This is a genomic window from Micromonospora lutea (genome assembly GCF_016863535.1).
GTDB classification, from domain to species: domain Bacteria; phylum Actinomycetota; class Actinomycetes; order Mycobacteriales; family Micromonosporaceae; genus Micromonospora; species Micromonospora lutea.
The window spans coordinates 1-56,793 of sequence record NZ_BOPB01000037.1; the positions used below are offsets into that span (position 1 = coordinate 1).

Consider the following 56,793-nt stretch of genomic DNA (forward strand, 5'->3'; position numbering starts at 1 on the left):
GGTCAGCCCGGCTCCGTCCCCGGTCCGGTACGACGGGCCAGCGCGGTTCGCCGAGGCCCGTCGGCCGATCGAGGAGCACTACTGATGGGCGTCCGGCCGGGACCAGCCCGGCCGGGACGCGGCACGTTAGATCCGGGACAGTATCGGCCGAGCAGAGCACTGCGCCGAGCCGATGTTCTTCAACGTCAGCACCAGCTCCCGCTCCGTTGAGCCATTGGAGTTGATGACCTGCCGGTAGTAGTGGCGAGTGACCTGCATCGTGCAGCCAAGCTCCACCGGTTCGACGTTGATGACGTGCGTGGCAGTTGTCGGGTTGGCGTTGTTCCAGACGATGCCGGTCGACGAACCAGCGCCCAGCGTACGCAGGCTGAGTCGGCTTTCGGTCGGCGCGATGCCCTTCACAACGTCGGCTGAGCAGGCGATGCTTCCGATGTTCTGCACCTCGGCGTGCAGGTAGACGGGCTGCGCCACGTCGCCTTGGGGGACCCGCTGGTACCAGGTGCGCAGCACCTTGAATCGGCAGGTGTTGGAGCTTGTGGCTCCGGCGGGAAGCAGGCCGATCAATCCCATGTCAGCAATCTGCCCGTACTGGGTGAGCTGGGTGGAGAAAGCCTTGATCTCGGAAGGTTCCATACCGCCGGTGGAAGCGATGGTGCTCCCATTGAGCGAGGAGAGGATGACGTTGGTGCCGCAGGCGATCGAGCCGACGTTCTTGATCGTGAAATGGAACTTGCGTTCTCCCGTGTTCAGCCGCTCGTACCACTCGTTGGTGACCTCGAACGCACACGCGGCCGAGGTGCTGGCCCCGGTCGGGGACAGACCGACCTTGTAGACGGCGGTGTGCGGGTTGGCGTTGTTCCAGACCCAACTCGCCGAGGCGCCGGCCGATATGGTGCCGCTGAAGAAGTTGGTCTCGGTGGCGGCGTGGGCGGGAGCCGACATGACGATCACGCTCACGGGCACGGCGAGCAGCGTGACCGCGAGCAAGCGCAGCAGCGTCGATGCTCTACGCCGGCTGGAACGTTCTGAGCCGTCAGGCATTCAGAAACCTCCGAACTACTTGATGAAAATGACACAGATCGATCTGTGTTCGGAGGGTATCGGGTGCCCGTCGGACAGCGGCAATCAGTTATCCGACATCCTCTGATGCCGGTAAATGCGCCGGTGGATCTGTCGGGCCCAGTCACGTGAGAACGATCGAATGTCGATGGACCGGTGACGATCGTTGAGCACACGACAAAACGTCAATGGCTATCCAGGTGATCGCGGCACAGTCGGCGAACCGCTGCGGCCAACTCCTGGTTGCCGCGTCCCCAGCCCTGATCCCATTCGTCCACGATGACGTGCAGGTCGGTGAACGGGCTGCGCCAGATTTCATCAAGGTCCAGGTGCCAGGAGACGAAGGCCGAGACGTGCTCGCTGACGGCTCGTTCGTCGACCTCCCCCGCGAGCAGTCGTTGCGTCAGGGTGGCGAGCCAGGCGTCCGCCGCGTCCGCCGGGGAGGGGACAGCTACGCCCACCTCGGTGAGGGCGTCGGGCAGCAGTTCGCCGATCAGTCCGGTGTCGGTGCCGTCGAGTCCGGCGAGTTCACGCAGTGCCGGCCCGTCGTGTCCGTTGGCGAGCCAGTCGGCCGCGTACCAGGGCACTCGCTCGGCGTCGACGCTGCCCAGCGCGTATTCGGCGGCAACCAGGTCCGGTGGCTTACTCATCGGTCGGCTCCTGCTCGCACAGGATCGTGCGGGTTTGCATGAGCGCGAAGCCGAGCAGGTTCAGCCCGCGCCAGCGTGCAGGGTCAGCAGCGTGCGGGTGGTCGGCGGCCAGGCCGATGCCCCAGACCCGGTCGAGCGGGCTGGCCTCCACCAGCACTCGCTCACCGGTGCCGAGCAGGTAGGTGCGCAGCGCGGAAGGCTGGCCGAACTTCGCCACACTGCCGGTCACCACGATGTCGTAGCGGTGACCTTCCCACGTCTGCTGGTCGAAGCCGGTGACCTGCCGGCCCAGCAACTTCGCTGCGTGCGGATGCGCTGCGGTCAGGATCTGGGCGGCCGTGGCGTGGTCGTCGAAGAGGGTGGCCTTACGCCACATCATGTAATGCTCGGCCGTGGCGAAGAGCTGCCCGTCGACGGTGAACGGTGCCGGCCACCACTGGCTCAGGCATCCGGGCCCGATACTGCCGTCACGCTGCGGCTGGTGGCCCCAGAAGAACAGGAACTTCACCCGGTTTCCGGTACGCATCGCGCCAGTCAGGTCGGCGACGCTGTTCACTGACGTGACCATGCGTGTGAGTGTCCGGCAGCAGTGGGTTGCGCCGCATCACCGTTACGGTGCCAATCTCGGTCACGTCAGGCGGCACTGTGGAACCGTACCGCTGGTAGCGCATTCGTACGTGGCTTCCGTGTACCCCAGGTCCAGGCCCTCGCCGGCGGACGGCGCTCGCCGCCCACCGCCGACCGGCAGTGGATCCCGCCCGGCGAGCCTGCGGTTCAGGGTCCGGACCGAGTTCGCGGCGCGGCGCAGCCGCCCGCCTGCGTAGCGGACCCCACCGCATGCGGCCTGACCGACCGCGAGCCAGCCACACACGCCGCGTTCGAGCAACCACAACGGCGCCATCCAGGCCGTGGCCGGGGGGAAGACCCGGGCACCGCCGGCCTGACGGCGACCAATCTCGGCCACCGCCACGATCCCCGCCGCAGCGGCGACCAGCAGTCCGGGCCGGCGGGCGACAAGGGCCACGGCCACCCCGGGCAGTACGTGCAGCGCCGCCAGCAACCGCATCGGCTGCGCCAACTCGTCGTAGGCCTGCCGGACCCGCTGCGAGCGGAAATGCCGGGTGGTCGGCGGCAACCGCCGCACGTACAGCCCTGCCGCTGTGACGATGGTGCCGCCAAAGGCGCGCACGGTCCGGATCAGTTCGAGGTTCTCGAAGAGCACGTCCGGGTCGTAGCCGCCCATTGCGACGAAGACGCTGCGCCGCACCGCCAGGGTTCCCGGGAAGTCCGCGCCGGTCGCCCGGTTGAGCAGGATCCGCCCGGTGTCCCAGTACGCGTGCCAGGGCAGCGGGTCGAAGTAGTTCTGCGGCCGTACCAGGTCCGCCCGACCGAGCAGGCGCTGCACAGCGCGCAGCCCGTGCTCGTCGTAGCGGACGTCGTCGTCGGCGATCACCACGTTCTCGTGCGTGGCTGCCGGCACGCCGGTCAGCACACCCCGCACCTTGCCGTTGCGCCCGCGCAACCTCGGATCCGGTGGCAGGTGCCGGACCAGCGAGCCCCAGAGCCGACGGTGGTCGGCGAAGACCTGTGGCGGCGAGCCGTCCACCACGACGACCTCCACCCGGCTGGCCAGCCACCGCAGGTAGTCGACGAGTTCCCCGGCCGGCGCCGACCGGCGAATCGGCAGCACGTACGTCATCGGCAGCGCCGGCGGCGCGGGTGATCCGGCGGCGGTCATCGCTGTTCCTGCCGGCGGTGAGTGAGAGTCCGCCACCTGGCGTCCGTAGGCGCCTGCGTCGAATGACACGCTGCCTCCTGCACGGGTGTGGGGGCTGCGTCCGTTCCCGTTGTGTCGTACCTCAAACAGGTTTGCGCAGGTCACGACCGGGGAAGGACGTCTGCGGCCCGAAAGGAGACCCGACGTGTCTGACCCCTACGGTCGCGCGGCCCTGCCCGAGCCACGTGGCCCGGTGTCGGCGATGCTCCGGGAGGCTCTCCGGCGGGCTCCGCACGACCTGCCCGCCGGCCCACCGGTGGATTTCACCGGCACCGATCCGCTGACCGACGAGGATCTGCAGCTCACCCTCTTCCTCTGCTACGAGCTGCACTACCGCGGCTGGCAGGGCGTCGAGGACGCCTGGGAATGGCAGCCGTCCCTGCTCGCCGTCCGCGCCATCGCCGAACGCCGTTTCGAGGAGGCGATCCGCCGCCTTGCCGGTTCGCAACCCACCGTTTCGCCCGACGACCTACCGGCGGCGCTGCACCGGCTCACGACGGATGACGAAGGCCCGTCGCTCGGTGAGTTCCTGCGGCGACGCGGCACGTTGCCGCAGTTCCGGGAGTTCCTCGTCCACCGGTCGGTCTACCACCTGCGGGAGGCCGACCCGCACAGCTGGGGCATACCCCGCCTCGGCGGCCCGCCGAAGGCCGCCCTCGTCGAGATCCAGATGGACGAGTACGGCAACGGTCAACCGCACCGCATGCACGCGGAGTTGTTCCGCACCACGATCGACCGGCTCGGGCTGGACAGCCGCTACGGCGCGCACCTGGACGCCGTCCCGGCGATCACCCTGGCGACGAACAACGCGATGTCGCTGTTCGGGCTGCACCGGCGGCTGCGCGGGGCGCTGGTGGGGCACCTCGCCGCCTTCGAGATGACTTCCTCGCTGCCCAACCGGCGCTACGGCGACGCGTTGCGGCGCCTCGGCGGCGACGCGGCGGCGACCCGATTCTTCGACGAACACGTCGAGGCGGATGCCGTCCACGAGCAGATCGCCGTACACGATCTCTGCGCCGGACTCGTCCGCCAGGAACCGGCCCTGACCGCCGACGTGCTGTTCGGCGCGGCGACCGTGCTCGCCCTCGACGACCTGTTCGCCCGTCATCTCCTGGGCGCCTGGGCCGCCGGCCGCAGCTCTTTGCGATCCACGGCCAGCGAATTGGTGCACCTTTCCGCCGTCGTCTCGAGCGTGCCGCGGGCCCCGGTGACCGCCAGGTCATCCTGATCCCGCGCCAGCGTCCGCGTACCGACCCGCATCCGCGTCAGCGAGGAGTCGTCCCATGACCCCATCCGATTGCCCGGAACCCGCAGCGGCGACCATCACCCCGTACCCGGACGGCCCGCTCATCGTGCGGGGTGACTTCGCCGTGATCGCGCCCGACGGCCGGCAGATCGACGCGAAGCGGCGCACCATCGCCCTGTGCCGCTGCGGCAAGTCCGCGCTGATCCCGTTCTGCGACGGCACGCACAAGGCTCTCGGCTTCCGGGTCGACACTCATCCCACGCCGGTCGAGTCCGCCGGCTAGGTTCCCGTGGTTGTCGGCCGACCACGCCGCGTCGGCCGACTTCTGGCCCGCCCTGACCAGGAACGGGCGACGGGTCAGCAGCCCAGGCTGTCCTTGTACGACTTGGGGACATCACCGTCGGCCACCTTGTCGGCGATCTCCCAAACGACCTCGGGATAGTCGCCCTCGTCGTTCATGTCGTGCAGCACTTTCCACTGGTGGCTGCTGCGCAACGCGGCTGCTGCCTGCTTGACCGCCTGTTCGTCGCCGGCGGAGTCGGCCCGGATCCACTCGGCGATCCAGTCGCAGGTGACCCTGCCGGCCACTGTGGCGCCGAACTGGTATGGGTCGTTGGCCCCGGCGTTGTCCAGTGCCGACACGTCGAAGCCCGGCGGGGACGGTATGTCGGCGAGAATCTTGGCGGCTTCCGCACGGACATCGCCCGGCGTGACGATCTCCGGCGGCAGCGCCTTGAGGAATGACTTGGCATCCACCTGAATCACGCGGGTGAGGATTGCGTCGAAGGTGGCCCGTGTCCAGTTGCCGCCGGTGCGCACCTCGACGAAGGTGCCGTCCTGCGGCTTGAGCATGGCCGCCATGTCGTTATCGCTGTAGGTGAAGATGCTGGCCGGCTGGTTCGCCACGGTGGTGACCTCCGGTTCGCTGACCTGCAGCCGGTCGTCGTAGTAGTGCTGGTACTGCTCGTCCGGGTACCAGTGCATCTGCAGGCTGCGGTCGCCGTTGGAGAACTCGATGCTGCCACTTTCCTCGGCGAACCCGTAGACGCTGGTCGCTTTCCAGCCCGGCTCATCGATCAGCAGTCGCGGATGCTCCTGAGCGGCCTTCAGGTCGAGTTCCCACCCGCCGAGCGCGGCCGTGCCCGCGCTGGGTAGGCCGGTCGGTCCGACGTACGCGTCGTCGGGTTGGGCGGACCAGAACGACGAGGCGGCCATGATTCCGGCGACGGCCGCCGCAGCGGCCGCGGCGCCGGCGAGTTGACGGACGAGGGTACGGCGCAGCGGTCTTGCCGGAACCGGGTCGAGTTTCGGGGTGGACATGATCTCCTCCAGGAGATGCTGATCCGCCCCGTCGAGGCGCTGGATGATCGCAGGTCGATAGGGATCGGCGTCCCGAACCAGGCGGTCGAGGTGCTCGTGGGTCATCTGCCCTCCTCCGGGACGGGTACGGCCAGGACACCAAGTACATGTCCGGGTGCGTCAGGGTCGTCACCGATGAGTCCGCGCAGCCGGGCCCGCGCTCGCGACAGGCGGGTCCGGGCCGCGCTCGGGCTCACCCCGACCACCTTCGCCGCCTCCCGAGGATGCAGGCCCTCCCAGACGGTGAGCAGCAACATCTCCCGGTCCGTGTCGTTCAGCCGGCGCAGCGCGGCCTGTACGGCGAGCCGTTGCGGCACCTCACTGCCCGGATCGCACGTGGAGACCGCAGTCAGGCATTGTCGAAGCCGTTCACCCAACCGCTCTCGACGGATCCCGCTGCGGTGGTGGTTCGCCAGCAGTCTGCGGGCCACCCCGTACAGCCACAGCCGGATCTCATCGTCGGCGGGCAGATCGGCGCTGCGTCGCCACGCCACCAGAAAGGTCTCCGCGACCACGTCGGCAGCGTCGTCCGGTTGCTCGACACGACGTGTCGCGTACGCGAGAAGCGCTTCGAAGTTGCCGGCGTAGACGCGCCGAAACCGGTCCTCAGGGCTCACGTCTTTGCATGTCCGGCACCGGGCTCATCGTGACACCACGGGTGACCGACGCACCTGATCATGGTCAGCTGGCCGCCCCGGCACCGGCGTCGGGCGGCAGGCCCAGCAACGTCGCGATGGCCTCGGCGGTGTCCGGGTGGGCGTGCACGAGGGCGGCGATGCTGGTTGCCGTCGCGCGATCGTCGCCGTGCTGCCAGCCACCCTCGACGCCGAGGAGCGCGGCGACCGCGTCCACCGGCTCCCGGTGGTCGGCCAACAGGGCATGGACCTGCCCGACGGGCCGGTCGGGGACGGCCGGCGCGCCAGCGGGGGCGGTACCCGACCAGGGGGGCACCCAGGAGTCCAGGGCGGCCAGCGTGCCCGGGAAGGTCCGCCCGGCCTCCCGGACCAGCAACGGCACCAACTCCGGCCCGTGCTCGCGCAGGGTGGTGACCAGGGTGGGCAGCCAGGGCAGCAGCACCGGGTCGGGGAGCTGGGCGAACGCGGTGGACATCGTCTCCACCACGAACGGCGCGAGCCCTGGCACCGGCTCCAGCGCGTGCACGAAGCCGGAAAGGTACTGCGGGAAGGCGGGCACCACCAGCGGGTTGGTCAGCAGTTCCCGGCAGCGGGTCCGCAACTCGGCCAGGGGCAGCATCCCGAGCTGGTGGTGGGCCGCCCAGAGCAGGGCGACCTTGGGCGGTGCCTGGGGATGGGACTGGGCCAACGCGAGTTCGAGCTGGGACCGGTCGCAACCCAATGACAGCGCCAGGCTCTCCATGCTGAACAGGAAGCCGAGCATCGCCCCGACCTGTCGTACGCCGGTGTCCTCGTCGACGACCGCGGTCGGCAGCAGCGTGCAGTAGTGGGCGTACCCGGTGGTCACGAACGCCCCGCACCAGGCCGGCAGCCGCGACGCCGTGGCCTGGTGGTGGGCGAGCAGCCGGCGGATGCGGCGCAGCACCTCGGGAGCGTCGTCGACGGTGCGTTCGCTGGCGAGCAGTTCGACCGCTCGGGAGCCCAACTCGTCGACCAGCCGGGGGCTGTTCAGCAACGTGATGGCGTCCTCGACCGCCGTGAGGGCGCTGACGGCGGTCGCGTCGGGACCGTGCGCCGCTCGACGTAGGCGCTGCTCCAGCACCTGTTCGATGGTCACGCCCTCATAGCCGAGTTCGATCAGCGCGCGTTGGTGGCGGCCCAACGCCAGGTCCCAGCTCTCCTGAAGGGACCGGTGGCCGAGGCGACGCTCGCCCATGATCGGACGAACCGCGCCCGGTGGCAGCAGGTGTCGCAACATCCAGAGCAGATCCGAGCAGCCGGCCAGCTCCGGGTTGCTCTGCAGGTCGAGCAGCGCTCGCTGCACGGTGCGTTTCTCCAGGTCCAGGCCGAGCGGCTGGAGCCGGTGCAGGACGTCACGGGCCAGCGGTGGCAGGGCGTCGTAGCCGACCTGGCCGACCCGGTCGCCGCCGAGCAGGATCTCGCAGAGTCGTCGCACATCCCGCCGACCCGGTACGACGTCCTTCTCGATGCAGGTCACCGCCGCGTCGGCGAAGTCGTACGGGGTCGGGCGGGCCCGGTTACGCAGCCCGGCCAACAGGATCGACGTCTCGAACACCGCGATCGCGTCGGCGGTGCTGGCCAGGTACCCGTTGCGGCGGGCCAACCGGACGATGTCCACGCACCAGCCACGCAGCTCCGCCTCGTCGAGCCCGTCGGGGGTGGGCGCCGTGGCGAGGAAGCCGGAAAGTCGATCGGCGACCGGCCCGGCCGCCCCCGTGGCCGCCTTGATACGTCCGCGTCGGATGGTCGAGCCCCGCTGACCGCTCAGCCGGTACGGTTTCAGGCCCGACGCGCTCACCGCCTTGCTCCACGCGGCAGCGGCGATCGACACCGACCCGGGCGCGAGGCCGAACTGGGCCTCGATCGCGGAGTGGCTGGACGGGATGAGTCCGTACTGCCACGCCGTCGCGGTGCGGGGGGTGATGTCGAAGTCGGGGGCGGAGGAGTCGAGGCCGAACTGTTCGACCCGGCTGGCGGCGTGGAAGGCCCCGCAGATGTAGAGACATTCCTCCGGGTCCGCGCCGGTGGCCGCCAGGTGCTGCCGGATCCTGGTCCACATGTAGCGCTCGCGGTCCTCGTCGCGGTCGTTGCGCTGCGAAGCGGAGGGACGCAGCCGCCGGAACAGACTCCCGATGAGCACCATCACCTGGCGGTAGGTGTCGTGGTCGGCGGTGGCGAGCGGACGTTCGACGTAGCTGTCCCACCACTCCGACCAGTGCCGCACCTTGCCGTGGTGCAGCAGGTACGCCTCCAGCTCGGCGAAGCCCGGCCGGAGCGCACCGATCTCCACACCGACCGCGTCACCGTGCAGCGCGGCCTGGCCCTCCGAGTCGTCGCCGGTCGGCTCGGGCGCGGACTCGTCGGCTGCTGGAGTCTCGTCGCGCGGCGACCACTGGAAGACGTGGTCGGTGGAGCGGTCCACCAGCACCAGCTCCACGCCCGGCGTCTCCAGCGCGTACGCGATCGCCTGGTATTCCGCCGACGCCTCGGTGACCGGGGCGATCACGCTCAGCGGAGCCCACGCGGCGGGAAAGCCGTCGAGTTGCGAGGCGAACGCCTGCACCGCCACCGGGAGCCGACAGTTGCGCAGTTCCGTCAGGACCGGTTGGAGATCCTCGCAGAGCTCCAGGTAGATGACCCGGGGCTGCTTCTGTCGCAGTCGGCGCACCATGGCCAGCGCGGAGGCCGGCGAGTGATGGCACACCGGGAAAATCTCCAGCCGTTCGCCCAGGGCCCGGTCGACGTCGTCGACCAGGCCGGTGAGGATGTCGGCGAGCGCGTCGGGACCGTCGGCGAACGCGGCGGCCGCGTCGGTGAGCTGCTCACGCAGCGCGCCGAACGCGCCGACGGTGGCAGGGGCGGTCATGACAGGGCGGCGATCGTCTCGCGGCCGCCATCGAGGAACTCGTTCCACTCGCCGCCGTCCTGCTTGGCCCTCGGCTCCACCACCGCGTGCAGGTACTTGTTGAGGATCGCCAGGTCCTCCGGGCTGCGCCGGGCCAGCGAGCCCACCAGCGAACCGGCCAGCGTCCCGGCCCGCAGGGTACGGTCGCCGAAGAACTGGCTGTGCAGGATGGCGTCCTCCAGGACACCGATCTGCTCGGCGGTGGACAGCGCCGACTCCAGCTTCTCGTCGTCGCTGGTGGCCGAGGCGGCAGCGGCCCGCAGGTCGGCGAAGCTCTGCAACAGGATGTCCAGCAGGGTGGGCGGCACGTCCAGCTCGACGTGGTGACGGCGGAGCAGCTCCTCGGTACGGAACCGGACGATCTCCGCCTCGCTGCGCTTGTTGGTGACCACCGGGATCCGGACGAAGTTGAACCGTCGCTTCAGTGCCGAGGACAAATCGTTGACGCCCCGGTCCCGGCTGTTGGCGGTGGCGATGATGGAGAACCCGGGCTTGGCGAAGACGATGTTGTCGTCGTTGAGTTCGGGGATGGAGACGTACTTCTCCGACAGGATGGAGATCAACGCGTCCTGCACGTCGCTGGTGGAGCGGGTCAGCTCCTCGAAGCGGCCGAGCACACCCTGCTCCATAGCCGTCATGATCGGTGAGGGGATCATCGACTCGCGGGACTGCCCCTTGGCGATGACCATGGAGACGTTCCACGAGTACTTGATGTGGTCCTCGGTGGTGCCGGCGGTGCCCTGCACGACGAGGGTGGAGTTGCGGCAGATCGCCGCGGCCAGCAGCTCGGCGAGCCAGCTCTTGCCGGTGCCCGGGTCACCGATGAGCAGCAGACCCCGATCCGAGGCCAGCGTGACGATGCTGCGCTCGACGAAGCTGCGGTCACCGAACCACTTCTGCGGGATGTCCCGATCGAGGCCGTCGGCGCGTTCCGAGCCCAGGACGAAGAGCCGGACCATACGCGGGCTCAGCCGCCACGAGTACGGCTTGACGCCGGTGTCGACCGACTCGAGGTAGTCGAGTTCGTCGGCGTACTTGACCTCTGCGGGGGCACGCAGCATGTCGGACATGAGGGGTGTCTCTCCTAGGTGAGGAAGCTCTTGAGCTCGAAGACGAGTTTGCGGATGTGGCCGGAGATGACCGGGGTGCCCAGGTCCTTGAGGCGCTGCCGGAACCACGGATTGACGCTCTGCTGGCCGGAGCTGCTGACCGAGCCGACCGGGATGAAGCGCACCCCCGACCGGTGCACCGCCTCGATGCCGTCGAAGAGCGGCTGTGACCGGTCGAACTCGTAGAAATCCGAGATCCACACCAGCACGGTGTTCCTCGGTTCGACGATCTTCGGGCGGGCCATCGCCATTGCCAGCGGCCCGTCGTTGCCGCCGCCGAGATTGGTACGCAGCAGCACCTCGAACGGGTCGTGCACCCACGGGGTCAGGTCCAGCGCCCGGGTGTCGTAGGCGATCAGGTGCACGTCGACCTTGGGCAGGCCGGCGAAGATCGACGCCAGAATGGTGCAGTTGACCATGGAGTCGACCATCGACCCGGACTGGTCCACCACCACGATCAGCCGCGACGGGGTCGTCTTGCGGGCCGTCTGCCGGTAGTAGAGCCGGTCGACGTAGAGCCGCTCGTCCTCCGGGCTCCAGTTGGTCAGGTTCTGCCAGATGGTGCGGTCCAAGTCGAGGTTGCGGAAGACCCGCTTCGGCGGCACGGACCGGTCGATCGCGCCGACAGTGGTCTGCTCCACCTGAGTACGCAGCACCTCCGCGACCTCGTCGACGAAGCGACGGATCAGGGACTTGGCGTTGGCCAGCGCCACCCCGGACAGGTTGGCCTTGTCCCGCAGCAGTTGCTCGATCAGCGACATGCTGGGGGTGAGCTGCCGGGCCAGCGCCGGATCCGCCAGCACCTCCCGCAGGTGCATCCGGTTGACCAGGTCACCTTCGATGCCGGCGAGGGTGGGGCCCAGCCCGCTGCCCGACCGGCGCAGCTCGCCGGGTGCGTGCCCGAGCGCCTGCTCGAACCAGCCCGCGTCGGACTGCCATCGGGCCAACTGGCCGGCGCTGACCGACCCCGAGCCGGTGGCGAAGACGTTGAGCAGCAGCTTCGACACCAGCGCCGCCCGGCGTACCTCGGCCTCGCCGGGCCGGTGCGGGCCGGCGTCCTCGCCGCCCTCTGCGGCCCCGGCGGTGTCGGCGAGCAGGCCGCGCAGCTCGTCGGCGAGCTGCGGGAAACGCTGGACCACGGTGTCCACCGACACCGTCGGGTCCAGCAGGATGGCGGGCAGGCCCAGGTCGTCGACCACGGCCATGCTCGCTGATTCCAGGGTGGGCTGCTCGTCCGGGTCGAAGATCCGGCCCAACAGTCGCCAGTAGAGGACCTGTCGGCGGTTGGCGGCGGCCAGGTCGCCGGGGGAGATGGAGTCGGTCATCGGCGCAGCAACCGTCCCGCCCGCTCGCGCAGCACCGCCACCGCGTCGCCCGCCTTGGCCTCGACCTTCGCCACCTTCGGGTCGGTGACACCTTCGGCCCAGTCACCGTTGTGCGCCTCGACGGGCTTGCGTTTGACGGTGGCGCGTACCGCCAGCGGCTGCACCAGCCAGCGACCGCCGTCCCAACGGAGCAGGCCGAGACAGCACGACGAGGCGGCGACCAGCGCGGGGGTGAGGGGTCCGGCTGCCGGCAGCCGGTCGACGGCGACCGGGAGCTGCTGGTCGTCCCACTCGACGGTGAGCCCGTCGTCGTCCTGCCGCGTCGTGTAGCCCTCCAACAGCACCGGTTCGGCGATCGCCGTCGGGTGCCGGTCCAGCGGCGCGGTGGCCGCCGCGATCGCCGGAGCGAGCAGCAGCCGGGCGGTGGCGAACGGGTCGGCCTGCTCACCGGCCCGAGCCTGCGCATCGAGCCACCGCAGGTCGCCGCCGTGCAGCGGCAGGTCGGTGACCGTCAACACCCGTCGTTGCGCCAGCGCGGCGAGCAGGTTCGGGTGTGCCTGCAACAGCCGCCACACCGCCGGCCCGGTGATCGTCTCGACCTTCGCGGCCGCCACCGCCGTACGGACCAGGCGGGCGGGTTGCCCGTCGGCTGGTTCGAGGACGCCGTGCACCTGCACCTGGACGGTGGTGCCGTGCTCGTGGAGGTCCACACCCAGCGGCAGCAGGCGGCCGGTGATCGTCTCGCTCTCGTCGCCCGGGACCGACCAGTTCTGGGCGAGCAGCACGGCCCGGGACCACAGATCGGCCCAGCGGCGGGCCGGGACCTGCGACATCATGGCCACCGGGAGGCTGGCCTGAAGTTCGGCGGCGAGACCGTCGAGCAGCACCGCCAGTCGGCGTAGCGCCGGCTCGGCCAGGGCCGCCTCGACCGGTGCCCCGGCGGCGGAGAGCAACTCATGGTCGACACCGCGCCAGCCGGCCACGGCCGTCTCGTGCAACCAGGCCCGGGCCGCGCCGCGCGCCGCGGACCCCTCTGCCGGTACGCCGACCGGCGCCGTCCACGATGCCCGCTCCCTCCCGAGCGCGGCGTCGAACTGGCCGAGCAGCGCGTCGTGGGCCGCGCCGAGCAGGGCCAACCGGGCACCGGCCAGGGCGGCGAGGTCCTCCTGGCTGAACGACCCGGCGGTCACCTTGCCCACCGCCTCGGCCACCCGGTCGCGCAGCGGGGTGCCGGCCACGGCGTCGGCCAGCGCCGCCAGCGCGGTGGCGGCCTCGTCACCGACCCGTGCGAAGCCACCGACCAGGGCGTCGTCGAAACCGGCGACCACCGCGTCGGCGTCGGCCAGCCCCGCCGGTACGCCCTGCCGCAACTGCGCCACCTGTGTGCTCAGCATCAGCGAACCGCCCCGGTGGCCGGGAACCAGTGCAGCTCAGGCAGCGCGGTGGTGCTGTCCGGCAGTTCGAGGTACGCCAGGTGGCGCAGGAACCGGCTGAACACCACCGCCGCCGAAGTCGGCTCGTGTCGGGTGTCCATCCGGGCCAGTAGATCGCTGCCGCTGCGCACCCCGTCAGCGACGTCGACCCGCAGGTAGCGGGCGACCCGGTCCACGCCGTACTGCAGGACGGCCTCCTCGGCGAGGGCTTCGAGATGCTTGCAGGGTGCGCCGCGCAGCCCGCCGCAGGGCCGGTTGTTGTTGGTGGAGCAGTGGTAGGCGTGGGTGCTGGCGGTCAGCGACGAGACGTAGACCCGCTCGACGTCCGAGCCGCTGGAGACCACACCCTGCAGCCGTCCGTCGGCCAACTCGACGAAGGGCACCTTCGCCAGCTTGCGCGGCCGAGCGGGCGGTGCCACCGCCAGCACGCTACGCCGCCGCCAGGCGGACCCGTCAGCGTCCGTCACCTGTGTCCTCCCCGCCCCCGTCGCGGTTTTGCCCGCGCGTGGTGAAGCCGCGCCGACCGGTGTCGGCGTCGCCATGACGGGAGGATCATGGCGGATGGCTACGACACTTCTGCGTCGCGGTCCGCGTTTCGGGACGCCCCGATCCGGGACTGCCGGCAGATGCGACGGAAGGGTCTGGCGTAGCGGGCGTGCATTGCGCCACCGGTAGCGCCCCGGATCAGCAGGTGAGGCCGAGGATGGTGGCGAGTCGCGCGACGTCGGCCGCTGCCGGGCCGCTGCGGATGATGTCGGTGAGCAGGGTACGGGCGGCCGGTCGGTGGCGGACTTCGGCGGGTGCGGTGCGGTCGGCGTCGAGCAGCACCTGTCCGGCTCGATCGTGCTGGCCGGTGTCGAGGTAGGCGCGGGCGGCGTCGATGAGGTGGGCGGCGCGGTGCTCCGGCGGGAGGCGCCGCCAGCTGTCGCTGCGGATGGTGTGAACGTGGCGGTGAAGGGCTTCGGTGGTGTCGCCGAGGTGGTGGGCGGCGAGGGCGCGGGCCACCTGGACGGCGGCCGGCCCGAAGCCGGTGTGGTGGGGGTCGGCGTCGCCGGTGTGCCGGTCGGCGAGGGCGGCGGCGTGGTCGAGCAGGTCGTGGGCGGTGGGGCGGTCGCCGTTGCCGGCGGCGGCGAGCCCGGCCTGGAGGTAGAGGGTCCCGCGTACGGTGTCGTCGTCGGCGTGATCCGCTGTCGCAAGGGCGGCGGTGTGAGCGAGGTGGTGGTGGCCGAGGGCGCGCAGGGCTTCGGCGACGGCGATGGTCGCGGTGGCGATGAGGATGGGGCCACCGGCGGCGGTCACGGCTCGGTCGGCGGCGAGCCAGCCGAGGTCGGCGTGGTCGAGTTTGACCAACACGCTGGCGGTGAGCCGGTGGGCGGAGGTGCGTAGGCCCCGGGTGCCGCTGGTCGCGTCGAGCAGGTCGGGCAGGGTGTCGAGCAGTTGCGGGTAACGGGCGTGGTGGTAGGCCATCCAGGCGTATGCGACCTGGGCGCTGACCTGCTGCGCGGTCTCGGTGCGCTCAGGGCGGTGGTGGTAGCGGGCGAGCGCGGCACGCACCCCGTCGATCCCGTCGAGGTGGGGTGTTGTCCCGGGTGGTTGGTGGGGGCCGAGCAGCATCTCCGGGTCGAGGCGGAGTACGTTGGCGATCTCGCGGATGACCGAGTAACGGTCGAGTCGGCGTACGCCGCGCTCGATCTTGTCGACCCAGCTTTTCGACTTGCCGAGCCGGTCGGCGAAGGTCTGCTGGCTCATTCCCCGATGGGCCCGAAACTCGGCCACCCGCCGCCCGAGCGGTACGGAGTTGTGGTCGCGTCGGTGGGTCATTGGCTGCCCCCTGATGGAGGCATGGTGTGGGTGGACCCGCCGCAGCGCGGACACCACCGCGACTTCACCCGGAACGCGAACAGCCCGGCCGTGCACCCCAACAGCACTCCACCGAGCGCCGTCATCACCAACTCGACACCCACACACCTCTCACCTTTCAGCGAGTCCTGCGACACCACCCCGGGATGCGGAGCGGCCATTGCGGAAACGACGCTCCGAACCCAAGCGGCTGCGTGTGGTAATCACAGTTGCGCATCACATGATGCAAAGCAAGAACCTAGGCAGGATCGGTTTGCTGGGAACGTGAGTCGGAGCAGGGGAGCGGGCGGAGACTGGGGCAGAATCAAGACATGCCTCGATTCGCGCCCGCGACGCCGCGATCTCGCCGACTCGGCCGGGAACTGCGTAAGCTCCGCGAAGCCAAGGGACTGACCGGTGAGGAGACTGCGAAGCTCGTTCGCTGCTCGACGTCGCGAATCAGCCGGATCGAATCCGGCGAGATCAAGCCTCGCGCCGGTGACGTGATGGAGCTGCTGGTCACCTACGGCGTCCGGATTGACGAAGAACCCGGCACATCGCTGCTTGAGCTCGCCCGAGACCTGCGTGAAGAGGGGTGGTGGCAGCGCCTCGGCGGCAGGTACGCCACGTACATCGCGTACGAGACCGAGGCCGCCGAGCTGAAGAACTTCGAGCCGATGCTCGTGCCCGGTCTACTCCAGACTGAGCGGTACGCCCGCGAGGTCAACATCATCGGCCGTGAGACCGACCCGGCGACCGTTGAGCAGCGGGTCGCCGCTCGGATGACCCGCCAGGAGGTGCTGCACCGGCAGCCGACCCCGCTGCGGTTGCACGCCATCCTGTCCGAGGCGTCTCTGCGGACTGAGGTGGGTGGCCCGGACGTGCTGCGCGAGCAGCTTCACCACCTGGTCAAGGTGAGCCAACTGCCCAATGTCACCATCCAGGTGCTCCGCTTCGAAGCCGGCGCGCACCTGGCGGACAGCTCCGGCTTCGCTCTGCTCACCTTCGCGCACGACGACCCGCCGCTGGGCTACATCGAAACCCTGGCTGGTGAGCTGTTCCTCGAATCGAGTCGCGACCTGGCGCGGTTGTCGGCGGCGTACGACAATTTGAGGATGCTGGCCCGATCGCCGGCCGAGTCGATGAGGTTCGTCAAGGAGTTGAGCGAGCATGGAGCGTAACGTCTGGCGCACGTCGAGCCGTTCCGGCAGCAACGGCCAGTGCGTCGAGGTCCGCGACCGAGGCACCGCCATCGACGTACGCGACTCGAAGGCCCCCACCGCCGGGACGCTGAGCTTCGACTCGGTCACCTGGGCCACCTTCATCACCGGCATCAAAGCCGGGCGGTAGCTGTTCCGGGCTGTGGCCATGTCCACCTGGCGCGGCGCTGAGCCATGACCACCAGGGAACCGCTGAACCATCAGCACATCATGCGTCGTGCTCACTCCCGGGACATGCGCAAGCGCCTCGGGAGCACATCGCCATTCGCGCGAGACAGCGAGGCGGCCGGGAGACAGCCGACCTGGGATTCGGAGAGCGAGAGAATCCCCTCGCCGCCGCACATCGCGGGACGCCTCGGCATCGAGCCGGGCGATCCAGTGATGCACACCAGATACCGTTACCTTGCGGACGGCGACCCCATCCAACTCGCAGACTCGTACGAGCCGATCGCCGTCACCGGCAGCACGCCGGTCGAGTATCCCGAGCGTGGCCCGATCATCGGCGTCGTCGCCCGCATGGACTTCATCGGCGTGCAGATTGATCGGTTCGTGGAGGAGGTTACGACCCGGCCGGCGATGCCCGTCGAGGTCGCCGCCCTCGACCTCGATCCGCGTGGCGGCAGGTGGGTGATCGCGATCCAGCGCACCTACTACGCCGGGCAGACGGCGGTCGAGACGGCCGACATCGTCTTTCCCGCCGACCGGTACCGCCTCGTCTACGAGGTGCCGATCGACCCCTGGTCGCCATCTGACGAGACCGCGTCTTCCTGAGATGTCGCCCTGGTTGGTCATGGCTGGGCCAGTTATCGTGACGGCATCAAAGCCGGACGGTAGCCGTTCCCAGGCTGTGGCGGGTGGTTGGGCCTTCTGTGCCCATCCGTGACAATGGATGTCATGGGTGACGGAATCATGTCCGGCAAGACCGTCGTGATCACCGGTGCCAGCGCGGGCATCGGCGCTGAGGCCGCGCGCCGGTTGGTCCGCCTCGGCGCGACCGTGGCGGTGGTCGGCCGGTCACCGGAGAAGACCGCCGCCGTCGCCCGCCAGGTCGGCGCCGAGCCGCTGGTGGCCGACTTCGCCCGGCTGTCGGAGGTACGCAGGCTCGCCGACACGCTGCTGGGCCGCTACCCGCGGATCGACGTGCTGGCCAACAACGCCGGGGTCGTGCTGACCCGGCGGAGCCGCACCGAGGACGGCCACGACCTGATGTTCCAGGTCAACTACCTGGCCCCGTTCCTGCTCACCAACCTGCTGTTGGATCGGTTGACCACCGTCGGGCCGGCGCGGGTCATCACCACCTCCAGCAACGGCCACCGGTTCGGCCGTGTCGATCTCGACGATCTCGAAGGTGCCGGCAACCGATCCGAGCTGCTGCGGTACGGGACGACGAAACTGCAGAACATCCTGTTCACCCGCGAGCTGGCCCGTCGTACGCGGGGCAGTGGTCTGACCGCGACAGCGTTCCATCCCGGAGTGATCGCCACCACCGACATCAACCGGGAAGCCCCGTTGGTCGCCGCGCTGGTCCGGTATCGCCTTCTTGGCGGCCTGTCCACCCTCGAAGAGGGTGCTGAGCCGCTGGTTCACCTGGCGACGATGCCTGATCCGCAGACAACCAACGGTGGTTATTACCACCGCCTCACGCCGAACGGTCCAGTCCACCGGCAGGCCAAGGACGATCATCTGGCGACCTGCTTGTGGGAGCGAACAGCCGAGTTGCTCGGTGCGCCGGTGGCGTGACATGGGTGAAGCTGGCCGTTGTCGGAGGCGCGGCGATGCGTCGACCCCGCACCGCCGGCTCGCCTGGTTGGCCTGGTGTTCATAGACTCCCGGCGTGCGAGTTCCTCTTGCGATAGCCGGGGCGGTTCTCATCCTGGGTGCGGCGGCGGTGGCCGGGGTGCGCTGGACGAAGGCCGGTGAGCCGGTTTCCGTCGCGGCGCCGACGGGGGCGTCGACGGTGCTGCCCGCAGGCGATTACACGATGGTCGTCGACAACCGGACGGCCGAGGTCTTCACCGATCTGCGTAACGATCGAGGTGTTCCAACGGTCGAAACCTACGCCATGCCGTCCGCTACCTCGTGGGATCAGGTGCGGTCGGGAGTCGCCGGTCAGCTCGACGGATGGAAGCAGGTTGGGGACTGCGCCGACCTGGGTGAGCGGCAGGTCCAGTGCGCCTGGTCCGAGTCGACCCGCTTGTGGCCCCGCCTCGTGCGGATCATCTTCCTCCGGCCGGCGGAGACGCATGATGCCAACTCCTACGTGTGGCCCGAGAACACCTTCCTGATAATCGGCTCCGCCCACGGCGTCAACCGTTGACGTCGGTCATGTCAGAACATCCTCGGCGGACCGGGGCAGCGCCGGTCGCAGTAGACGTCGCACCGGCGCGGGTCTGGTCGCGGATCAGGTCCACCTGCTGATCACGTGCAGAACGATCTGGCCGGCGGTCAGCTCGGCAGCTCGGGGAGAGGGCCGACGGTGACCAGTGCGGCGAGCGTGAGGGGTTGGTCGCCGTCGCTGTGCCCGAGGACGACGGCCAGGCGCCGGTCCGGCGCCTGGCCTGGCGTCCAGACATGCAGGTCGCCGTAGAGGTCCTGGCGTAGCAGTGCGTCGTAGACCGGTGGACGGTCCGCCTGCGGGTTCCGGATGAGGTGATCGATGGTGAGCAGACGGTGCGGGCCCCACTGTTCGTCCAATGCCCCGGCCAGTGTGGCCAGGTGCCGGTCGCCGGCTTCCAGGTGCTCGGTCCACTCCGGGTCCCTCAGGCCGGTCAGGTCCGGCCCCTCCCACAGTGGCGCGAGAACGAAGTTGCCGGCACGGGTAGCCGACCACTCGCCGGTGTGCGGGTCGGAGTCGACCAGGGCGGGGTGGTCCGCAGACGAAATCGGCGCGGCCAGGAGCGCCGCGATGGCCCCGAGGGCCTGGGAAACATCAAAGGCAAGGCCACGGAGAACGGTCACGGCACCCATCTTTCACCGCGCACCGCCGCAAAACACCAAACGGTTACCGGCTGCGGCTGGCACTCCGCTTCACCACCGCAGGAGCGCCCCGATGCCTGATGCGTCGCGCAGGATCCCGTCAGCGGCCCCCTCGATCGGGCTGACCCGTGCTCCGGTGACCAACGCGCGTTCCACCAGTCGCTCGGTCAGCCTCGGTTCCGGGGTGTGCGGGTGGCCGGCGGAAACGACCTCGTCATCGGCGTACAACGCGCCATCGGCGTCCACCGAACCGGTGTAGCGAACCTGCGGGTCGTACACCAGATGGGCGACCCGGCCCTCCCGCAGCGCGCCGGCCACCTGGGACAGGCCGAGCGCGCCCACCTGGCCGAGACCGCCGTCGCGGACCCGTTCGAGCAGGCGGCGCTCGCGGTGGGCGTGGTCGTCGTGCAGTCGCTCGGACACCGCTGTGAGCAGCCCGGCGTCGTCAAGCCCGGCGAGCACCCGCGTGTCCTGGATCACCGGCTCCTGCAGCGATCCGGGGAGCTTCGCGGTGAGCACATCGGTCCACCGGTCACCGCCGCTGACGAGGATCCGCTCCCACCCACGCTCGGCGGCCATGCCTGCGGCAGCCTCGGCCACCCGGTCCAGGAACCGCCGCGCCCGCTCCCGCTCGCGGGCCTGCCGGTGCTCCAGCATCGGCGTGTTGTACTGGCCTCGAGGGCCGCCGCCGATCTGACCGGCTCGCTCGTGCGGCGCCTCGACTTCTTCCTGTTCCAGGCGAGTTACCGGCTGCAGCTGACCGAGCCGCCATTCCAGCACCCGGGCGTCGTCGGCGGAGACCAGCACGACCCCGGCGGCTCGGCCTTCGTCGAGCAGTTCCAGCAACGGGTGGATGAACGGTCCGTCGTCGAGCACGACGCGGTTGGGTACGGGCATCTGGCTGTTCAGGCGCAGCACCCAGTCGCCGCCGAGCGCGGCGTACACGATCCGGCCCCGGCCGGGCTCGGTCGGCGCGGTGAGTCGCTCCACCTCGGCTGCGAGCCGGTCCAGCGCGGCGGTCATCTCCCGGCGACGCTCCGCCGGCCCTTCCTCGGCGATGCGGCGTTGCAGTTCCCGGTAGCGGTTCTTCAGGTCGATCATCGTGGCGTTCCGGTCGGCTGCCGGATCGGCGTTCACGTACACCGACAACACGCCGAGCGTGTCGGTGCGGCGGGCCAGGTCCAGCAGTGCCTTGTCATCCAGCTCATGGATGCTCGCCAAGATTGCTCACCCCTTCTCGTGGCAACGGTTACTCAACCACCGTAGCCCGGTTGAGCAGGGGCGGCAGGGTTCGTGGGCCGGTCCTGCTGCGGGCCGAGTTGATTGATGTCGTACCCGTCGGGGTAGGTCTTGGTGGTGATGCCGTCGGCGAACAGCGGCGTGGTGCGGGGTGCGCCGAACCAGCGTTGGAGCCGGGCGCGCGCCTTCAGCGCCAGGTGCAGGCCCGCTCGGATCGGCCAGGCCGGTGTCTCGACCTGTGTCGCGCGGCGCAGTGGTGCGTCGTACATGGCGCTGACCAGTGCGTTGCCGAGCGGAGCGAGGGGTTTGGGGATGCGGGTGAGCATCAGGTCGCGGGTGCCGCGCTCGATGGTGGCCGCGTCGTCGTTGGGCTTCAGATGGGCCGCGTCGTGCGCGTCGAACCAGGCCGAGAACGCCTCGTAGGAGTCGGGGATGTCGGTGACGCCCATCCGACGGCCCAGCTCCCGGTAGAAGAGGTAGGTCGCTTGGCGCTCGTGGCAGCAGGGTCGACGCCAGCCGTACTGCTGCAGCCAGCGGGTGGGGACGACCACCAGGCAGCCGAGGACGTAGCGAAAGTCGTCGTCGGGGATGTCGTACGGGCGGTGGATCTGGTTGACCCGCCGCAGGGCGTCCCGGCCGCGGGGCTGGTCGAAGCCGTTGAGCACCATTTCGTACATGAGCAGGCCGGTGTCGTCGATGCGTTTCTGGGTGCGTTCGGTCAGTTCTCCGGTGGCGGTGTGCACGGCGGCGATGGCAGGGATGGAGAAGGACCTGTTGAAGGCGAGGTTGAGGCCCAGCTTCATGTCCCACGGGAACTCGTAGCGCAGCATCGTCTGGTAGATCGCCAGGTAGTCGTGCTCGGGATCGAGGGCACGGGTACGAGCGAGATTGGCGTAGCGGGTCCTCATCGGCTGCGGTCTCCAAGCGCGGACTTCTGGACGGGGAGGCGTCGGGAAGCGGCGAGCGACTGGGCGACCACGAGCGAACTGGCGTAGGTGTCGGATACGAGCGTCAGCCAGGCGATCTCCCCGGCGTAGCCGCCGGCGGGGCGGTGCAGGTCGTCGGGGGGCAGGGGAAGCGCGGCGATGAGCCCCCGTTGGTGCGCGCGGAGCGCGCAGGCCAGGTGTGCCGCCTCGATCGTGGCTCGCCGCTCGTCGCCGGTCAGGCCAGCCCGCTCGGCATGCTGCCCGGCCAGCGCGGTCACCCTGCTGTCCATGTACGGGCGCAGGGCGAGACAGCCATCGCGGATCTCTGCGGCGCGGCGGGTCAGGGCGTAGTCGATGTCACGGACGGCTCCGAGTCGTTGGCGCAGACTCGCGTCGAGTTCGAGTTCGGGCAGGGCGTTGACGAGGTCGCGCCAAAGCGGTTCGAGGCGTCGGTAGGAACGGAAGTCGTCCCAGCGCCGGGTGATGGTGAGGATCGGACCCCAGGCCGGCATGGTCAGGCCGATCATCATGAGCAGGGCGCTGATCGTGACCAGGACCGCGGCGATCTCCCGTTCGCCGGTGGGTTGATAGCCGCTCCAGTGGGCGATCAGATATGCGATCTTGTTGGTGCTGTAGAGCAGGGCGAAGACGGCGCCGACGGCGGTGATGCGAAGACCCCGGCGCAGCCATGGGCGCCCGCAGATGCGGGCGAAGCGCCAGCACAGCCGGGCGATGTCCGTGCAGTAGGCGAAGAAGCCGACGACCATGAAGATCAGCAGGTACGCGGTGACGGCGGAGTCTCGGGCGTACTCGACCGTCAGCAGCACCGGGGTGTCGTAGGTGAGCGTGTAGGCGAACAGACCGACCATGGAGAGGAAGGCTCCGCTGGCGATCCAGACCCAGAGTCGGCTACGGGCCGCCGCTCTGGCCGGTGGGAGCGCGAGGTGGAGCAGCATGTGTTGGGCGCTCGCGGCGATCGTCATGGCGCACCCGTGGGAGATGACTTTGGCGAGGTTGGGTAGGCCGGACGCCTGGTCGATGCCGGCGGCGAGGGGCGGGATGGCGAGCGTGATCCCGGTGGCGAAGGCGCCGAGTGCCACACAGATCGCGCCCCGGACCTGGCTGGGTTGCCGATGCTGGAGCCGGAGCATGTAGCTGAAGGCGAACCAGCCGGCCACCGCACATACGCCGTACAGAATGGTGTCCATGTCGGCCTACCAGTCGGGGTGTTCCAGCGAGTGCCGCAGCCGGCCATACAGCTCGGCCTGGCGGCTGTCCAATGGTGACTCGCTCACCGTGTCGCGGCCGCTGCGAGCCCGCCGCAGAATCAACGAGCCGATCATTTCGGCTTCGCGTTCCTCAGCGGCGGCATAGTTGCTGCGGCCAAGGCTGCGCTGGACCAGCGCCGGGTCGAGGTCGGGAAGGAGCAGACGCGACGCCGCCGGGTCCAGGGCCTCGGTGGCCCGATGCCCGGCGATCAGATGGCCCAACTCGTGACTGATGATCAGCAGTTGGTGCAGCGGCGAAGTGTCCTGCTCGAAGAAGATGGCGTCGAATTCTCCGGTGGGGACGCACATCCCGCACACCACCGAGTGAGCCGGGAGCTTGATCGGCAGAAGGTGGATGGGGCGGCCACGCCGTTCGCCGAGTACGTCGCAGAGTTTCCGGATCTCGAATGGCTCCGGTATCTCCAGCTCAGCGACGATCTTTTCGCAGTTCTTGCGCAGTCGGTGCAAACTCACGTCAGCGATCCCCTGCTCGTCAGCATACTGCCACTGAAGGATTTGCACGGCTAAGAGCGACCGTCTGGTGCGGCGTCGGCGTCGCCCAGGCCGGTGCCGGCGGCGACGGCCCGCAGCCGGGCCACCATCTGCTCGATGAGCTGCGTGTCCGTCGCCGACAGTCCATTGTCGGCGAGGACCTGGCGCAGCGCGACCTGCTTGACGTCCATCCGGCGCAGCTCGCTGAGCAGCGTGAGTTGTTCCTGTATGCGTCGTGCCGCGACGTCGTCCACGAAGTAGCCGCTGTTCACCCCGAACACGTCGGCCAGGGCGCGTACGTGTGAGGTGCGGGGGTCGCTGGCCACGCCGCGGCGTAACTCTCCGATGTAGGCGGCGCTGATGCTGACTCCGGTTTCGCTCGCCATGGCGTTGATCTTGTCAGCGATCTCCTTGTTGGTGTACTTGCGGCCGGGCTCGTTGGAGTCGCCGAGCTCCTCAGGGGTGGGGCGGATTTTTTCGAACAGGTACTCCAGCCGGGCAGCGAGAGTGTCGAGAGGCGGTAGCTCCTGCTCAACGTGTTGATCGTCGGCCATCACTCTCAACCCTTCAACGACTAAACGCCAGTGTCGCAGATGCGCGCCTTAGTAAACAGGCGTTGACACGCGTACGCAAAGTAAGCGTATGCTCGCTCCTGTTTGGAGCAACACCTGTTGAGTGCGTACGGGAAACCGCTCAACATGCGTTGTGCGGTCGGTGTTTTGCCTGGTCCGGCCACCCGAACGGGCGGAGCCGTCAGTGAGAGGGATCAGCTCTGTGAGGAGCGAAACGGGGGATGCCTATCGCAGGCGTCCGCTGGCGCACCCGGTCGTCGGCGCGGGGCAACGCCATCGGCGCCCCTGCCCGGCCGCCGCTGACAACGGGGGCTGGACCGCTCGGTGGAGGACCCTCCTCTGCCAGCGGTCCAGCGACGGCGGCCCTGGGCGACCCGAGGAGGTCCCACGTTGATCATCACCGCTGATGCGGCAGCGCCGTTCGACATCGACGAGTTGTCGGTGGTCACGTCATGACCACGTCGGCGAACAAGGACACCGATGCCTCCGCGCCGGTGACAGCGCCGCACGCCCTTCCTCGGGTCGGCCAGCAACGTCGGTGGCGGCCGGTGTCGGTCTGGCTTGCGGTGGCGTTGGTCTCCACCAGCGGGCTGATCGCGGTTTCGGTGCTGCGCATGGTCGGCACCGAGGAGTACCTGGCGGTGGGGACCAGGGTCGAGGTCGGCACCGTCATCGACCGGTCGGACCTCACCACGGTGCGGATCACTGTCGACCCGGCACTCAAACCGATCAGGGCCAGCGCGGCCGACGACGTCGTGGGCAAGTTCGCAACGGTCACCCTGGTGCCGGGCACCCTGCTGACGCAGGCTCAGCTCACCGACGCGGTGGTACCAAGCCGGGACATCGCGCTGACCACGGGCAGTTGACGTTGGCGATCCTGATCGGCGGCCTGGTCGGCCTCGGTGACCTGGCGTGGGCTCAGGGCCCGATCCGGATGCTCAACTGAGCGCCAAGCTGGCGAAACCCCAACGCCTGCGCCACTCGGCGCGACGGCTCCGGCCGAGCCCGCCACTGCGGCAGCAGATGGTTGGCGAGACCATCTGCGACTGCTGCGGAGGCAACGGCACGTGCCAGCCCGCGCCCACGTCGAGCCGGCTCGGTGAGTACGCACATGTGCGCCACCGACCCCGGCCAGTGCCGATAGCCAGCCGCCGCGACAACATCGTCGCCGTGGCGCGCCACGAACGCGGGGGAGGTGATGTCGGCCAACCCACATTCGTCGGCGTCGTCCACCGGGACAGAGGCCAGGAGTCTGGCGAGATCGGGATGGTCTCCGGGGACCACATCCACGGTGTGGAACCCGGCCGCCCGGAAGTCGCCGTCGTCGAGGTAAGCCAGGCTCGCCGGACCCAGCACCTCGGCGACCGGCAGCAGGGCGCGTAGCCGGTCGGGGTCGGTCAGTACCTCGACGGGCAGGCCGAGCAGCGCCGTGCGTACGCTTCCGGCCCACCTGTCTGCCGACACGGTGACGATGGCGGCGTTGCCCAACGTGACGATCCCGACCCAACCCGGTGGACAGAGCTGCGATCTGTCCGAGATGGCCACGTCCACGCCGCCGTCAGCGGGAAAGGCCATCGGAACGCCTGCCATCTCACGCCAGACCTCCCGAGCCCGGGCGAGCAGCGCATCGTCGACCATTAACGCATCCTCACACCGGGCCTGATGTCCATGCCACCGGTATCCAGGAGTTGCCGGCTGGTCTCCGGCCCCGGTCGACATCCTGATCTGCGCCGTCCGCCTTTGTCGGCAATCACGGGTACGGTTTCGGTGCTCGACACGCAGCGGCTTCGGCGGGCGGTCGTCGGGTGAACTGGGCGGCCCGGTGGCGACGGGCCGGGGGAGAAGGGAGCGAGGGTGGCGCAGCGGAGAGCATTGGTGGTCCGGGGCGGCTGGGAGGGGCACCGGCCGGTCGAGGCAACGGAGTTGTTCATTCCCTTCCTCGAAGGTAACGGCTACGCCGTCCGGGTCGAGGGCTCGACGGAGATCTACGCCGATGCCACCGAAATGGCCGACCTCGACCTCATCGTGCAGTGCGTGACGATGTCGGAGATCACCTCGGAGCAGGTGGCGGGCCTCAACGCGGCGGTCGTCGCCGGCACCGGCTTCACCGGCTGGCACGGCGGAATCGTGGACTCGTTCCGCGCGTCAGCCGAGTACCTGCATCTGGTGGGCGGCCAGTTCGCGACCCATCCGGGGGTCGAGCCGTGTGCGCGTCGCGGTGGTGAGGAGGACAGCTTCCTGCCGTACCGGGTGCGCCTCACCGACCTCGGCCGGGCGCACCCGATCACGGCGGGACTCGACGACTTCGACCTGCTCACCGAGCAGTACTGGGTGCTGCACGACGACCTGATCGACGTGTTGGCCGTCACCACCCATCCGACGCAGGCGTGGCATCCCTGGCATCGGCCGGTCACCTCACCGGCGATCTGGACCCGAAACTGGGGCGCCGGCCGCATTGTCGTGACGACCCCTGGCCACAGCCTCGACGTGCTGGAGCACGCAGCCGTCCGTACCGTCATCGAGAGGGGGATGATGTGGGCGACCCGCACCGCGTCGGCATCGTAGGTCTCGGGGTCATCTCGAAGGCGTACCTGGACACACTCGCCGGTCACCCGGCGGTGCGGATCACCGCTCTGGCCGACCTCGACCCGTCCCGGTCGGCCGCGGTCGCCGCCGCGATTCCCGGTGCCGAGGCGGTGAGCGTCGAGCGTCTGCTCGCCCACCCGGACGTGCAGACGGTCCTCAACCTCACGATCCCCGCGGCACACGCCGATCTCTCGCTCGCCGCGATCGACGCGGGCAAGAACGTGTACGTCGAGAAGCCGCTCGCCGTGACGTTCGCGGAGGGCCGTTCGATCATCGAACGGGCCGCGACGGCTGGCGTCCGCGTGGGATGCGCGCCGGACACCGTCCTGGGCACGGGGACGCAGACGGCCCGTGCGGCGATCGACGGTGGTCTCATCGGGCGTCCACTGTCCGCGTCGGCGGTCATGGTGACGCCCGGGCACGAGCGTTGGCATCCCAACCCCGACTTCTACTACGCGCCGGGTGGCGGCCCGTTGTTCGATATGGGGCCGTACTACATCGCGGCGCTCGTGCACCTGCTCGGGCCGGTTCGCGCGGTCAGCGGAGCCGGCAGCCGATTGCGTCCCGAGCGGGTCATCGGCTCGGGGGCGCGGCTGGGCCAGCGGATCCCGGTGCAGGTGGACACCCATGTGACAGGTGTGCTTGAGCATGCCAACGGTGCTCTGTCGACCATCACCACAACCTTCGACGGCGTCGCGACCACGGCCGCACCGATCGAGGTCCACGGGGAGACCGGCACCCTCGCCGTACCCGATCCGAACAACTTCGATGGCGAAGTCCGCCGCTTCGCACTCGGCGACACCGAGTGGCGCGTTGTCGAACCGCGTTCCGGCTACGCCGGGGGCTCCCGAGGCCTCGGCCTGATCGACCTGGTCCGGGCCGACGTTCAGCGTCCGCCGCGCGCCGGAGGCGAGGTCGCGCTGCACATCCTCGAAACGATGATCAGTCTGCTGCGGGCGGCGACGGAAGGGCGGCGGATCGAGCTGACAACGACGGTGGACCGGCCCGCGCCAGTGCCACTGACGGCGGCCGAGGACTGGCAGGTGTAGCCCGTCGTCGCCGCCACGTCGGTCGACGACTCGCCGTCCGGCATCAGCTGCCCGGGGCGTCGTCGGCGTACCCGGTGTGGTCCGGGCTCAGGCGTCGGCGTCCCGGATCGCGAGTGCGGCCTGAATGAGCGCGGCGTGGGTCAGCGTCTGGGGGAAGTTGCCGAGGTGGGCGCCGGTCGCCGGGTCGAGTTCTTCGGCGTAGAGACCGAGGGGGTTGGCGTACCTCCGCAGCGTCTGGAACAGGTCGATCGCCTCCGCGCGGCGTCCGGTCCGGGCCAGGGCCTGGACCAGCCAGAAGGAACAGGGCAGGAAGGCGCCCTCGACGCCCGGGAAGCCGTCCCGTCCGGGTGGGTAGCGGTAGAGCAGGCCGTCACCGGCGCGGAGCCGGTCACGAATCGCGTCGATGGTGCCGCGTACCCGCGACGATCCGGCGCTGTCCAGGTCGAGCAGGGGCAGGACGAGCAGGGCCGCGTCGAGGTCCGAGGAGCCGTAGCTGCGGACGTAGCTGCCCACCGCCGGGTCGAAGCCACGCGTCCGGACCTCGGCGGCGATGGCGGCTCGGGCCTGCTGCCACCGGTGGCGGTGGCGGTCGGGTAGCGGATGGGTGTCGGCGATACGCAGGGCCCGGTCCAGGGCGAGCCAACCCATCAGCTTGGAGTGGACGTGCTGGTCGGGCTCGCGTACCTCCCAGATGCCGGCGTCGGGCTCCTGCCAGCGCCGGGCGACCACGTCGGCGAAGCCACGCACCGCCCGCCACGTCTCGCTGTAGAGACGGTGCCCTGCCTGGACGGACCCCCACGCGGCGTCGATCACCCAGCCGTAGACGTCGAGTTGGTGTTGGCCGGCGGCCCCGTTGCCGACCCGTACCGGGACGCTGTCGAGGTAGCCGGGCCAGCCCGGCAGGTCCTGTTCTGACGGCACGTGACGGCCGTGCAGGGTGAGCAGGGCCGGCAGGCGTGGCCGCTGCAACCGGCTGGCGTGCAACAGCCACGCGAGGAACCCTTGCGCCTCGTCGGGTTTGCCGACGCTGAGGAAGGCGCTGACACCGATGCTGGCGTCTCGGGGCCAGACGTAGCGGTAGTCCCAGTTCCGTATCCCGCCGGGGGCCTCGGGCAGCGACGTGGTGGGCGCGGCCACCGGGGCCCGGGAGGGCGAATAGGTCAACAACCGCAGGGTCAGCAGACTGCGTACCACCTCCTCCCGGAAGGGCAGCGATGCGTCGATGTCCGCGCTCCAGGCCCGCCACCGATTCTCGTCCTCGACGAGCAGGTCCCAGGCCGTCAGCGGCTCGACGTGAATCAGCGGCTCGTGGTGGGCCACGGCCAGCACCAGGTCGACCGGGTGGCCGGGGCTGACCGTGATCCGAACCGGTCGACCCGGTTCGATGGTGAGTCCGGGTGCGACGCCCAGAGCCACCGCAACTGACCCCCACTCACACACCAGGCCCTGGTGCCGCTGCCGCACTCGGGGTCGGCGGTGCGATACGCCGAGGCGGGGGTCGAACTCGACGACGGCATCGACCGCTGCCGCCTCGGCGGACAGACGCCGTACGATCAGCGTCGTGGGTAGGAGGCGATGGTTGGCCTCGGCGACCATCCCCTCGGTGAGGGTGAGTCGACCCCCGCCCACCACCCAGGTCGTCTCCAGCGTGGCCGTGTGCTGTCGGTAGCGCCGTTGCACGACCGTGGCCGGCCCAACCGGCCCGACCCGGAAGGTGCCCGCAGCCCGGCCGCCGACCAGCCGGCCGAACAGCGGCTCGCCGTCGAAGCGGGGCACGCAGAGCCAGTCGATGCCGCCGTCACCGGCGACGAGCGCGGCGGTGCGCGTGTCGCCGAGCAACCCGTAGTCGCTGATCGGTGTCGCGGGACCAGGGCGCGTCCCATCCGGTTCGCCCGTCATGGCGACCGCTCCCACCCGAGCGGTGCCGCGCCGGTCAGCCGGTCCGCAGGAGCAGTCCGAGGACGATCCCGTAGATGACGTGGACGACCACCGCGACCACCGGAGTCTGGAAACCGTAGTTGAGAGCGAACATGCCGGGCGGCTCCAGCACGGCCATGCTGGACGGGCCCGCCCGCGGCGACGCCATGCGCGGGTGGACACCCGGCAGGAGCGGGAGGATCACCGTCAGCGCGATCCCGACGTGCAGCAGCCCGAACACCGCCCCGAGCCACCAGGTCGCCCGGTGCAGCAGGGCGAACGCCGTCGCGTAACCGAGGGCGAAACCCTGGCCGACACAGAGGTGGATGAAGAAGCCGACGACCCGGGCCCGGTCCGGATCCGCCGTGACGACGGTCCCGAGCACCAGGGGAAGGTCGAGGCGGGTGAGGCCGGCAAGCTGGGCAGAGATGAGCGTCGCGGTGAGCGCCACCGTGGCCACCAACCCGAACAACGCCCATCCGGCCCAGTCCATCTCAACAGCGGTCGGCGTCGCGGGCGTCCGCATCCGGTACGGCCGTACGGGTGACGTGAGCGCTGCCGACTCCAGCGGTCATCGTCCACCTCCGCCTGAACAACGCGGCGCTCCTGGCTGTCGGTCCGTGCCGATCATGGTTGTGAGTTCTGCCGCGACACCACCCCCGACGGTGTCGCCCGGGTGCCAATAGTAGGTCGGTCCCGGGCGACGACCATCGTGTTCGGGCAGGTCCGACCCGATCGGGAGGCCCCTGAGAACAGGTCAGTTCGCGCGCCGACCGGCGCTCACTCCTTCACGCCGATGCCGGTGACCGGCGGCGTACGCAGCAGTGCGCCGATGGGGAGCACGGTGGTGACCAGCGCCAGCAGCGCGGTACCGCCGATGATCGAGACCCAGCCGAGGGCCGGAACGTAGGGCACCGCCTGCCCGGTGAACGCCCTGACCACCGAGACCAACGTGATGGCGGCGATAGCGCCGCCGATGAGCAGTGAGGTGCCGAGCAGACCGAACTGTTCGGCGTGCACCATCCGCTTGACCTGCCGCCGGGTCACGCCGACCAGGCGCAGCAGGGCCAGCTCGCGGCCCCTGGCCAACGCCGCCATGACCATCGTGTTCGCGGCCGCCAGGGCGGCGTAACCGACCATGACGCCGATGAGCAGCTTGTTCAGCCAGGCGCTGAGCGCCAGATCCTTTCCCAACTCGCGGTCGATCACCCCGGTGTCGGTCAGGCCGCTGCCGGGATAGCGGTCGACAAGGTCGGTGAGGGCGACGGCACTGCCCGCCTCGGTGCGGATCAGGACCTGATCGTCGAGGTTGGTGGCGGTGTGGCCGCTGACGGTCTCCCGGTTGAGGGTGACGTCGCCGAAGCCGAGCCCGCGTTCGTAAACGGCGACGAGTCGTAACGTCACCGGCGTGCCGTCACCCAGCCACAGCTCGACCTGGTCGCCGAGTTTCGCCCGCTGCGACGACGCCTGCAGGGTGGACAACGCGACCGTCGCGCCGCGCAGCTCGGTGAGGTCACCCTCGGTGACCTTGAGGTCGAGAGTCTGGTCGGCTCCGTCGGGGTCGATGCCCTGCGCGGCGACCGGCTCGGCGGCACCCATCATCCGTACGATCACCGAAGTGCGACGGACACCTGTCGCGGCGACGACCCCGGGCATTTCGCGGGCGTCCGCCACTGCTGTCTCCGGCAGCCCGGCTGCCGACACCAGGGCGTGCTGGGCCAGCATCCCGCTACGGGTCTGGGCGAGGGTTTCCCGCTGCAGGTTGTCCTGGAAGAACCAGACCGAGCCGCCGAAGCCCACCGACAACACCAGGGCGGTCAGTACGGTCGCCATGCCCTGCGCGTTCGCCCGCAGGTTGGCTGCGGCCAGGTACCCGCTGTCGCCCCAGACGGCCCGCAGCACCGGGCCGAGTGTCCGCGCGGCGTACCGGTTGATCCACGGTGCGAGCAGCGCGGCGGCGAGGACGAAGACGTAGAGCATCCCGATCGCCGCGCCGAGGGCGGCCGATCCGCGCGCGGCCGTGGTGAACATGGTCAGCGCCACGCCGCCGCCAAGCGCGACCAGACCGGCGACAAACCGGACCCTGCTACTCCGGGCCGGCTCCATCGACACCTCGCCGAGCGCCTCGGTAGGCCGGATCTTCACCGTACGACGGGCCGCGAGCAATGCCGCCGCCACCGCCACCAGGACCGTCGCCGCGCCAACCGCCACTGCGGCGAACACCCCGTCGCTGAGCGGGAAGCCCTCGGGGATGAAGTTCCGCGACACCAGTTGTCCGCGCAGCCAGCCGGTGACGACCAGCCCGGCCGGTATGCCGATCAGCAGCGAGACGATGCTCAACTGGGCGACCTCGGCGATGATCAGCAGTCGCACCTGTCCCGGCGTCGCCGCGATCGCGCGCAGCAGGGCCAGGTCGCGGCGGCGGTGGCGGACCGCCAGTCCGATGGTGCCGGCGACGACGACCATCACCAGGCCCGCCACGTAACCACCGAAGATGGCGCCGAGCTGGATCAGCAGGTTGCTCGCGGCCAGCGCCTCGGACTCTTCCAGCTTTCCGATGTCGGTGCCGGTGTAGACCTCCGCTCCGGACTCGGCGGCGACCTGCTGGACGTCGGCCGCCACGGCGGATCGGTCAGCGTCGGGTGCCAGGACGATCCCGATCAGCGCGGCCCGGTCGGGGTGCGGGCTCAGCGCCGCGGCGTGACCGTCGGTGAAGAACAGCGTGGACGGTCCGCCGCCACCGCTGTCGCGGTCCACGACGCCGCTGACCCGGTACTCGCGCAGGGCGCCACCGACGAGGACCGGAAGCCGACTGCCCGGACGCATCTCGGTCCCGTCGACCGTGGCGAGTCCGACATCGACGGCGACTTCGTCGTCGCTGCCCGGCTGGTCGCCGGCGACGAGCTCGTACGGCGTCAGGGTGGCGCTGCGCCAGCCGTGGGCGACCGCCTCCTGCCCCGCCTGCTGACCCGGCACGACCGCCCGGATCGGGTGGTCGGCAACGGCGGTCGCCACGCCGGGCAGTTGCCCGATGCGCTCGGCGAGCGTGACCGGAACCGTCCCACCCTCGGGCAGGTCGACCGTGGCCGTGGTGGTCTCCCCGAATTCCTGGAAGGTGACGCTGAGTTCGCGTTGCGCGACCAGCATGTCCGCGGCGGTGTACCGCTGTGGCGTGGGCGCCCAGCGCAGGCCCGACTCGACCAGCAGGCCCATCGACATGAGAATCGTGACGCCGCAGGTGAGGGCGACGAGGGTGGCGACCGCGCTTCCGATCCGGTGGCGCAGCATTCGGACGGCCAGCTTGACCATGCCTCAGCTCCCCTGGGCGGCAAGCGGGCGACGCCCGAGCAGCGCCAGTTGCTCGGCGATCTGTTCGGCGCCCGGCTGCGGCATGTCCCGCACGATGCGACCGTCGGCGAGGACCATCACCCGGTCGGCGTACGAGGCCGCCACCGGATCGTGGGTCACCATGATCACCGTCTGTCGTGACTCGTCGACCACCGACCGCAGCAGGGCCAGCACCTGAGAGGCGGTCTGCGTGTCCAACGCGCCCGTCGGCTCGTCACAGAAGATCACCTCGGGTCGCATCGCGAGCGCCCGGGCGATCGCCACCCGCTGCTGCTGCCCACCGGACAACTCCGCCGGACGGTGGTGCAGCCGGTCGCCGAGTCCGACCCGCTCGACCACCTCGCGCAGCCAGACGGGATCCGGTCGAACCCCGGACAGCCGCAGCGGCAGGTGGATGTTCTCCTCGACGGTCAAGGCCCCGATCAGGTTGAAGGCCTGGAAGACGAAGCCGATCCGGCTGCGCCGGAGCCTGGTCAGCTTGGTTTCCGTCAGCCGCGACAGTTCTTCGCCGCCAATCCACACCTGCCCGGAGGAGGGTCGGTCCAGGCCGGCCGCGGTCTGCAGCAGGGTGCTCTTGCCGGAGCCGGACGGCCCCATCACCGCCGTGAAGGTGCCGCGGTGGAACTCCGCGTCCACGCCGGCGAGCGCGGTGACCGCCTGCGGTCCGGAGCCATACGTACGAGCGAGCTGCACCACGCGCACCGCGATGCCGGCCGTAGGTTCTGTGTGGATGGACATCCTGACTGACCTCTCCGTGTCGTCGGAGGACGAATACACGGAAAACCTATGGTCGAGGCGGCTGTCAGACGATCTAGCGCACGGGCCAACCGGGGTGCAGCAGGCTGTACTAACCGCGCCGCTGGGCGTCCTCGAGGTACCGCAGGACCGCCGTGACCCGCCGGTCCGCGCGGTCGTCCGGCGCGAGACCGAGCTTGGCGAAGATGCTGCGGATGTGCTTGTGCACGGCACCGTCGGTGACGAAGAGCCGCTGCGCGATCGCCGTGTTGCCGAGGCCCTCCGCCATCAACGAGAGCACGTCACGTTCCCTTGCGCTGAGTCGGCTGAGAGTGCTGTCGGGGCGGCTGCGCGCGAACAGTTGGGCGACCACCTCCGGATCGATCGCCGTACCGCCGTCCGCGACGCGGTGCAGCGCGGCGAGGAACTCCTCGACCCGACCGACCCGTTCCTTCAACAGGTAGCCGAGCCGAGCCGTACCGTCGGCGAGCAGGTCGGTGGCGAACGTCTGCTCGACGTACGCCGACAGGACCAGCACCGCGAGGGCGGGGTGCCGACGCCGGGCCTCGACGGCGGCCACGATGCCCTCGTCGGTGTGGGTCGGCGGCATCCGGACGTCGACGATTGCCACGTCCGGTGCGAAGGTGTCGACAGCGGACAGGAAGGTCGTCGGTGAGTCGGTGGCGGCGACCACGTCGAGACCCTCGGCCCGCAGCAGCAGTGCCAGGCCCTCCCGCAGCAGGGCGTCGTCCTCGGCGATCACGATCCGCACGGCAGCTCCACGAGTAGTGTCGTCGGCCCACCAGGTGGGCTGGTCAGGGTGAAACGGCCGTCGTGGGCGTCCACCCGCCGACGGATGCCGCCGATCCCCGAGCCGTTGCCCTCGTCGGCGCCGCCGCGGCCGTCGTCGACGACCGACACGTGCAGCCGGTCGGCGTTGCGGTGGACGGTGACCGCCGCCGTGCCGGCGCCGCTGTGCCGGGCGACGTTCGTCAACGCCTCCGCCACCACGAAGTACGCCGTCGCCTCGACCGACGCCGCGCATCGGCCCCGGACGTCGACATCCACGGTGCACGGCACGCCGCAGCCAGCGGCCAGACCATCGAGGGCAGCGGTGAGCCCCCGATCGTCGAGCACCGGCGGCAGGATGCCGCGCACCACGGTACGCAGCTCCGCCAGCGCCAGTTCGGCCGATTCGTGGGCCCGGTCCAGGATCTCCTCCGCCCGCGCCGGATCCCGGGCCAGCGCCCGCCGCGCCGCGCCGAGCAGCACGGTGACCGCGACCAGCCGATTCTGCGCTCCATCGTGCAGTGAGCGCTCGATACGGCGCAGCTCGACCGCATGCGCGTCCAGCGCGGCCGCCCGGGTCGCGGTCAGCTCGGCGATCCGCAGCGAGGTGTCGACGTCGCGCGGCGATGTCAGCAGACGCCGCCCCGGCAGCGACTGGAGGTGGGCCATCGTCGGACCGAGCGCCACGGTGGCGGCGAGCCAGCCGACCCCCATCAACCCCACCACCAGGGCGTCGGGCAGCCCGTCGATCCGCCAGTTGACGAAGCCTGGTCCGCCCAGCTCCGGCGGCAGGAACCAGAAGTACAACGGGAAGAGGAGGTTCTGCACGGCGGAGATCGGCATCGTCAACCCGAGCACGCCCAGGCCGAACCCGATCGTGGCATGGACGGCCACGAACGCACACTCGCGCCGGATCCACCGGTCACGCAGGACACCGGGTAGATCAGCCGGAACGGGCGGCGGTACGGGCAGGTCCCGCGCCCACGACGACAGTCGGGTTCGTTCCCGGTTGGCGGTCGATCGCACCGCCTTCGCCGCGGACGGGACCACCCGCAGGCCGACACCGACCAGGCAGGCGAGTCCCACCAGGAGCAGCATCAGGACCGCCGCCAAGGCCAGGATCGACGTGCCGAGGCCGCCGAAGAGATGCTCCACAGCGTCGACAGACATCCGTACCCGGTCCCGGAGGTACTGCCGCACCGCGCGTCCACGGTCCGAACTCACCGGTTCTACAGCGACCGGATTCCCGACGGAGTCTCTGCGCGGCATCCGTACCTCCCCGGCAGAGACCATAGGCGACCGCAGGCACAACCGGTGCCTCCCGGCCCAGAAGGTACAGCCTGCGGTACCAACCGGTTCCCGAGGCGGCCCACCTCTCGCCACTCCCACACCGGGATGCGCGAAGGAACCGGGTCAGGCCCTGGAGCGACCTGCCCAGGGCTGACGGACGGCAGGGCGGCTACGGCACCGCCACCACCGCATCGTTGCCCGGCATCCGGGTCACGCTCGGCAACTGCGGCAGGGTCGCTGCCGAGCGGCTGGTCACCTCACCGGTCGGGCACATCGCGGTGAGCAGCAACGTGCTCCAGGCGATGTCGATCGGGTGCGGATCGGGCAGGCCGACCTGATAGTGGCTGATGTTGATCCCGGTCGACACCTGACGTGCGCCGCCGCGGCTGTGCATGGAGATCGTCAGGTGCCCGAAGACCGCGCCGTCGTGGCCCCAGAACTCTCCACAGGGAGTGGGCAGCGAGTAGATGCCGAGACCGTAGCGGCCGGCTTCGGGCAGTTCCGGCAGCATCGGAACCCCGGTGAGCATCTCGTCGAGGGTGGCCGGGCTGAGCAGGTCACCGGCGAGCAACGCTCGGAAGAAGGTGTTCAGGTCCGCCGTGGTGGCGATCATCTCGCCCGCCGTCCACCCCCAGCTCATGTTGAACTCGCTGAGGTCGCGTACTCCGAACGGGGCGAAGTAGGCGCCGCTGTGCGGGCCACGGATCCTCGGGTCGGTGCCGGGGAAGGATGTTCCGTTGAGCTTCAGCGGCCGCAGGATACGTCGCTGCACCGCGGCTGCCGCGTCGTTGCCGGTGATCTTCTCGATCAGCAGCCCGGCCAGGACGTAGTTGGTGTTGGAGTAGCTGAACCGGGCGCCGGGAGCGTTTGTCGGTGGCATGGCCAGGCCCGTGGCGACCAGCTCCGCCGGGGCGTACGTGGTGACCCGCATCCGGTCGATCGACGCGTACGAGTCGATCATCGCGTTGGTGTAGTTGCCGATGCCGCTGGTGTGGTTCAGCAGCATCCGGACGGTGACCTGGGCGCCGAGCTCACCCGGCACGGTGTTGGGGAGCCACCGCCCGATCGGGTCGTCGAGGCCCAGCCGGCCCTCGTCGACGAGCTGCAGCACGGTGGTGGCGACGAACGTCTTGGTGATGCTGCCGATCCGATGCCGCATCTGCGGCTGCATCGGTCGGGGCTTGGTCAGGAACGCCTGGCCTGCGGCGTCGCGCCAGTCACGTCGGCCGTCACGCACCGCGACCAGCACGCCCGGGACGCCGGCCTCGGGCACGGCGGCGAGAGCGGCGCGTAGCTCGGCGCGATCCAGCCCACCGGCGGCTGGCCCGGCTGCCGGACCCGGCTGCGCGGTGGCGGATGCGGGTACGACAGCGAGTGTGGTCACCAGCGCGACGCTGGTGACCATGATCTTGATTGTCCGAAGTGTACGTGACATACGTGTATGTTCGTTGACGCGTGGGTCGCCCGCATCCTGCTCAAGCGGGAGATTCGATTCCCACTGCGGTATGAACGCATCGCGGGCTGAACACCTGAGAGCGCGGGCGCCCAGTGAGTTCACGGGCACCACGATCACCGTGGAGCTGACACGCTCGGGACCGACCCGTGGGGACCGCCGGAGCCGGGAAAGGACCATCATGGGCAGCGCATTGGCCGACATCCTCAAGGCGGCAGCCCAGGGGCATTTCCCGGCACCGGACGGCGGCATCACCGTGGTGCCACAGCCAAGCAGCCGCGATGCCGGAGTTGTCGCATTCACCGCCCATTCCGTGATCTTCACCGACGAGGACCCGCTGTGGGTGCGCCGCACGCTTGCTGCTCTCGACTGCGACGCCCTGGCGGCTGCGATGAATCCGGCCTTCCTGAGCGCGCTGCTCGACCGCACCCGGCGCTCGATGGACACGATCGACCTCTTGACGGTGGCGAGCCCTCTCGCCGGTGAGCCCCAACTGAAGCTCGAAGAGACTGCGGACGCGGATCATCCACGTCAGATCAGGGCACGGAAGCGCCGTGACGACCTCCGGGTCTGGACGGCCGACGGCGGAGTGGTCATCCTCGGCCGCGGTGTGGCAGGCCGCTGGGAAACGGCGATCGAGGTCGACGAGGGGCATCGCCACCGGGGCCTCGGGCGGGCACTGGCGACGGCCGCCCGCCATCTGGTGCCCGAGCGCCAGCCCGTCTGGGCGCAGCAGGCCGCCGGCAACGCCCGCAGCGTCCGCGCTTTCCAGGCGGCTGGCTTCCGGCCGGTGGGAGCCGAAGCGCTTCTGCTCGACCCGTAGGCGTCACTGAGAGCGGGCGGGGCGGGTCGCGGCGGACACGCCCGCCCGCCCGGTGCCAGCAGGGCAACGGGCGGCCGGGAGCGCGTGTGGGCGGCTCCTTCGTGGTCAGCTCAACGTGAAGGTCACGTCGTCGACGTCGAAGGTCGTGACGCCGTTGCCGGCCATCTCGCTGGCGAGGAAGACGGCCGTCGCGGTGCGCTCGATCGTCGCGGTGCCGCTCGACATGGTGTACTCCCGCCACTGCGAGCCGCTGTTGAAGGCCAGCGAGTGCCTCGTCTTCGGAGGGATCCCGGTGACTGCCAGTCCGACGTTCAGGTAATCGCCGCGGATGGTCTCGGTGGTGGTGGTCCGGACCCAGAAGCGGACCGTCAGGTCGCAGTTGGCCGGCACCGTGACGGTGGCGCGCAGCAGATCGGTACGCGACACGTCCAGCCCGGCGAAGGTGGCGTACGCGCGGCCGGTACGCGCGGGTCGGTTCGCGTCACCGAGCACGACGATGCGGGGGCCGGCCTCCCAGCCGGTGGTGCCCCGCTCGAAGCTGGGGTTCGGGTGGATCTGCCGAGCGCAGGGTGCGTCGGAGGTCGGCTGGCTCTGGGGCGCGCTGCCCGGAGTGAGCAGCAGCAGGGCCGCGGCGACGGCGGTGGTGACGATGGCTTTCATTGATCCTCCCCGTGTCATGACACCGGAAACGGAGCTTTGAATCGACCTTTCTCGATCGGCATCGGCGCGTCAAGCGCTTCTCGCCTGCCGGCACCCTGGACCCGTGCGTCACCGTCGGCCCCGTCTCGTACCTCGGACACCGGCGACCGGTCGGGCGGTGCGGGCCGTACGATGGCCGGTGGTGCTGGTTCGTCCCGTCCGCGAGGGTGGGGCGTCGTAAGAGGGAACCCGGTGTGAAACCGGGACTGCCCCGCAGCGGTGAGTGGGAACGACCGCCGTCAACGAAGCACTGGACCGTGAGGTCTGGGAAGCGACGGCCAGTAGGCGACCTGGTGTCATGCCCGCGAGTCCGAAGACCTGCCAGTGCTGCGCACGCCGCCGGTGTGCGCCGCCGACGGCCTCTCGGGAGGGTCAGGGCGAATGCCGGTACCTCAGGTGTACCCGCCTTCCCCTCCCGTGTCCGCCGGACACTTCGAGGGAAGGACCCCCTTGGTGAGTACCGCATTCGGGCAGAGCACCGTGCTCGGCTACCCACGCATCGGTGCCAATCGTGAGCTGAAGAGGGCCGTCGAGGCGTACTGGGCCGGCACCATCGACGCCGACGCCCTGGAGCATGTCGCGGCAGGGTTGCGGGCCGAGGTGTGGCGGACGCTGCGGGACGCCCGGCTCGACGCGATCCCGTCGAACACGTTCTCCTACTACGACCACATGCTCGACACCGCGGTCGCGGTCGGCGCGGTCCCGACCCGGTTCGCTCGGCTGGGCCTGTCCGCGCTGGACACCTACTTCGCCATGGCGCGCGGTGTCGACGCCGAGCCGGCGCTGGAGCTGACGAAGTGGTTCGACACCAACTACCACTACCTGGTGCCGGAAATCGACGCCGACACCGTCTTCACCGCCAACCCGGCGAAGGCGCTGGGCGAGTACGCCGAGGCCCGCGACCTGGGCGTCACCACCCGGCCGGTGCTCGTCGGACCGGCCACGTTCCTGCTGCTGGCCAAGGGCGACGATCCGTTCGCCCGCCTCGACGACCTGGTCGAGACGTACGCCGAGATCCTCGCCGCCCTGGCCGACGCGGGAGTCGACTGGGTGCAACTGGACGAGCCCGCCTACGTCGCCGACCGTAGCCCGGCCGAGATCGACGCCCTCCGCCGGGCCTACACCCGGCTCGGTGAACTCGCCCACCGACCACAGATCTTCGTGGCGACCTACTTCGGTGACCTCGGCGACGCACTGCCGGCTCTGCTGGACACCCCGGTCGACGCGGTCGGCCTGGACCTGGTCGCCGGACCGGGCAACCTCCACCGCCTCGCCGCCGCCGGGCCGCTGGGCGGCAAGACGATCGTCGCCGGGCTGGTGGACGGCCGGAACATCTGGCGTACCGACCTGCGGGCCGCCGTGGCCGCGGGCGCGACGGTCACCGCACTGGCCGACCACGTCGCCGTCTCCTCGTCCTGTTCGCTGCTGCACGTCCCGGTCGACGTGTCCGCCGAGACACGCCTCGACCCCCGGCTGTCGGAGCGGCTGGCGTTCGCCCGGCAGAAGGTCGACGAGATCGTCCTGCTCGGCCGCGCGTTGCGCGACGGCACCACCGCGCTACCGGCGCCACTACCGGCCGCCCCGACCGCCTGGCGTCACGACGAGGTCCGTGGCCGCCTCGCCGCGCTGCGCCCGGCCGACCGACAGCGCGGCGACTATCCCACCCGGGCCGCCCGCCAGCAGGAACGGCTGGCCATGCCGGAGCTGCCGACCACCACGATCGGGTCGTTCCCGCAGACCGCCGGGCTGCGCAAGGCCCGCGCCGCGCACCGGGCGGGCGGCCTCGACGACGCCGGTTACGTCCAACGGATGCGCGCGGAGGTGGCGCAGGTCATCCGGTTGCAGGAAGAGTTGGGCCTGGACGTGCTGGTGCACGGCGAACCGGAACGCAACGACATGGTGCAGTACTTCGCCGAACAGCTCGACGGGTTCGCCGCCACCGAACACGGCTGGGTCCAGTCCTACGGCTCCCGCTGCGTACGCCCGCCGATCATCCACGGCGACGTGTCCCGCACGGCGCCGATGACGGTTGACTGGTCCACCTACGCGCAGTCGCTGACGAGCAAACCGGTCAAGGGCATGCTCACCGGCCCGGTCACCATCCTGGCCTGGTCGTTCGTCCGCACCGACCAACCTTTGGCCGACACCGCCGACCAGGTCGCGTTGGCGCTGCGCGACGAGTGCCGGGACCTGGAGGCCGCCGGAATCCGGGTCATCCAGGTCGACGAGCCGGCGCTGCGCGAGACGTTGCCGCTGCGCAGGGCCGACCAGAAGGCGTACCTGGACTGGGCCGTCGGTGCGTTCCGGCTGGCCACCAGCGGCGTCGCCGACGACACCCAGATCCACACCCACCTGTGCTACTCCGAATTCGGTGAGGTGATCACCGCCATCGACGCCCTCGACGCCGACGTCACCAGCATCGAAGCGTCCCGTTCCAAGATGGAGGTCCTCGACGACCTCGCCGCGATCGGCTACGGCCGGGGCGTCGGCCCGGGGGTGTGGGACATCCACTCGCCCCGGGTGCCACCGCGTGCCGAGGTCGTCGAGGCGTTGCGCCGGGCCGTGGCGGCCGTGCCGGCCCGCAGGTTGTGGGTGAACCCGGACTGCGGCCTGAAAACCCGCGCCTACCCCGAGGTCGAGGCCGCTCTGCGGCACCTGGTCGGGGCCGCCGCCGAGGTACGCCGCAACGGCTGATCGGCGCGTGGCCGCACGCCGCGTGACCGCTGGTCGCCCACGCGGCGCACCGCCCTCAGGCACCGCCGACCCGGCGCGCCGATCGGGGCGCCGGTCGGTTGGGCCGACCCACTCTGGCGACATGCAGCAGCCGGTCCGGTGCGACGTCGAGCAGCGCGCCGAGGGCCGTGCGGGTGGCGGCGACGTCGATGAGCTGGCTCAGCGGATGAGCGGCCAGCCCGGCGGTGTGCAGGGTCAACCAGATCCGCATCAGCACCCGGCCGACCTCGACCTGCCCGGTCCGGTCGAGGTCGGCCGGGGCGATGAGGACCAGCACGGCGCCACCGCGCGCGAGCGGGTCGTCGGCGGCGGCGAGCAACCTCGGCAAGCCCAACGGCCGCAGCAGCGGATAGGCGGCCAGTGCCGCGCGCAACCCGGTCGCGGCGGGACGCGACAACGCCAGGCACCGGTCGCTGAGCCCGTCCACGTCATAGCTCGGATGCGTCGGGTCCAGCCGCAGCCAGCGACGCAGCTCCGCGACGACCGCCGGGTCGGCGTACTGCTGCCGGTCGGCGGTGCGCAGCAGCGCAGCGAGGCGGGCGGGCTCCGGCACGGCGCGGACGCCGCCACCGGCCTGCCGGGCGACCGCGTCGAGCGCCGCGAGCGTGTCCTGTTCCGGCCCGTCGGCGAGGCGACCCCGGTCGGTACGACGCTCCCACACGTCGGTGGTGCGAAACGGCGTCTGGTAGGGGTGCCGGGCCGGCCGCAGCCACCCCACCCGGCGGTGCCGCTCGTCGTGGTCGGCGGCGTACTCCAGTCGCAACCCGGCGTCGGCCGCGACGATCAGACACGTCTCGACGAACGCCCCGAGGGACAGGCGCAGGTCCCGGCCGGTGGGGTCGGCCACCGGCAGCGTGTCGGCCGCGTCCCACCCGAGGTGAATCGCCCCGGGCTCGTAGCGCAACCGCCACGGCTGGGTGTTGTGCGCGCTCGGGGCCCGCCAGCACAGCGGCTCGAGCGCACGGAACGCGGCGATGTCCACCTACAGCTCCTTGGCGTAGAAGGTGTACCCGTGCAACGGGCGTCCACCGAGCCGCCGATACTGCGCGGCCGAAGCCGGGTTGTCCCGCCCGACGTAGGTGCTGCGCAGCGTGGTGTAGCCGGCGGTGTGCAGGTTGTGGTGCAGGTGCGCGGAGAGCAACCGCTGGTAGCCGCGCCCCTGATGCTGCGGCAGCACGCCCTTGATGATGAGCACCGCCTCCCGCCGGTAGCGGCGGCGCGCGGCCAGCAGGCGCAGCTGGTTGACCGGGTGCAGGTCGCCGCGGACCCGGACCAGGAACTCGCTGATGTCCGGTACGCAGAGCACGAAGGCCACCGGCAGCCCGTCGCGGGTCAGATAGAGCAGCAGCGACTCGTCGAGCAGGTACGCCAGCCCGTCGGTCTGCCGCCGCAGTTGCGCTGCGGAGATCGGGGTGTAGTAGCCGAGCTGGGCGAAGGAGGCGTTGAGCATGCCGCGCAGCAGGTCGAGCTGCTCGTCGAGCCGCCGGACGTCACCGTGGTGCAGTTCGAGCCGGGCACCGTCCGGCTCGATGTGTGAGGAGGCCGGCGCCGGTCGGGTCGGGGCGGTCACCGGGCAGATCCAGGTGTCCGACTCGAACCTACGGTGAAACCCGTACGCCTCGTAGGCGGCCACGTGGCGCGGCGGGTTCCAGGCGCTGTCGACGAAGCCCCGCTCGGCGTACCCGGAGGTGATCACCCCGCCGGCCTGGTTCGGCAGCAGCGCCACCGGACCGAACAACAGCTCCCGGTCGGCGTCGGCGTGCGCGGTGATCGCGTCGAACAGCGGTCCGGCCGCCGATTCGGTGAACTCGGTCAGCCCGAACAGTTGGCACCGTCGGCCGAGCTTGGCGTCGAAGTCCGCGTCGGTGTGCAGTGTGGTGCGCCCGACCACCGCACCGGCGGCGTCGCGCAGCAGATACAGCGGCACTCCGTCGCGCCACCACCGTCGGATCTGCTGCCGGGGGACAGGCACGTGACGCGGTTCGGCGGCGTACAGCCGGTCGGTGAAGGCCAGGAACTGCCGCAGCTCGCGGCGGCTGGTGACCCGTTCGAACCGGTGGGAACTCACCGCCGGACCGCCGGCCCGGTCGTCTCCGCGCCCAGCGGGGTGAAGGTGCTGATGTGTCCCATCTCCGGGCCTTCGGCGCGCCACGCGCCGTTGGAGTATCCGTCCGGTGCGGCGCTGTAGAGCCGGATGAAGCCGGCGGTCGCGTTCCGGGTGCCGTCGGTCAGCCAGACCATCAACCGCCGGTGGTGGCGGGTACGGGCGAACCGCAGCATCGCGTCGCGGTCGGTGAAGAACGCGATCGTGCCGAGGGTCAACGGGAACTGCCAGTAGACGGTGTGCCAGCAGTAGCCGGACATCCGCCGCATGTCACGGACCATCCGGAACCAGGCCGGCGCCAGCCGCAGCAGCACCAGGGGATTGGTGTAGCGGGTCCCGCCGATGAACATGGCGCCGGCGCGGGCCTGGGCGGGAGCGCGGGAGAAGTCACGGGTACGCATGGGTCACCTCACCAGGTAGACGTTTTTGATCTTCTGTGGGCCGGCGAACGGGCCACTGCCCGGTTCATGCAGCTCCACCCGCAGGTCACCGGCGGTCGGGTCCTCCACGAGCGACTGGGCGAAATCCCGCGAGACCGAGGTGAGGTGCCGGCGTACCCCGCTGCGGCAGGCGGCGGCGAGCGCGTCGCGCTGGCCGGCGCTCAACGGGCGGCGCAGTTCGAGGTGGATCACCGGCCGGGTCTCCAGCGCCGCATCCTCGGCCAGCGCCAGACAGAACGCGTTGATCTCGGCGGCGTGCGGGTTGCCGGTGTAGAGGCCGTACTCGACGTCCTGCGGATAGAGGTTCGCCCCCAGGTAGGAGACCGTGGAATCACGCCGGCCGAAGAGCAGCAGCACCGGCAGGGTCATCCGCTCGACCGAGAGGACGGTACGCAGTTCGGCTCGGCGTACCGGGTCGGCCTGCGCCAGCTCGACGACCCGCCGGTACGGCAGCAGCAGCGCCTCGTCCCCGACGTTGTAGCGCAGCCGGGGTTGCAACACGTCACCGGTGACCGTGCAGATCAGCTCCTGTCGCTCGTTCGTCTCCAGGAAGGTGGTGAACGGGTTGTACTGGAACACCATCGGGAGTCGCTGCTCGTCGGCGCCGAGCAGCGCGGTCCGCAGTCCACGATCGGTCTGCAACCGTCGCCGCAGCCACACCGTGAACCGGGTCTCCGCGCCGATACCGATGGTCAGGTCCGAGGCCCCGTACGCCGAACGCACCAGGGCGAACCGCTGCTCCAGGTAGTCGCGCAGCGCCTCGGTCATCGGCTCGCCACCGCAGTTGGCGAAGATGCGGTAGCGCGACCAGGGGAAGCCCTCGGCGTCGAGTTGGTCGCGCAGATGCTTGAGAAACGGCGGGTAGGCGGTCACCAGGTAGTCGAAGTCGGGACCGAACTCGCGCAGCGTGTCGGCGATCTTCCCGAGGTCCGGGCCGGTGTTCTTGACCACGGCGATGCGGGCCATCGCGGCGCCGGTCGTCGTCCCGGTCGCCCAGGCGCCCATCGAGTAGGCGTTGATGACGAACGGACGGCGCGTCGGAAACACCAGCCCGGTGTAGCCGGCGATGTCGCGGTGCACCGCGCGCAGCTCCCGTTCCCCGCGAGGCCAGTTGAACGGCTGCCCCGAGGAGCCGGCCGACTCGTCGACCACCACCCCACGACGGGGCAACCGCCCGTTCCAGCAGCGTGCGGCGGTGTCGTGAGCCGTCACGTAGCTGAACTTGTCGGTTTCCGGATAGTCACTCAACCGTCGACGGACACCGGGGCGGGCACGCAGGAAGGCCCGGTACGCGGGCACCTGCCGGGCTGCTCGTACGCAGGTCGCCTGGGCGTTCGCGGCAGCCAGCCGGTCCAGGACCGGATGATGCCGTCGTGCCGACCACCGCCATCCGGCGGGGTGACGACAGACGAGCCGGCTCAGCGCGGCGACCAGGCGGCCGAGCGTCCCCAGCACGGCCTGGCGGATGCGCGCGGCCACGGCCGGCAAGGGCGAATCGGCGGTACGCAGAGCGATGTGTCGGTGGGGCAGTTCGGCCATGACGACAGCCTGTCGGTGCGGCGGCGTCCACACCTGAGCCCCGCACACGGTTTTCGGCTGAGTACCCCTACCCAGCCGCCCTTCCGTTTGCTGCGGGATGCCGATCTCCGCGCGCGAGCGATCCGTGACGGCTTCGCCGAGACCGGGTTCGGCGATGAAAGTCAGATTGTGTGGATCGTGATGAGGTCTTCGAGGCCTGCAAGGTCCTCGGCGTTACGGGTGTACACGGCGGCGTCGTGGGCGTGGATGGGAAGCGGATCGAATCGACGTTGGATGGCGCTCAATCGCGCCAGACGCAGCGCCCTCGCGGGTGTCACGCGTCCGCGATCGTGACACGGTTGGGGTGTCGCGGCTCGGGCTGAAACATGGTCAGCAGGCTTTCGCCCTCAGCGACGACGGCATCCCGCTCCACCGCCGTGAGCGGGCGCAGCGCCGCGATCCGCAAGGCGGCCGCGCCACCGTCGACGGTGACCGCCCAGGTGCCCGAGACCCGGCCGTCGACCAGCAGGAAGCGTGCACCGGTGACGCTCAACCCGCGATGCTCGGCGTCGATGACGCGGCTGCGGTCGTCGTAGCCGAGCACCGCGTTGTCGAACGCCGGCAGGAAGCGTGGCGGCGCCGGGGTCTGCGGGTCGGGCAGCGCGCCGTCGGGCACGTCGAGCAGTTCACGGCCGCGTTCGTCGCGGAACGTCCGCAACGACGGTCGCAGTCGTTGGACGGACTCGCGTAGCCCGGTCAACCCGGACCAGGCGCGGATGTCAGCGGTGGCCGCCGGGCCGTACGCGGCGAGGTAGCGCAGGACCAGCGCGTCGACGGTGGCGGGGGACGCCGGCGGCAACGGCCGGCCCAGCCACGCCTCGATCGTGGTGTTGTACGCACCGGCGCGCTCGCCCCAGACCCCACGGGGTGGCACCTGCACGAGCGGCACGAGCGTGCTGAGCGCGTCGCCCAACGTACGCGCCGGCACACCCGGCCAACGGTCGGCGATGACGCGGGCCGCCTCGGTCAGCTGTCGCGGCCGCTCCTCGAACAGCGGCCTGCCCAGTTTCGCCAGCTCGTCGAGGTCGACGCCGGACAACTCCCGACGCCACGTCGACCATGCGCGTGACACCAGCATCGTCTGGTGGGCCGGTCGCAACGTGACGCAGTCGTCCGCGGTCACCAGGTGCAGGGTGCGGCGCATCAACAGGGTGCGCACCGCCCGGCGGCTCAGCAGCAGTTCGGCCAGTGCCGACGGCTGGAAACCGACCAGCCGGCTCCACAGCCCGACGTACGGCTCCAAGGGCTCCTGTGCCTGCAACCCGACCAGGTGCTCAAGGGCGTCGGTGACCGGCATGTCGTGCCGCCGCAACAGGAGCTGACGGGCGAGCAGCGCCCGGTTGAGGGCACGGCGGTCGAGCAGGCTCATGGCGATGACGCTATCGCCCACCCCGGACATCGTCCCCGCACGACGGTTCAGGCTACGAGCAGGCGGAGGCCGAGTTCGGCAGTGTCGAGGGCGACGAGGTCGCGGTTGCGCTCGGCCCACCGGCCCGAGGACAGGTCTTCACGGAGTCTGCTGACCGCCCGCTGCTCGGCCTGTGGGCCGACTCTGGTCCACACCGACACCGCGCGGCGTACGTGTTCATCCAGATACGCCTCGGGCCGACGCCAGTACGCCTCGAAGAACCCGTCCGCGCAGTCCCACGGCACGAGCACCGGCTCGGCGCTTCCGCCTATCGCGCTGGTCAGGTCGGCCAGGGACGGCCACCCGACGAGAAGGTCCGCGAACTCGGGCAGGTAGTCACGGGTGAGCCAGAAACGCTGACGCCAACCGGTGTCGTCGGCGTCGTAGGTGAACACCACCACGCGGCGGGCCACCCGACGCATCTCACGCAGCCCGGCGACCGGGTCCGGCCAGTGGTGGACGGTGCTGACCGCCATCGCGGCGTCGAAGGACTGGTCCTCGAACGGCAGACGTTCCGCGGCTGCGGCCACGCAGGGGGCCGCACCGGGGGGTCGTTGCGCCCGCATGACCGCCGACGGTTCCACCGCCGTGACATCACGGTCGGGCGGTTCGTACGATCCGGTTCCCGCACCGACGTTCAGCACCGTCCGTGCGTCACCCAGGGCATCCCAGATGCGCGCGGCGATCCGCGGCTCGGTGCGTCGGGTGGCGGGGTAGGCGGATCCGATGGCGTCGTACAACTGCGGTCCGAACATTCTCAGTTGCTCCTCCGGCGTCGTCCTGATTCCCATCGCTCGGGCGCCCAGTTCCCGGTCGATGGCCGTCACCATGGCGGCCGCACGGTCGCGTTGATCGGTCAGCAGGTCACGCAACCGGCACAGGTGCGCGACCGCGTCGGTGGTCGGATCGTCGACCAGATCAGCGATCTCCCGCAGCCCGAAGCCGAGCCGACGGTAGGCGAGCACCTCCCGGAGGCGCTGCACGTCGTCGGGGGAGTAGGCCCGATGCCCGGCAGTGGTCCGCGCGGAGGGCTTGAGGAGGTCGATCTCGTCGTAGTGGTGCAGGGTTCGGACGGTGATGCCGGCCAACTCCGCCACCCGTCCCACGGTCAGGTGCTCCGCCATGGCACCGACTATCGGACATGACGCCGCGTGAGGAGCAAGGTGGAAGCGGACTCACCGCGTCAGGAGGACGTCGTGGCCCGCGCGCGGGTGCGGCCGTAGTCGGCCAGGGCGTGGAAGGCGGCCTTCGGCGTCCACGAGCCGTCCGGCAGAACCCGCACGATTCCATGCTCGACCGCGCGGTCGCGCGCGGCGAGGCACCGCCGACCGCCGTGCACCCGCGCGTCGCGGCCGCGGAGGGTTACCCTGACCGGGTGCGGTTGGTCATCATGGCAGACACCCACCTGCCCAAACGCGCCCGTGACCTGCCGCCCGGGCTGTGGGCTGCCGTCGACGCCGCAGACCTCGTCATCCATGCCGGCGACTGGGTCAGCGCCACACTTCTCGACGAGTTGGAGCAGCGCAGCGCCCGGCTGGTCGGCGTCCACGGCAACAACGACGGTCCGGACCTGCGCGCCCGGCTGCCGGAGGTCGCCCGGGTGGAGGTCGCCGGCCTGCGGATCGCGGTGGTGCACGAGACCGGGCCGGCCAGCGGCCGGGAGCGGCGGTGCGCGGCTCGCTTCCCTGGCTGCGACCTGCTGATCTTCGGCCACTCCCACATCCCCTGGGACAGCGAGGCCCCCGGTGGTCTGCGGTTGCTCAATCCCGGTTCACCGACCGACCGGCGTCGCCAGCCGTGCGCGACGTACCTCACCGCCGAGGTGACCGACGGTCGGCTCACCGCCGTCACCCTGCACGAGGTACCGCGCTAGCGTGGACGCGGCCTGGTCAGGTGGTCGCTGGTCATCAGCCTTACCGACGACCGCAGGTCAGCCGGTGGTCGACTCCGGTGCCCCGCGCCGTGCCGCCTCGGGTCCTGGTACCGCTGCGTCCGGTCGCTGGTGCGGCGGGGCGACCGGTGCGGTGTCCGCTGGTGCGCTCGGGGTGCCACCGGCTCCGGGAACCAGCCGGTCGGCCGCTCCGGTGACCTGCTGCAACGCGACGCGGGCCAGCACCTGCTGCAAGGTGACCGTCCGTTCGGAGCGGCCCCGTCCGATGAAGCTGACGAACCAGTGCAGCACGGCGGTGACCCGGTTCTTGAAGCCGACCAGGTACAGCAGGTGCACGGCGAGCCAGAGCAGCCACCCGGTGAAGCCGGAGAGCCGCAGTCGGCCGATGGTGGCCACGGCGGAGAAACGCGAGATGGTGGCCATGCTTCCCTTGTCGCGGTACCGGAACGGCTGTCGCGCCGGCTCTCCGCGTACCTGCCGGATGATCTGCCGCGCCGCGTGCTGCCCACCCTGGATCGCCACCTGGGCGACGCCCGGCAGCCGGTCCAGCGCCATCAGGTCACCGACGACGAACACCTCCGGGTACCCGGGCAGGGTGCAGTCCGGCTCGACCTTGACCCGTCCGGCCCGGTCGGTCTCGGTGCCGGCGGCAGCCGCCAGCCGCGCTCCGAGCGGCGATCCCGACACCCCGGCCGCCCAGATCTTCGTCATGCAGCCGATCCTGCTCCGCTGACCGTTGCCGTCGACCAGATCGATGCCGGCGTCGTCCACACCCACCACGGTGGTGCCCAACGACACCTCGACGCCGAGTCGGCGCAGCTGCCGCAGTGCCTTGGCGGACAACTGCTCGCCGAACGTGCCGAGAACCGAGTCGGCCGCGTCCAGCAGCACGATCCGTGCCTTGCGTGGGTCGATCCGCCGGAACTCGCCCGGCAGGGTCCGGTGCGCCAGCTCGGCGATCTGCCCGGCCATCTCCACGCCGGTCGGTCCGGCGCCGACCACCACGAAGGTCATCCACCGCTCGACCGCCGCCGGGTCGGTCTCCAGTTCCGCCAGCTCGAACGCCCCGAAGATCCGCCCGCGCAGCTCGAGCGCGTCGTCGATGCTCTTCATCCCGGGAGCGTGCTCGGCGAACTCGTCGTGGCCGAAGTACGACTGGGCTGCGCCGGCCGCGACGATGAGGCTGTCGTACTCCGTGGTGAACGTGGTCAGGGGCGCGTTCGCGGTGATCGTGCGGCGCTCCAGGTCGATGTCGGTGACCTCGCCGAGCAGGACCTCGACGTTGCGCTGGCGGCGCAGGATCTCGCGAGTCGCCGGTGCCACCTCGCCGGGGGAGAGGATGCCGGTGGCGACCTGGTACAGCAGCGGTTGGAACAGGTGGTGGGTGGTCCGCGCGACGATCGTCACGTCCACCGGCGCGCGGCGCAGTGCCTTCGCCGCGAAGAGACCGCCGAAGCCGGAGCCGACGATCACCACCCGATGTCGTCGTCCACCGGTCTGAGTGCCGTTCACCTGTCCTCCGTCTCGGTCGAGGGGCATGCTCGCGTGATTGTCCGCCGCGCTGGCGCCGGGTGATTCGCGGGAGTCCGGCGTAGACCAGCGACCGTAGCGTGCTCTCGGCGGTGTCCACCCGGTCCGCGATTCACCATCGACTCGCCTCCTGGACCAGATCTGGCGGATCCCACGCGCCTCGATCCGCCCTCGTGAACCCGTACCCGGACGTCTGACCGACAAACTGCCTGGCGAGTCAGCACGTGGCCGAGCGCAGGAAAGCAACACCTTCGTCCTAGGACGGCTCCGGTGCCTGCTGCCTGGCCTCCGCATCCGGGCCGGCTGACGGCCCCGTCCCGACCAGCGCGGGACGTCCGCAGGCCAGGGAGACCTTTCACAATTCTGTCAGGACGCGGTCCAGCACCGCCACGTCCGGCAGAGTGGCGGCGACAGGTGCAGACACAGGCCTGTCGCCCGAACGGTTGCCGTGCCCGGCCGCTGGCATGAGAAGGGTAGGCGTTGACCGTGACGCGTCACCGCACCAGCCGTTCGAGCACGAGCCCACGGACGGACGAGCCGGTCATCCAGGTGCGTGGCGTGGCGAAGACGTATCCCGTTCCAGGTGGTGAGTTTCCCGCGCTCGGCGGGGTGGACATCTCGGTGGACGCCGGCGAACTCACGGCCGTGGTGGGCCGGTCGGGCAGCGGCAAGACGACACTGTTGAACCTGCTCGCGGGGATCGACCGGCCGACCGCCGGGGAGATCTGGGTGGCCGGGACCGCCGTGCACGAGGTACCCGAGACCAAGCTGGCGGCCTGGCGGGGTCGCGCGGTCGGACTGGTGTTCCAGTTCTTCCAGTTGCTGCCGACGCTGACCGTCGCCGAGAACGTGATGCTGCCGATGGACTTCTGCGGCACGGTCGCGGCGCGCCGTCGCCGGCCACTCGCGTTGGAGTTGTTGGACCGCGTGGGGATCGCCGAACACGCTGACAAGGTGCCCGCCGAGCTGTCCGGCGGACAGCAGCAGCGGGCGGCGATCGCCCGGGCACTGGCCAACGACCCGCCGGTTCTCCTGGCGGACGAACCAACCGGCAATCTCGACAGTGCCACCGCCGGGTCGGTGCTGGAACTGTTCCGGGAGTTGGCCCACGGTGGCAAGGCCGTCGTGATGGTCACCCATGAGCGGGACCTTTCCGGGTACGCCGACCGGCTGGTCACGTTGGCCGACGGTCGGGTGGTGGAGGACGTGGTGGTTTCGACGTGATGCGCCCCCGGACGGTGAAGATGTGGCGGGACCTGTCCGCCGCCCGGGGCCGGGTCGCGCTCATGATCCTGGCGATCGCGGTGGCCATGTCCGGTGTCGGCGCGCTCCTCATCGCCCGTACCGTGATCGTCCGGGAGGCCGCGGCGGCCTATGCCGGCACCAATCCGGCGAGCGCGACCCTGGAGGTACAGGGCGGCGTCGACGCGGCCCTGCTCGCCCAGGTCCGCACCCGACCCGGTGTGACGGACGCCGCGGCGCGGCAGACCGTGCTGACCCGGGTCCGGGTCGGTGACCAGTGGCGTCGCATGCTGCTGTTCGTCATCGCGCCGGATGACCCGATGCGGGTGGCGAAGCTGCGGCTGAAGTCCGGCGCCTGGCCGCCCGCCGACGGTGAGCTGCTCATCGAACGCACCGCAGAGCCGGTCCTCGACGCGGCAGCCGGCGATCGTCTGGCGGTCGCCGGCCCTTCCGGCGCGACCACCGAGGTACGGGTCTCCGGCACCGTCTACGACGCCGCGTTGGCCCCGGCCGCACAGGAGAGCACCGGCTACGGCTATCTCACCCCGGCCGGGCTGGCTCGGCTCGGCTTCACCGCGTCGGCCGACGAGTTACGCATCGTCACGCCCGAGCGGGACGAGGCAAGTGTGGAGGCGACCGCGACCGCCGTCGCGGCATGGCTGACCGCCCAGGGCCGCCAGGTGCGGCTGATCCAGGCACCTCCGTACCAGCATCCACACCACAGCCAGTCCGAAACGATCACAGGCATGTTCCTGGCGTTCGCCGTGGCAGCCCTGATTCTCGCCGGGGTTCTGGTGGCGGCGACCCTCGGTGGGATGTTGGCGGCACAGACCCGTCAGATCGGCATCATGAAGACCGTCGGTGCGACGACCGGCCAGTTGCTGCGGGTGTACCTGGGAGCGGTTGCCGTGATCGCCGCGACCGCCACCGTGCTGGCCGTCGGTCCGGCGCTGCTGGCCGGGTACGGGCTGACCGGGCTGGTGGCCGAGATGCTCAACGTCGAGATCGCCAACCGGGTGACGCCGTGGTGGGTGCCTGCGAGTTATCTCGCCGCCGGGCTCGCGATTCCACTGGCGGTGGCGCTCGTACCGCTGGTACGCGCGGCTCGGATCACCGTACGGACCGCGCTCGACGAGCACGGGGCCGGCACCGGGGTGGGCAGTCGGCGCAGCGATCGGTGGCTGACCCGGCTGCGCGGTGGCCGACTCAGCACCCTCGCCCTGCGCAATCTGCTGCGCAACCGGGGTCGGCTGGTGCTGACGCTGGCCCTGCTCGCCGCCGGTGGTGCCATGTTCACCAGCGGGCTCAACAGCTCCGCTGCCTGGCGAAGCTGGGTCGACGACGGCATGGCCCGGCGCGCCTACGACGCGCAGCTGCGGCTCGCCTCATCGGCACCGGTCGACACCATCACCGGGGCCGTGAACGCCGTCGACGGCGTGGTCGCGGCGGAACCGTTCGTCTCGCTGGTGGCCACGCCCGCGACCGCGGACGGACGCATCGAGGTGCAGCGCACCTACCCCGACGACGGGCACGGCCGATTCCTGCTCGCCGCGCTACCCGTGCCCACTCGCATGGTCGACTTCGACGTCACCGCCGGCCGCTGGTTGGGGGCCGGGGACATCGACGGTGTCGTGCTGAACCAGAGCGCCGTGTCGCGGCTCGGCGATCCGCGCGTCGGCGACGACGTCTATCTGGCCGTCGACGGGGTGGTGGGGAGGTGGCGGCTCGTCGGCACCGTCGCGGAGGCCGGGGGACCGGCCACCGCGTACACGAGCCCGCAGAGCGTGAGCCGGTTCGTGGAGCCGGGGACCGCCAACATGCTCCACATCATCACCGTCGGCGACACCGCGACCGTGGCCGGTCAGGTGGAGGCGGCACTCGACTCGGCTGGGGTGGTGGTCGGTGAGTCAATGCTCACCGAGGACCTTCGTACGGCGATCGACGAACACGTGGCCATCTTCATCGGCACCCTGCTCGCGCTCGCCACGCTGATGGCGGCTGTCGGCGTCCTCGGGTTGGCGGCCACGATGAGCATCACCGTGACCCAACGCACCCGCGAGTACGGCGTCATGCAGGCCATCGGTGCCCGTCCCGCCACCATCCGCCGCATGGTCGTGCTCGAAGGCACCCTGACCGGCCTGCTCGGCTCACTTGTGGCGATCGCTCTCGGAGTGCCGCTGTCCGCCCTGGTCGGCGAACTGCTCGGCAGGATCTCCTTCGGCCTGCCACTGCCGCTGCACCTCGCACCTGGTGGCCTCGTCGCCTGGCTGGTGCTCTCGGTCGCCGCAGCGGCCGTGGCGACGCTGGTCGCGGCCCGCCGAGCCGCCCGGCTGACCGTCCGGGAGACCCTCAGCTATCAGTGAGCCGTTGCGGGCGGGCGGAGGCACTATCGTGGCGGCGTGCACATCCGTTTCGACGTACCAGCCGATCCCGCCTATCCGGGCCGCGTGGCCGCCGCGCTCAGCAGTGCTCAGCAGCGCAGGTACAGCTACATCGGCGCGGTGCTGGTGACGGTCGGTGCGATCGGTCTCGTCGTCTCGCAGGGGTTCGGGTGGGGTGACCAGACCCGGCCCCTCTGGATGGCGATGGTCGTGGGCGGCCTGCTGGCGTTGCTGTACTGGCCGTGGCTGCGGCTGCGCGCACGACGCCGTTCCAGTGGCTACGCCGTCGAGGGTGGCTACGACATCACCGAGGACAACATCATGATGCGGAGCGGCTCGGAGTCCGGTGGCATCGCCTGGGACGGGGTGTCCCAGGTGAGGTCCACCCCTGAGTTCTGGATCGTGTACGTGGGGCGGATGCCGGCGACGGTGATCCCACGCCGCCTGATGTCCGCCGAGGACGCTGAGACGTTGCGTGCGTACCTGGTTGCTCGTGGGCTGCTCACGTCGTGAGTTCCGCTGTCGTGGGGCCAGGTGGTGGCTGCCGGGGTGTGCGGGTGCGACCACATCCGCACACCCCGGTGGAGCTGAGACTCGTCAGGGGGTGAGCACGACTGTGGAGATGCTGCGTGCCCCGACGTTGACGGAGACCTGGCCGCCGTTCACGCTGACCGACTGACTGGCCGCGTTCGCGTTCTGCGAGGTGAGGTAGTGCTCGGCCCGGGTGATGTTCTGCGGCACCTGGATCACGGCATTGTTGACCGCGTTGGTCGAGCGGTTCAGGATCACCAGCGTGGTCTTGCCGCCGCCGGTGTAGGCGGTCACCTCCAACGGTGACGCCTTGGTGCTCTTCGTCAGGGCGACCCGCTGGTAGCCGGGACGGACGTACTTGGCGTACTGCGAGAAGGCGTAACCGCGCTTGAGCGGGGCACCGGCCGTGGTGCCGAAGGCCGCCTCGCCGTCACCGATGAAGGAGTAGTAACGCTTGCCGTACCACCAGACGTAGGCGGTCCAGTTGGCCTCCATCGACCGGTGCACCGTGCGCATGATGTCGTCGAGCGTCTCGTTCCAGACCGTCTGGTTGCCGGGGTTGCCCCAGATGTTGGAGCCGTTGCCGTCGGCGGCGTGCAGGTTCCACTCGGTCATCCACACCGGCTTGTTGTGCTGGTCGGCCAGGGGATAGGACCGCAGCCGGCCGGACTGCTCGGTGCCGTACAGGTGGCCGCCGATGTAGCCGATGTTGTTGCGGGCGGTCGTGTCGTTCAGGGTCGGGTCGGTGTAGGTGTAGTTCAGGTTCACCGCCTCGGCGACCATCAGCTTGGTGTTCTGCACGCGGGTGCCGTGGTCGCGTACGAAGTTGCGTAGCTCGGTGCCGCTCCAGTCCATCGAGTCGTAGTCCGGGTGCCAGTCCGGTTCGTTCTGCACCGAGGTGACGTCGATGGTCACGCCCTGGTTGCGCATGTACTGGACGTAGCTGTTCAGGTGGTTCGCGTAGTCGGCGTAGCGGTCGGTGCGCAGCTTGCCGCCGTTGACTCGGCTGTTGTTGGTCTTCCATTCCGCCGGTGCGGTCCACGGCGAGGCGAGGATCTTCACGTCGGATCCCGCGGACTTCGCCGTACGCAGGGCGTTGACCTGGGTGGACCACTCACCGGAGACCGGCGAGATGCCGGTACGCACGATGGACAGACCGAGCTGGTTGGCACCGAGCCCGACCAGGGTCTGCGTCTCGGCCGCCGACCAGGTGCCGCCCCAGATCGGGGTGGCCGCGCCGAATCCGTCGACGGTCTGGTATCTGGTGGCGGTGTTGACCGTGATGTCCGCCGGGCCGGTCGGGGGAGGCGGAGTGGTCGGGGGAGGCGGAGTGGTCGTCGGCGGGGTGGTGGGTGTGGTGCCGCCGGTGCAGGTCACGCCGTTGAGGGCGAAGCTGGTCGGCGCCGGATTACTGCCGGACCACGACCCGTTGAAGCCGAACGAGGTCGTGCCGTTGGTGGGGATGCTGCCGTTGTAGCTGACGTTGCGGGCGGTGACCGCCGCGCCATTCTGGGTCACCGTGCTGTTCCACGCCTCGGTGACGCGCTGCCCGGCGGCGTAGTCCCAGGTCAGCGTCCAACTGGTCACCGGATCACCGAGATTGGTGATGCCGACGTTGGCGCCGAAGCCGCCCTGCCACTGTGAGGAGACCGCGTAGGTCACCGAACAGCCCGCCGCCGCCGCGCCGGCCGGCAGGGCCACGGCGACCGCGGTCGATGCCAGGAGCACGGCGCCGACCGATGCCCGGGCGGCGTTGACTCTGAGTCTTCTCGTCACACGTTTCATCGCTGATGTGCCCTTCAGGAGATGTGTGGTTGAGCCTGGGTGACGCCATCCGTCGCAACCTGCTGAGAACGCTCACTTTCCAGGGCGGGCCCGGGTTGCGCCGCCTCCCATGTGCGTCCGCCAACCTGGGTGGCCGTGGCTGCCAGCCGAATCGCGGTTGGTTGATCGACGATCTCCGATCGGTGTCTTGAGGGTGTGGGAGCGCTCCCGTAATATACACGACACGACTGTTAACGCTCACCTAACACTGATCAGCGTCAAAGTCGAATGGTTACCTCGGCCGGGAGGATGTCTCATGTCCAGAACCAGACGCGTCAATGCCTGTCTGGCCTCATTAAGTGCCGCGCTGCTGGCCTCGACGGCGCTGGCCGTGGCGATGCCGGCGAGTGCCGCGGCGGCGGGTTGCTCGGTGAGCTACGCGGTGCCCTCG

At 70.2% G+C, this 56,793-nt stretch carries 52 protein-coding genes and 1 riboswitch; of the genes, 17 read left to right on the forward strand and 35 right to left on the reverse strand.

Annotated elements, in window-relative coordinates:
• Positions 1–126 precede the first annotated feature (126 nt).
• Positions 127–957 (reverse strand): hypothetical protein, encoded by an 831-nt coding sequence (locus Vlu01_RS26190; RefSeq protein WP_204004497.1) that lies wholly within the window; start codon positions 955–957, stop codon positions 127–129.
• On the opposite strand from Vlu01_RS26190, the gene Vlu01_RS26195 reads away from it, so the two are divergent.
• Positions 941–1,147: a hypothetical protein gene (locus Vlu01_RS26195; protein ID WP_204004499.1), complete on the forward strand. Its 207-nt coding sequence runs from the start codon at positions 941–943 to the stop codon at positions 1,145–1,147. The two genes, Vlu01_RS26190 and Vlu01_RS26195, sit on opposite strands and share 17 nt — an antisense overlap.
• Before the next feature lie 97 nt (positions 1,148–1,244).
• Here the strand turns inward: Vlu01_RS26195 and Vlu01_RS26200 are convergent, their stop codons facing one another.
• The 3 genes from Vlu01_RS26200 to Vlu01_RS26210 are packed head-to-tail and all read right to left on the reverse strand — an operon-like array spanning position 1,245 to position 3,447.
• The gene (locus tag Vlu01_RS26200) at positions 1,245–1,709 is read right to left on the reverse strand and encodes a hypothetical protein (protein ID WP_239096135.1); all 465 of its coding nucleotides are present in this window, start codon (positions 1,707–1,709) and stop codon (positions 1,245–1,247) included.
• Entirely contained in the window at positions 1,702–2,277 is a 576-nt protein-coding gene (gene ybiA / locus Vlu01_RS26205) for a riboflavin biosynthesis intermediates N-glycosidase (RefSeq protein ID WP_204004501.1), read from the reverse strand. The genes Vlu01_RS26200 and ybiA overlap by 8 nt, the downstream gene beginning before the upstream one ends.
• A gap of 60 nt (positions 2,278–2,337) precedes the next feature.
• Positions 2,338–3,447 (reverse strand): glycosyltransferase family 2 protein, encoded by a 1,110-nt coding sequence (locus Vlu01_RS26210; RefSeq protein ID WP_204004503.1) that lies wholly within the window; start codon positions 3,445–3,447, stop codon positions 2,338–2,340.
• A 241-nt stretch (positions 3,448–3,688) separates the two neighbouring features.
• Between Vlu01_RS26210 and Vlu01_RS26215 the strand changes: the two genes are divergently transcribed.
• Entirely contained in the window at positions 3,689–4,714 is a 1,026-nt protein-coding gene (locus tag Vlu01_RS26215) for an iron-containing redox enzyme family protein (protein ID WP_204004601.1), read from the forward strand.
• Positions 4,715–4,769: 55 nt separating this feature from the next.
• Positions 4,770–5,015 (forward strand): CDGSH iron-sulfur domain-containing protein, encoded by a 246-nt coding sequence (locus Vlu01_RS26220; protein ID WP_204004505.1) that lies wholly within the window; start codon positions 4,770–4,772, stop codon positions 5,013–5,015.
• 74 nt (positions 5,016–5,089) lie between these two features.
• Here the strand turns inward: Vlu01_RS26220 and Vlu01_RS26225 are convergent, their stop codons facing one another.
• The 8 genes from Vlu01_RS26225 to Vlu01_RS26260 all read right to left on the reverse strand — a co-directional run bounded on the left by Vlu01_RS26225 (position 5,090) and on the right by Vlu01_RS26260 (position 15,340).
• Complete coding sequence (locus tag Vlu01_RS26225; RefSeq protein WP_204004508.1) at positions 5,090–6,157, reverse strand: hypothetical protein; 1,068 nt, start codon at positions 6,155–6,157, stop codon at positions 5,090–5,092.
• Positions 6,154–6,708 carry an RNA polymerase sigma factor gene (locus Vlu01_RS26230; RefSeq protein WP_204004511.1) on the reverse strand — a complete coding sequence of 185 codons (555 nt, stop codon included), beginning with the start codon at positions 6,706–6,708 and terminating at the stop codon, positions 6,154–6,156. Before Vlu01_RS26230 ends, Vlu01_RS26225 begins: the two co-directional genes overlap by 4 nt.
• Positions 6,709–6,772: 64 nt before the next feature.
• Positions 6,773–9,613 carry a DUF5682 family protein gene (locus Vlu01_RS26235; RefSeq protein ID WP_204004513.1) on the reverse strand — a complete coding sequence of 947 codons (2,841 nt, stop codon included), beginning with the start codon at positions 9,611–9,613 and terminating at the stop codon, positions 6,773–6,775.
• Positions 9,610–10,722, reverse strand: coding sequence for an ATP-binding protein (locus Vlu01_RS26240; protein ID WP_204004515.1), 1,113 nt, complete (start codon positions 10,720–10,722; stop codon positions 9,610–9,612). Before Vlu01_RS26240 ends, Vlu01_RS26235 begins: the two co-directional genes overlap by 4 nt.
• Positions 10,723–10,736: 14 nt before the next feature.
• Positions 10,737–12,086, reverse strand: coding sequence for a VWA domain-containing protein (locus Vlu01_RS26245; protein WP_204004517.1), 1,350 nt, complete (start codon positions 12,084–12,086; stop codon positions 10,737–10,739).
• Entirely contained in the window at positions 12,083–13,480 is a 1,398-nt protein-coding gene (locus Vlu01_RS26250; protein ID WP_204004519.1) for a hypothetical protein, read from the reverse strand. Before Vlu01_RS26250 ends, Vlu01_RS26245 begins: the two co-directional genes overlap by 4 nt.
• A complete protein-coding gene (locus Vlu01_RS26255; protein WP_373307518.1) occupies positions 13,480–13,986 on the reverse strand; it encodes a hypothetical protein in 507 nt (168 codons plus the stop codon). The genes Vlu01_RS26250 and Vlu01_RS26255 overlap by 1 nt, the downstream gene beginning before the upstream one ends.
• Positions 13,987–14,203: 217 nt before the next feature.
• A complete protein-coding gene (locus Vlu01_RS26260; RefSeq protein ID WP_204004521.1) occupies positions 14,204–15,340 on the reverse strand; it encodes a helix-turn-helix domain-containing protein in 1,137 nt (378 codons plus the stop codon).
• Positions 15,341–15,690: 350 nt separating this feature from the next.
• On the opposite strand from Vlu01_RS26260, the gene Vlu01_RS26265 reads away from it, so the two are divergent.
• The 5 genes from Vlu01_RS26265 to Vlu01_RS26285 all read left to right on the forward strand — a co-directional run bounded on the left by Vlu01_RS26265 (position 15,691) and on the right by Vlu01_RS26285 (position 18,895).
• Complete coding sequence (locus Vlu01_RS26265; RefSeq protein WP_204004524.1) at positions 15,691–16,539, forward strand: helix-turn-helix domain-containing protein; 849 nt, start codon at positions 15,691–15,693, stop codon at positions 16,537–16,539.
• Complete coding sequence (locus Vlu01_RS26270) at positions 16,529–16,708, forward strand: DUF397 domain-containing protein (protein ID WP_204004526.1); 180 nt, start codon at positions 16,529–16,531, stop codon at positions 16,706–16,708. Before Vlu01_RS26265 ends, Vlu01_RS26270 begins: the two co-directional genes overlap by 11 nt.
• Positions 16,709–16,812: 104 nt before the next feature.
• Positions 16,813–17,349: a UTRA domain-containing protein gene (locus Vlu01_RS26275; RefSeq protein WP_239096141.1), complete on the forward strand. Its 537-nt coding sequence runs from the start codon at positions 16,813–16,815 to the stop codon at positions 17,347–17,349.
• Positions 17,350–17,472: 123 nt separating this feature from the next.
• Positions 17,473–18,318 carry an SDR family NAD(P)-dependent oxidoreductase gene (locus Vlu01_RS26280; RefSeq protein ID WP_204004528.1) on the forward strand — a complete coding sequence of 282 codons (846 nt, stop codon included), beginning with the start codon at positions 17,473–17,475 and terminating at the stop codon, positions 18,316–18,318.
• 94 nt (positions 18,319–18,412) lie between these two features.
• Complete coding sequence (locus tag Vlu01_RS26285) at positions 18,413–18,895, forward strand: hypothetical protein (protein ID WP_204004529.1); 483 nt, start codon at positions 18,413–18,415, stop codon at positions 18,893–18,895.
• 128 nt (positions 18,896–19,023) lie between these two features.
• Here Vlu01_RS26285 and Vlu01_RS26290 read toward each other — a convergent pair whose 3' ends face one another.
• The 6 genes from Vlu01_RS26290 to Vlu01_RS26315 all read right to left on the reverse strand — a co-directional run bounded on the left by Vlu01_RS26290 (position 19,024) and on the right by Vlu01_RS26315 (position 24,033).
• Positions 19,024–19,536: a hypothetical protein gene (locus tag Vlu01_RS26290; protein ID WP_204004530.1), complete on the reverse strand. Its 513-nt coding sequence runs from the start codon at positions 19,534–19,536 to the stop codon at positions 19,024–19,026.
• A gap of 69 nt (positions 19,537–19,605) precedes the next feature.
• Complete coding sequence (locus Vlu01_RS26295) at positions 19,606–20,775, reverse strand: MSMEG_1130 family ribosome hibernation factor (RefSeq protein WP_204004531.1); 1,170 nt, start codon at positions 20,773–20,775, stop codon at positions 19,606–19,608.
• Positions 20,776–20,807: 32 nt separating this feature from the next.
• Positions 20,808–21,701 carry an oxygenase MpaB family protein gene (locus Vlu01_RS26300; RefSeq protein WP_204004533.1) on the reverse strand — a complete coding sequence of 298 codons (894 nt, stop codon included), beginning with the start codon at positions 21,699–21,701 and terminating at the stop codon, positions 20,808–20,810.
• On the reverse strand, positions 21,698–22,927 hold the full coding sequence (locus Vlu01_RS26305; protein WP_204004535.1) for an MAB_1171c family putative transporter: 1,230 nt from the start codon (positions 22,925–22,927) through the stop codon (positions 21,698–21,700). Before Vlu01_RS26305 ends, Vlu01_RS26300 begins: the two co-directional genes overlap by 4 nt.
• 6 nt (positions 22,928–22,933) lie before the next feature.
• Positions 22,934–23,461 (reverse strand): hypothetical protein, encoded by a 528-nt coding sequence (locus tag Vlu01_RS26310; protein WP_239096136.1) that lies wholly within the window; start codon positions 23,459–23,461, stop codon positions 22,934–22,936.
• A 50-nt stretch (positions 23,462–23,511) separates the two neighbouring features.
• Positions 23,512–24,033: a hypothetical protein gene (locus Vlu01_RS26315; protein ID WP_204004538.1), complete on the reverse strand. Its 522-nt coding sequence runs from the start codon at positions 24,031–24,033 to the stop codon at positions 23,512–23,514.
• 470 nt (positions 24,034–24,503) lie between these two features.
• On the opposite strand from Vlu01_RS26315, the gene Vlu01_RS26320 reads away from it, so the two are divergent.
• On the forward strand, positions 24,504–24,917 hold the full coding sequence (locus Vlu01_RS26320; protein WP_204004540.1) for an SAF domain-containing protein: 414 nt from the start codon (positions 24,504–24,506) through the stop codon (positions 24,915–24,917).
• Positions 24,918–24,969: 52 nt separating this feature from the next.
• Here the strand turns inward: Vlu01_RS26320 and Vlu01_RS26325 are convergent, their stop codons facing one another.
• Positions 24,970–25,689 (reverse strand): GNAT family N-acetyltransferase, encoded by a 720-nt coding sequence (locus Vlu01_RS26325; protein WP_204004542.1) that lies wholly within the window; start codon positions 25,687–25,689, stop codon positions 24,970–24,972.
• 216 nt (positions 25,690–25,905) lie between these two features.
• Here Vlu01_RS26325 and Vlu01_RS26330 point away from each other — a divergent pair, with 216 nt between their 5' ends.
• Positions 25,906–26,616, forward strand: a complete 711-nt coding sequence (locus tag Vlu01_RS26330) for a ThuA domain-containing protein (RefSeq protein WP_204004544.1) — start codon at positions 25,906–25,908, stop codon at positions 26,614–26,616.
• Positions 26,586–27,686: a Gfo/Idh/MocA family protein gene (locus tag Vlu01_RS26335; protein WP_204004546.1), complete on the forward strand. Its 1,101-nt coding sequence runs from the start codon at positions 26,586–26,588 to the stop codon at positions 27,684–27,686. Before Vlu01_RS26330 ends, Vlu01_RS26335 begins: the two co-directional genes overlap by 31 nt.
• A gap of 87 nt (positions 27,687–27,773) precedes the next feature.
• On the opposite strand, the gene Vlu01_RS26340 is transcribed toward Vlu01_RS26335, so the two are convergent.
• The 7 genes from Vlu01_RS26340 to Vlu01_RS26370 form a co-directional block, all read right to left on the reverse strand.
• Positions 27,774–29,585, reverse strand: coding sequence for a glycoside hydrolase family 15 protein (locus Vlu01_RS26340; protein ID WP_204004548.1), 1,812 nt, complete (start codon positions 29,583–29,585; stop codon positions 27,774–27,776).
• A gap of 34 nt (positions 29,586–29,619) precedes the next feature.
• Positions 29,620–30,129: a hypothetical protein gene (locus Vlu01_RS26345; protein ID WP_204004550.1), complete on the reverse strand. Its 510-nt coding sequence runs from the start codon at positions 30,127–30,129 to the stop codon at positions 29,620–29,622.
• A gap of 254 nt (positions 30,130–30,383) precedes the next feature.
• Positions 30,384–32,912 carry an ABC transporter permease gene (locus Vlu01_RS26350; protein WP_204004552.1) on the reverse strand — a complete coding sequence of 843 codons (2,529 nt, stop codon included), beginning with the start codon at positions 32,910–32,912 and terminating at the stop codon, positions 30,384–30,386.
• A gap of 3 nt (positions 32,913–32,915) precedes the next feature.
• Entirely contained in the window at positions 32,916–33,689 is a 774-nt protein-coding gene (locus Vlu01_RS26355) for an ABC transporter ATP-binding protein (RefSeq protein ID WP_204004554.1), read from the reverse strand.
• Between the two features lie 109 nt (positions 33,690–33,798).
• Positions 33,799–34,458: a response regulator gene (locus Vlu01_RS26360; RefSeq protein WP_204004557.1), complete on the reverse strand. Its 660-nt coding sequence runs from the start codon at positions 34,456–34,458 to the stop codon at positions 33,799–33,801.
• Positions 34,446–35,675, reverse strand: a complete 1,230-nt coding sequence (locus Vlu01_RS26365) for a sensor histidine kinase (RefSeq protein WP_239096137.1) — start codon at positions 35,673–35,675, stop codon at positions 34,446–34,448. Before Vlu01_RS26365 ends, Vlu01_RS26360 begins: the two co-directional genes overlap by 13 nt.
• Positions 35,676–35,934: 259 nt before the next feature.
• Entirely contained in the window at positions 35,935–37,170 is a 1,236-nt protein-coding gene (locus tag Vlu01_RS26370) for a serine hydrolase domain-containing protein (protein ID WP_204004562.1), read from the reverse strand.
• 229 nt (positions 37,171–37,399) lie between these two features.
• Between Vlu01_RS26370 and Vlu01_RS26375 the strand changes: the two genes are divergently transcribed.
• On the forward strand, positions 37,400–38,041 hold the full coding sequence (locus Vlu01_RS26375) for a GNAT family N-acetyltransferase (RefSeq protein ID WP_204004565.1): 642 nt from the start codon (positions 37,400–37,402) through the stop codon (positions 38,039–38,041).
• Positions 38,042–38,146: 105 nt separating this feature from the next.
• On the opposite strand, the gene Vlu01_RS26380 is transcribed toward Vlu01_RS26375, so the two are convergent.
• Positions 38,147–38,701, reverse strand: coding sequence for a hypothetical protein (locus Vlu01_RS26380; protein ID WP_204004568.1), 555 nt, complete (start codon positions 38,699–38,701; stop codon positions 38,147–38,149).
• 168 nt (positions 38,702–38,869) lie between these two features.
• Positions 38,870–39,080, forward strand: a riboswitch (cobalamin riboswitch).
• A 113-nt stretch (positions 39,081–39,193) separates the two neighbouring features.
• On the opposite strand from Vlu01_RS26380, the gene metE reads away from it, so the two are divergent.
• On the forward strand, positions 39,194–41,434 hold the full coding sequence (metE, locus tag Vlu01_RS26385; RefSeq protein WP_239096138.1) for a 5-methyltetrahydropteroyltriglutamate--homocysteine S-methyltransferase: 2,241 nt from the start codon (positions 39,194–39,196) through the stop codon (positions 41,432–41,434).
• Positions 41,435–41,489: 55 nt separating this feature from the next.
• Here the strand turns inward: metE and Vlu01_RS26390 are convergent, their stop codons facing one another.
• The 6 genes from Vlu01_RS26390 to Vlu01_RS26415 form a co-directional block, all read right to left on the reverse strand.
• Entirely contained in the window at positions 41,490–42,455 is a 966-nt protein-coding gene (locus tag Vlu01_RS26390; RefSeq protein ID WP_204004574.1) for a nitroreductase family protein, read from the reverse strand.
• Entirely contained in the window at positions 42,456–43,541 is a 1,086-nt protein-coding gene (locus Vlu01_RS26395; protein WP_204004576.1) for a GNAT family N-acetyltransferase, read from the reverse strand. It lies immediately after the preceding gene.
• A complete protein-coding gene (locus Vlu01_RS26400; protein ID WP_204004578.1) occupies positions 43,538–43,978 on the reverse strand; it encodes a DUF4188 domain-containing protein in 441 nt (146 codons plus the stop codon). The genes Vlu01_RS26395 and Vlu01_RS26400 overlap by 4 nt, the downstream gene beginning before the upstream one ends.
• A 3-nt stretch (positions 43,979–43,981) precedes the next feature.
• The gene (locus Vlu01_RS26405; RefSeq protein WP_204004580.1) at positions 43,982–45,556 is read right to left on the reverse strand and encodes a phenylacetate--CoA ligase family protein; all 1,575 of its coding nucleotides are present in this window, start codon (positions 45,554–45,556) and stop codon (positions 43,982–43,984) included.
• Between the two features lie 313 nt (positions 45,557–45,869).
• Complete coding sequence (locus Vlu01_RS26410) at positions 45,870–46,964, reverse strand: winged helix DNA-binding domain-containing protein (RefSeq protein WP_204004582.1); 1,095 nt, start codon at positions 46,962–46,964, stop codon at positions 45,870–45,872.
• Between the two features lie 47 nt (positions 46,965–47,011).
• Positions 47,012–48,127: a MerR family transcriptional regulator gene (locus tag Vlu01_RS26415; RefSeq protein ID WP_204004584.1), complete on the reverse strand. Its 1,116-nt coding sequence runs from the start codon at positions 48,125–48,127 to the stop codon at positions 47,012–47,014.
• A 251-nt stretch (positions 48,128–48,378) separates the two neighbouring features.
• Here Vlu01_RS26415 and Vlu01_RS26420 point away from each other — a divergent pair, with 251 nt between their 5' ends.
• A complete protein-coding gene (locus Vlu01_RS26420; protein ID WP_204004586.1) occupies positions 48,379–48,876 on the forward strand; it encodes a metallophosphoesterase family protein in 498 nt (165 codons plus the stop codon).
• A 57-nt stretch (positions 48,877–48,933) separates the two neighbouring features.
• On the opposite strand, the gene Vlu01_RS26425 is transcribed toward Vlu01_RS26420, so the two are convergent.
• Positions 48,934–50,406 carry an NAD(P)/FAD-dependent oxidoreductase gene (locus Vlu01_RS26425; protein ID WP_239096139.1) on the reverse strand — a complete coding sequence of 491 codons (1,473 nt, stop codon included), beginning with the start codon at positions 50,404–50,406 and terminating at the stop codon, positions 48,934–48,936.
• A gap of 576 nt (positions 50,407–50,982) precedes the next feature.
• Between Vlu01_RS26425 and Vlu01_RS26430 the strand changes: the two genes are divergently transcribed.
• The 3 genes from Vlu01_RS26430 to Vlu01_RS26440 are packed head-to-tail and all read left to right on the forward strand — an operon-like array spanning position 50,983 to position 54,560.
• A complete protein-coding gene (locus tag Vlu01_RS26430; RefSeq protein ID WP_239096140.1) occupies positions 50,983–51,648 on the forward strand; it encodes an ABC transporter ATP-binding protein in 666 nt (221 codons plus the stop codon).
• A complete protein-coding gene (locus Vlu01_RS26435) occupies positions 51,648–54,029 on the forward strand; it encodes an ABC transporter permease (protein ID WP_239096142.1) in 2,382 nt (793 codons plus the stop codon). Before Vlu01_RS26430 ends, Vlu01_RS26435 begins: the two co-directional genes overlap by 1 nt.
• Before the next feature lie 36 nt (positions 54,030–54,065).
• Complete coding sequence (locus tag Vlu01_RS26440) at positions 54,066–54,560, forward strand: YcxB family protein (RefSeq protein ID WP_204004595.1); 495 nt, start codon at positions 54,066–54,068, stop codon at positions 54,558–54,560.
• 84 nt (positions 54,561–54,644) lie between these two features.
• On the opposite strand, the gene Vlu01_RS26445 is transcribed toward Vlu01_RS26440, so the two are convergent.
• Positions 54,645–56,363: a cellulose binding domain-containing protein gene (locus Vlu01_RS26445; protein ID WP_204004598.1), complete on the reverse strand. Its 1,719-nt coding sequence runs from the start codon at positions 56,361–56,363 to the stop codon at positions 54,645–54,647.
• Positions 56,364–56,793: the final 430 nt, after the last annotated feature.

Bases quoted from the DNA above. Each gene is read 5' to 3' on its own strand.
- Vlu01_RS26195 (WP_204004499.1), top strand. From the start codon at position 941: ATGACGATCACGCTCACGGGCACGGCGAGCAGCGTGACCGCGAGCAAG.
- Vlu01_RS26200 (WP_239096135.1), bottom strand. From the start codon at position 1,709: ATGAGTAAGCCACCGGACCTGGTTGCCGCCGAATACGCGCTGGGCAGC.
- ybiA (WP_204004501.1), bottom strand. From the start codon at position 2,277: ATGGTCACGTCAGTGAACAGCGTCGCCGACCTGACTGGCGCGATGCGT.
- Vlu01_RS26210 (WP_204004503.1), bottom strand. From the start codon at position 3,447: ATGACCGCCGCCGGATCACCCGCGCCGCCGGCGCTGCCGATGACGTAC.
- Vlu01_RS26215 (WP_204004601.1), top strand. From the start codon at position 3,689: ATGCTCCGGGAGGCTCTCCGGCGGGCTCCGCACGACCTGCCCGCCGGC.
- Vlu01_RS26220 (WP_204004505.1), top strand. From the start codon at position 4,770: ATGACCCCATCCGATTGCCCGGAACCCGCAGCGGCGACCATCACCCCG.
- Vlu01_RS26225 (WP_204004508.1), bottom strand. From the start codon at position 6,157: ATGACCCACGAGCACCTCGACCGCCTGGTTCGGGACGCCGATCCCTAT.
- Vlu01_RS26235 (WP_204004513.1), bottom strand. From the start codon at position 9,613: ATGACCGCCCCTGCCACCGTCGGCGCGTTCGGCGCGCTGCGTGAGCAG.
- Vlu01_RS26240 (WP_204004515.1), bottom strand. From the start codon at position 10,722: ATGTCCGACATGCTGCGTGCCCCCGCAGAGGTCAAGTACGCCGACGAA.
- Vlu01_RS26245 (WP_204004517.1), bottom strand. From the start codon at position 12,086: ATGACCGACTCCATCTCCCCCGGCGACCTGGCCGCCGCCAACCGCCGA.
- Vlu01_RS26250 (WP_204004519.1), bottom strand. From the start codon at position 13,480: ATGCTGAGCACACAGGTGGCGCAGTTGCGGCAGGGCGTACCGGCGGGG.
- Vlu01_RS26260 (WP_204004521.1), bottom strand. From the start codon at position 15,340: ATGACCCACCGACGCGACCACAACTCCGTACCGCTCGGGCGGCGGGTG.
- Vlu01_RS26265 (WP_204004524.1), top strand. From the start codon at position 15,691: ATGCCTCGATTCGCGCCCGCGACGCCGCGATCTCGCCGACTCGGCCGG.
- Vlu01_RS26270 (WP_204004526.1), top strand. From the start codon at position 16,529: ATGGAGCGTAACGTCTGGCGCACGTCGAGCCGTTCCGGCAGCAACGGC.
- Vlu01_RS26275 (WP_239096141.1), top strand. From the start codon at position 16,813: ATGCGCAAGCGCCTCGGGAGCACATCGCCATTCGCGCGAGACAGCGAG.
- Vlu01_RS26280 (WP_204004528.1), top strand. From the start codon at position 17,473: ATGGGTGACGGAATCATGTCCGGCAAGACCGTCGTGATCACCGGTGCC.
- Vlu01_RS26300 (WP_204004533.1), bottom strand. From the start codon at position 21,701: ATGAGGACCCGCTACGCCAATCTCGCTCGTACCCGTGCCCTCGATCCC.
- Vlu01_RS26305 (WP_204004535.1), bottom strand. From the start codon at position 22,927: ATGGACACCATTCTGTACGGCGTATGTGCGGTGGCCGGCTGGTTCGCC.
- Vlu01_RS26315 (WP_204004538.1), bottom strand. From the start codon at position 24,033: ATGGCCGACGATCAACACGTTGAGCAGGAGCTACCGCCTCTCGACACT.
- Vlu01_RS26320 (WP_204004540.1), top strand. From the start codon at position 24,504: ATGACCACGTCGGCGAACAAGGACACCGATGCCTCCGCGCCGGTGACA.
- Vlu01_RS26325 (WP_204004542.1), bottom strand. From the start codon at position 25,689: ATGGTCGACGATGCGCTGCTCGCCCGGGCTCGGGAGGTCTGGCGTGAG.
- Vlu01_RS26340 (WP_204004548.1), bottom strand. From the start codon at position 29,585: ATGACGGGCGAACCGGATGGGACGCGCCCTGGTCCCGCGACACCGATC.
- Vlu01_RS26345 (WP_204004550.1), bottom strand. From the start codon at position 30,129: ATGCGGACGCCCGCGACGCCGACCGCTGTTGAGATGGACTGGGCCGGA.
- Vlu01_RS26350 (WP_204004552.1), bottom strand. From the start codon at position 32,912: ATGGTCAAGCTGGCCGTCCGAATGCTGCGCCACCGGATCGGAAGCGCG.
- Vlu01_RS26355 (WP_204004554.1), bottom strand. From the start codon at position 33,689: ATGTCCATCCACACAGAACCTACGGCCGGCATCGCGGTGCGCGTGGTG.
- Vlu01_RS26370 (WP_204004562.1), bottom strand. From the start codon at position 37,170: ATGGTCACCAGCGTCGCGCTGGTGACCACACTCGCTGTCGTACCCGCA.
- Vlu01_RS26375 (WP_204004565.1), top strand. From the start codon at position 37,400: ATGGGCAGCGCATTGGCCGACATCCTCAAGGCGGCAGCCCAGGGGCAT.
- Vlu01_RS26380 (WP_204004568.1), bottom strand. From the start codon at position 38,701: ATGAAAGCCATCGTCACCACCGCCGTCGCCGCGGCCCTGCTGCTGCTC.
- Vlu01_RS26400 (WP_204004578.1), bottom strand. From the start codon at position 43,978: ATGCGTACCCGTGACTTCTCCCGCGCTCCCGCCCAGGCCCGCGCCGGC.
- Vlu01_RS26405 (WP_204004580.1), bottom strand. From the start codon at position 45,556: ATGGCCGAACTGCCCCACCGACACATCGCTCTGCGTACCGCCGATTCG.
- Vlu01_RS26410 (WP_204004582.1), bottom strand. From the start codon at position 46,964: ATGAGCCTGCTCGACCGCCGTGCCCTCAACCGGGCGCTGCTCGCCCGT.
- Vlu01_RS26415 (WP_204004584.1), bottom strand. From the start codon at position 48,127: ATGGCGGAGCACCTGACCGTGGGACGGGTGGCGGAGTTGGCCGGCATC.
- Vlu01_RS26435 (WP_239096142.1), top strand. From the start codon at position 51,648: ATGCGCCCCCGGACGGTGAAGATGTGGCGGGACCTGTCCGCCGCCCGG.
- Vlu01_RS26445 (WP_204004598.1), bottom strand. From the start codon at position 56,363: ATGAAACGTGTGACGAGAAGACTCAGAGTCAACGCCGCCCGGGCATCG.